This is a genomic window from Tatumella sp. UBA2305 (genome assembly GCF_002345795.1).
In the GTDB taxonomy this organism is placed as follows: domain Bacteria; phylum Pseudomonadota; class Gammaproteobacteria; order Enterobacterales; family Enterobacteriaceae; genus Tatumella; species Tatumella morbirosei.
In genome coordinates this window covers 1-57,671 of record NZ_DDVT01000021.1, presented here as the reverse complement: position 1 = coordinate 57,671, position 57,671 = coordinate 1, and the positions used below count along the sequence as shown (strand labels likewise).

At 52.5% G+C, this 57,671-nt stretch carries 43 protein-coding genes and 1 pseudogene (1 of these 44 running past the window's edge); 20 read left to right on the top strand and 24 right to left on the bottom strand.

All coding sequences use genetic code 11. From position 1 onward, the window contains the following. A protein-coding gene (locus B3Z23_RS14160; RefSeq protein ID WP_294911263.1) for a pyridoxal phosphate-dependent aminotransferase crosses the window boundary here: on the top strand, positions 1 to 63 show its 3' portion. The gene continues 1,146 nt to the left of window position 1, outside the view; 63 of the gene's 1,209 nt are visible here — the last part of the coding sequence; its start codon lies beyond the left edge, outside the window; it ends in the stop codon at positions 61 to 63. 69 nt (positions 64 to 132) lie between these two features. Here B3Z23_RS14160 and B3Z23_RS14155 read toward each other — a convergent pair whose 3' ends face one another. Next, positions 133 to 990, bottom strand: coding sequence for a PhzF family phenazine biosynthesis protein (locus B3Z23_RS14155; RefSeq protein ID WP_294911260.1), 858 nt, complete (start codon positions 988 to 990; stop codon positions 133 to 135). 701 nt (positions 991 to 1,691) lie between these two features. Continuing rightward, positions 1,692 to 2,855 carry an alpha-hydroxy acid oxidase gene (locus B3Z23_RS14150; protein ID WP_294911257.1) on the bottom strand — a complete coding sequence of 388 codons (1,164 nt, stop codon included), beginning with the start codon at positions 2,853 to 2,855 and terminating at the stop codon, positions 1,692 to 1,694. 1,031 nt (positions 2,856 to 3,886) lie between these two features. Here B3Z23_RS14150 and B3Z23_RS14145 point away from each other — a divergent pair. The 3 genes from B3Z23_RS14145 (at position 3,887) to btsR (ending at position 7,402) form a co-directional block, all read left to right on the top strand. After that, positions 3,887 to 4,180 carry an MFS transporter gene (locus tag B3Z23_RS14145; protein ID WP_294911255.1) on the top strand — a complete coding sequence of 98 codons (294 nt, stop codon included), beginning with the start codon at positions 3,887 to 3,889 and terminating at the stop codon, positions 4,178 to 4,180. An 817-nt stretch (positions 4,181 to 4,997) separates the two neighbouring features. Beyond that, entirely contained in the window at positions 4,998 to 6,686 is a 1,689-nt protein-coding gene (locus B3Z23_RS14140; protein WP_294911252.1) for a sensor histidine kinase, read from the top strand. Further along, positions 6,683 to 7,402: a two-component system response regulator BtsR gene (gene btsR / locus B3Z23_RS14135; RefSeq protein ID WP_294911907.1), complete on the top strand. Its 720-nt coding sequence runs from the start codon at positions 6,683 to 6,685 to the stop codon at positions 7,400 to 7,402. Before B3Z23_RS14140 ends, btsR begins: the two co-directional genes overlap by 4 nt. Here btsR and yjiA read toward each other — a convergent pair. The 3 genes from yjiA to B3Z23_RS14120 are packed head-to-tail and all read right to left on the bottom strand — an operon-like array spanning position 7,397 to position 10,779. Next, entirely contained in the window at positions 7,397 to 8,362 is a 966-nt protein-coding gene (gene yjiA, locus B3Z23_RS14130) for a GTPase (protein WP_294911249.1), read from the bottom strand. The genes btsR and yjiA overlap by 6 nt on opposite strands. A gap of 13 nt (positions 8,363 to 8,375) precedes the next feature. Continuing rightward, complete coding sequence (locus B3Z23_RS14125) at positions 8,376 to 8,579, bottom strand: YbdD/YjiX family protein (RefSeq protein ID WP_294911246.1); 204 nt, start codon at positions 8,577 to 8,579, stop codon at positions 8,376 to 8,378. Between the two features lie 49 nt (positions 8,580 to 8,628). After that, positions 8,629 to 10,779, bottom strand: coding sequence for a carbon starvation CstA family protein (locus tag B3Z23_RS14120; protein ID WP_294911245.1), 2,151 nt, complete (start codon positions 10,777 to 10,779; stop codon positions 8,629 to 8,631). A 769-nt stretch (positions 10,780 to 11,548) separates the two neighbouring features. On the opposite strand from B3Z23_RS14120, the gene B3Z23_RS14115 reads away from it, so the two are divergent. The 3 genes from B3Z23_RS14115 to mtlR all read left to right on the top strand — a co-directional run bounded on the left by B3Z23_RS14115 (position 11,549) and on the right by mtlR (position 15,337). Beyond that, entirely contained in the window at positions 11,549 to 13,474 is a 1,926-nt protein-coding gene (locus B3Z23_RS14115; RefSeq protein WP_294911242.1) for a PTS mannitol transporter subunit IICBA, read from the top strand. 95 nt (positions 13,475 to 13,569) lie between these two features. After that, positions 13,570 to 14,718, top strand: coding sequence for a mannitol-1-phosphate 5-dehydrogenase (locus tag B3Z23_RS14110; protein WP_294911239.1), 1,149 nt, complete (start codon positions 13,570 to 13,572; stop codon positions 14,716 to 14,718). An 82-nt stretch (positions 14,719 to 14,800) separates the two neighbouring features. After that, a complete protein-coding gene (gene mtlR, locus B3Z23_RS14105; RefSeq protein WP_294911237.1) occupies positions 14,801 to 15,337 on the top strand; it encodes a mannitol operon repressor MtlR in 537 nt (178 codons plus the stop codon). 190 nt (positions 15,338 to 15,527) lie between these two features. On the opposite strand, the pseudogene B3Z23_RS14100 reads toward mtlR, so the two are convergent. After that, positions 15,528 to 15,746, bottom strand: a pseudogene (locus B3Z23_RS14100) (transposase); the annotation flags it as partial. 307 nt (positions 15,747 to 16,053) lie between these two features. Between B3Z23_RS14100 and B3Z23_RS14095 the strand changes: the two are divergent. The 3 genes from B3Z23_RS14095 (at position 16,054) to B3Z23_RS14085 (ending at position 19,883) form a co-directional block, all read left to right on the top strand. Beyond that, complete coding sequence (locus B3Z23_RS14095; RefSeq protein ID WP_294911234.1) at positions 16,054 to 16,419, top strand: nucleotidyltransferase domain-containing protein; 366 nt, start codon at positions 16,054 to 16,056, stop codon at positions 16,417 to 16,419. Positions 16,420 to 17,274: 855 nt separating this feature from the next. Next, positions 17,275 to 18,747 carry an MFS transporter gene (locus B3Z23_RS14090; protein ID WP_294911232.1) on the top strand — a complete coding sequence of 491 codons (1,473 nt, stop codon included), beginning with the start codon at positions 17,275 to 17,277 and terminating at the stop codon, positions 18,745 to 18,747. A 32-nt stretch (positions 18,748 to 18,779) separates the two neighbouring features. Next, positions 18,780 to 19,883, top strand: a complete 1,104-nt coding sequence (locus B3Z23_RS14085) for an oxidoreductase (RefSeq protein ID WP_294911229.1) — start codon at positions 18,780 to 18,782, stop codon at positions 19,881 to 19,883. A 50-nt stretch (positions 19,884 to 19,933) separates the two neighbouring features. On the opposite strand, the gene ahr is transcribed toward B3Z23_RS14085, so the two are convergent. The 3 genes from ahr to B3Z23_RS14070 form a co-directional block, all read right to left on the bottom strand. Continuing rightward, on the bottom strand, positions 19,934 to 20,953 hold the full coding sequence (gene ahr, locus B3Z23_RS14080; protein WP_038017254.1) for an NADPH-dependent aldehyde reductase Ahr: 1,020 nt from the start codon (positions 20,951 to 20,953) through the stop codon (positions 19,934 to 19,936). Between the two features lie 154 nt (positions 20,954 to 21,107). Beyond that, positions 21,108 to 22,754, bottom strand: a complete 1,647-nt coding sequence (fumA, locus tag B3Z23_RS14075) for a class I fumarate hydratase FumA (RefSeq protein ID WP_038017257.1) — start codon at positions 22,752 to 22,754, stop codon at positions 21,108 to 21,110. A 150-nt stretch (positions 22,755 to 22,904) separates the two neighbouring features. Continuing rightward, complete coding sequence (locus tag B3Z23_RS14070; protein WP_294911224.1) at positions 22,905 to 24,419, bottom strand: anion permease; 1,515 nt, start codon at positions 24,417 to 24,419, stop codon at positions 22,905 to 22,907. A gap of 616 nt (positions 24,420 to 25,035) precedes the next feature. Between B3Z23_RS14070 and B3Z23_RS14065 the strand changes: the two genes are divergently transcribed. Continuing rightward, positions 25,036 to 27,831, top strand: a complete 2,796-nt coding sequence (locus B3Z23_RS14065) for a flavocytochrome c (protein ID WP_294911221.1) — start codon at positions 25,036 to 25,038, stop codon at positions 27,829 to 27,831. After that, positions 27,828 to 28,769, top strand: coding sequence for an FAD:protein FMN transferase (locus B3Z23_RS14060; protein WP_294911219.1), 942 nt, complete (start codon positions 27,828 to 27,830; stop codon positions 28,767 to 28,769). The genes B3Z23_RS14065 and B3Z23_RS14060 overlap by 4 nt, the downstream gene beginning before the upstream one ends. 47 nt (positions 28,770 to 28,816) lie before the next feature. On the opposite strand, the gene B3Z23_RS14055 is transcribed toward B3Z23_RS14060, so the two are convergent. From B3Z23_RS14055 to B3Z23_RS14045, 3 genes are read right to left on the bottom strand one after another with little or no spacing between them, the layout of a single operon-like run. Further along, on the bottom strand, positions 28,817 to 29,638 hold the full coding sequence (locus B3Z23_RS14055; RefSeq protein ID WP_294911217.1) for a PfkB family carbohydrate kinase: 822 nt from the start codon (positions 29,636 to 29,638) through the stop codon (positions 28,817 to 28,819). A gap of 9 nt (positions 29,639 to 29,647) precedes the next feature. Continuing rightward, positions 29,648 to 30,625 carry an SIS domain-containing protein gene (locus tag B3Z23_RS14050; protein WP_294911214.1) on the bottom strand — a complete coding sequence of 326 codons (978 nt, stop codon included), beginning with the start codon at positions 30,623 to 30,625 and terminating at the stop codon, positions 29,648 to 29,650. A gap of 3 nt (positions 30,626 to 30,628) precedes the next feature. Then, on the bottom strand, positions 30,629 to 31,405 hold the full coding sequence (locus B3Z23_RS14045; protein WP_294911211.1) for an ABC transporter substrate-binding protein: 777 nt from the start codon (positions 31,403 to 31,405) through the stop codon (positions 30,629 to 30,631). A 233-nt stretch (positions 31,406 to 31,638) separates the two neighbouring features. Here B3Z23_RS14045 and B3Z23_RS14040 point away from each other — a divergent pair, with 233 nt between their 5' ends. After that, the gene (locus B3Z23_RS14040; protein WP_038017266.1) at positions 31,639 to 32,400 is read left to right on the top strand and encodes a GntR family transcriptional regulator; all 762 of its coding nucleotides are present in this window, start codon (positions 31,639 to 31,641) and stop codon (positions 32,398 to 32,400) included. A 30-nt stretch (positions 32,401 to 32,430) separates the two neighbouring features. Here the strand turns inward: B3Z23_RS14040 and B3Z23_RS14035 are convergent, their stop codons facing one another. The 9 genes from B3Z23_RS14035 to B3Z23_RS13995 all read right to left on the bottom strand — a co-directional run bounded on the left by B3Z23_RS14035 (position 32,431) and on the right by B3Z23_RS13995 (position 41,653). Further along, positions 32,431 to 33,366, bottom strand: a complete 936-nt coding sequence (locus B3Z23_RS14035) for an oligopeptide/dipeptide ABC transporter ATP-binding protein (protein ID WP_294911207.1) — start codon at positions 33,364 to 33,366, stop codon at positions 32,431 to 32,433. Then, a complete protein-coding gene (locus B3Z23_RS14030) occupies positions 33,359 to 34,345 on the bottom strand; it encodes an ABC transporter ATP-binding protein (protein ID WP_294911204.1) in 987 nt (328 codons plus the stop codon). The genes B3Z23_RS14035 and B3Z23_RS14030 overlap by 8 nt, the downstream gene beginning before the upstream one ends. Beyond that, positions 34,345 to 35,238 carry a D,D-dipeptide ABC transporter permease gene (ddpC, locus tag B3Z23_RS14025; RefSeq protein ID WP_294911202.1) on the bottom strand — a complete coding sequence of 298 codons (894 nt, stop codon included), beginning with the start codon at positions 35,236 to 35,238 and terminating at the stop codon, positions 34,345 to 34,347. Before ddpC ends, B3Z23_RS14030 begins: the two co-directional genes overlap by 1 nt. Further along, a complete protein-coding gene (locus B3Z23_RS14020; protein ID WP_038017273.1) occupies positions 35,235 to 36,257 on the bottom strand; it encodes an ABC transporter permease in 1,023 nt (340 codons plus the stop codon). Before B3Z23_RS14020 ends, ddpC begins: the two co-directional genes overlap by 4 nt. A 64-nt stretch (positions 36,258 to 36,321) precedes the next feature. Continuing rightward, positions 36,322 to 37,884, bottom strand: a complete 1,563-nt coding sequence (locus tag B3Z23_RS14015) for an ABC transporter substrate-binding protein (RefSeq protein WP_038017275.1) — start codon at positions 37,882 to 37,884, stop codon at positions 36,322 to 36,324. Next, the gene (ddpX, locus tag B3Z23_RS14010) at positions 37,881 to 38,465 is read right to left on the bottom strand and encodes a D-alanyl-D-alanine dipeptidase (RefSeq protein WP_294911198.1); all 585 of its coding nucleotides are present in this window, start codon (positions 38,463 to 38,465) and stop codon (positions 37,881 to 37,883) included. Before ddpX ends, B3Z23_RS14015 begins: the two co-directional genes overlap by 4 nt. Positions 38,466 to 38,483: 18 nt before the next feature. Then, positions 38,484 to 39,350 (bottom strand): MurR/RpiR family transcriptional regulator, encoded by an 867-nt coding sequence (locus B3Z23_RS14005; protein ID WP_038017279.1) that lies wholly within the window; start codon positions 39,348 to 39,350, stop codon positions 38,484 to 38,486. 287 nt (positions 39,351 to 39,637) lie between these two features. Next, positions 39,638 to 40,432 carry an SDR family NAD(P)-dependent oxidoreductase gene (locus B3Z23_RS14000; protein ID WP_294911193.1) on the bottom strand — a complete coding sequence of 265 codons (795 nt, stop codon included), beginning with the start codon at positions 40,430 to 40,432 and terminating at the stop codon, positions 39,638 to 39,640. Between the two features lie 108 nt (positions 40,433 to 40,540). Further along, entirely contained in the window at positions 40,541 to 41,653 is a 1,113-nt protein-coding gene (locus B3Z23_RS13995; protein ID WP_294911191.1) for a metallophosphoesterase, read from the bottom strand. 318 nt (positions 41,654 to 41,971) lie between these two features. On the opposite strand from B3Z23_RS13995, the gene B3Z23_RS13990 reads away from it, so the two are divergent. The 4 genes from B3Z23_RS13990 (at position 41,972) to B3Z23_RS13975 (ending at position 49,250) form a co-directional block, all read left to right on the top strand. After that, positions 41,972 to 42,685, top strand: coding sequence for a DsbA family protein (locus tag B3Z23_RS13990; protein ID WP_294911188.1), 714 nt, complete (start codon positions 41,972 to 41,974; stop codon positions 42,683 to 42,685). An 876-nt stretch (positions 42,686 to 43,561) separates the two neighbouring features. Continuing rightward, positions 43,562 to 44,698, top strand: a complete 1,137-nt coding sequence (locus B3Z23_RS13985) for an efflux RND transporter periplasmic adaptor subunit (RefSeq protein WP_038017285.1) — start codon at positions 43,562 to 43,564, stop codon at positions 44,696 to 44,698. A gap of 9 nt (positions 44,699 to 44,707) precedes the next feature. Next, positions 44,708 to 47,845: an efflux RND transporter permease subunit gene (locus B3Z23_RS13980; protein ID WP_294911183.1), complete on the top strand. Its 3,138-nt coding sequence runs from the start codon at positions 44,708 to 44,710 to the stop codon at positions 47,843 to 47,845. Next, a complete protein-coding gene (locus B3Z23_RS13975; protein WP_294911180.1) occupies positions 47,835 to 49,250 on the top strand; it encodes an efflux transporter outer membrane subunit in 1,416 nt (471 codons plus the stop codon). Before B3Z23_RS13980 ends, B3Z23_RS13975 begins: the two co-directional genes overlap by 11 nt. Before the next feature lie 143 nt (positions 49,251 to 49,393). On the opposite strand, the gene B3Z23_RS13970 is transcribed toward B3Z23_RS13975, so the two are convergent. Beyond that, on the bottom strand, positions 49,394 to 50,632 hold the full coding sequence (locus B3Z23_RS13970; RefSeq protein WP_294911177.1) for a chloride channel protein: 1,239 nt from the start codon (positions 50,630 to 50,632) through the stop codon (positions 49,394 to 49,396). Between the two features lie 534 nt (positions 50,633 to 51,166). Here B3Z23_RS13970 and lpxP point away from each other — a divergent pair. Next, complete coding sequence (lpxP, locus tag B3Z23_RS13965; RefSeq protein ID WP_038017291.1) at positions 51,167 to 52,087, top strand: kdo(2)-lipid IV(A) palmitoleoyltransferase; 921 nt, start codon at positions 51,167 to 51,169, stop codon at positions 52,085 to 52,087. A 37-nt stretch (positions 52,088 to 52,124) separates the two neighbouring features. On the opposite strand, the gene B3Z23_RS13960 is transcribed toward lpxP, so the two are convergent. Further along, the gene (locus B3Z23_RS13960; protein ID WP_294911171.1) at positions 52,125 to 52,907 is read right to left on the bottom strand and encodes a helix-turn-helix domain-containing protein; all 783 of its coding nucleotides are present in this window, start codon (positions 52,905 to 52,907) and stop codon (positions 52,125 to 52,127) included. A gap of 106 nt (positions 52,908 to 53,013) precedes the next feature. On the opposite strand from B3Z23_RS13960, the gene B3Z23_RS13955 reads away from it, so the two are divergent. Then, positions 53,014 to 53,580, top strand: coding sequence for an NADPH-dependent FMN reductase (locus B3Z23_RS13955; RefSeq protein ID WP_294911168.1), 567 nt, complete (start codon positions 53,014 to 53,016; stop codon positions 53,578 to 53,580). Further along, positions 53,577 to 53,744 carry a XapX domain-containing protein gene (locus B3Z23_RS13950; protein WP_294911166.1) on the top strand — a complete coding sequence of 56 codons (168 nt, stop codon included), beginning with the start codon at positions 53,577 to 53,579 and terminating at the stop codon, positions 53,742 to 53,744. The genes B3Z23_RS13955 and B3Z23_RS13950 overlap by 4 nt, the downstream gene beginning before the upstream one ends. Before the next feature lie 502 nt (positions 53,745 to 54,246). Here B3Z23_RS13950 and B3Z23_RS13945 read toward each other — a convergent pair. Next, on the bottom strand, positions 54,247 to 57,671 hold a 3,425-nt coding region (locus tag B3Z23_RS13945), incomplete at its 5' end, for an autotransporter outer membrane beta-barrel domain-containing protein (RefSeq protein ID WP_294911163.1).

The following is a 57,671-nucleotide window of genomic DNA, read 5'->3' as shown; positions in this document are numbered from 1 at the left end:
GACAGCGCGGTGCTGGAAACGGCCTGCCAGCGTCTGGCTGAGGCGATTTCGCGCCTGAATTGATCAGGCACCGGCCGGGGCAGCCGCGCGACAGAATAGTGTGGCGCTGCGACTCCGGCCGGACTAATGTTGTTACTCCATCAGCCGTGCCTGGCCGGATACGGCAATCGGGCTGCCTGGCTGTTCGGTGATCTTCGCAATAATCCGTGAGCGTATTCCCATATCCTCGCCCTGGATAATCTCAATTTCCCCGTGGTGCGGCCAGCCGATATCCCGCAGATAACCGGCAAAGGCGGCTGAGGCCGCCCCGGTGGCCGGATCTTCATAAACCCCGCCGTAAGCAAACGGATTACGGGTATGAAAGTGTTGCTCGTCCTCTGCCACCACCAGCAGGATAGTGACCCAGCCGTTATCCCTCATCAATACTCCGCCTTCTGCCTGCGAATAATGCATCGCGGCTAACTGACTGCGGTGTTTTAGTGTCAGTATCAGGTGGTCGGCACCGCCGTGAATGCGGGCAGGGGGGATACGCTGATCTAAATCTTCACGGCTATAGCCAAACAGTTGCAGTGCCTGATCCACCAGAGACGGGTCAACCGGCTGACTGTGGGTCGGCGGGGAAAGCAACGTGGCCTGCCAGTTACCGGATTCATCGGGCTGTGCCGAGACCGGAATACTGGTCAGGTTGAGCTGAAACTGATAATCCCCGCCACCATAACGCCTGGCGATGGCGGTAGTGGTCGCAATAGTGGCGTGACCGCAAAACGGCACTTCAGCCTCCGGGGAAAAATAGCGTACCCGCCACAGTTTATGGGTGTCATCGAGCGGTACGGCAAAGGCGGTTTCTGAAAACCCCACACCTGCGGCAATTTTCTGCATCTCTTTATCGGCAGGGAACTGACTTCCCATCCAGACTCCCGCCGGGTTACCGCCTTGTCCGGCATCTGAAAACGCCGCAATATGAACCAGTTCTGACGCAGGGTATTGCATAAGTGCTCCGTAGTTTAAGCAACAGGTGGGGTAAGCTTTACCATAACTGATGTTTGCGGAGATAGCATCAAACGGTCTGGCTGTTAGGGAAAATATCCTGATATGGGTGGCGGCATTATTACAGAGCATGCCAGCGAGGGCAGGAATATCCCGGGCATCTGTGGATACTTTTCTGTAAACCCCGCTCATACAGTTGCCAGCAATAATCTTGCCGCAGGGTGGGGGACGTTCAGTTGCAGCATTCCGGTCGGCGCTGTCTGCAATGAAGTTATGTCGATCAGAGTATCTGTGATATCACTTATGTTCACTATGTTTTTTTTGCTCTTTCCTGCGTTAACTTACCTCATATATTTTCATATAATGCTGACACCAGTCGAGGCGCGATATGATAATATATCATCCAAAGAACGAAAAAAATCTAAGTATCAGACCTGATGTGTTCATAACAAGGTAACTCGCTTGTTGGTTAGGTGAAGATTAAGCGGACAAACGATCAGCAGAACGGGTTAATATGGAGTAAATAGTAAAATAGGTAAATTTCAGAAATGTTATGGTTAATGAATATGAATATTTTTAATGATGGTATATTCTATTAATAATTTAGAACTGGCTGGAGATAACCAGTTCCATACCCGGTGGCGTATAAAATAATTAAACATAAAAAACGTCGGTTTTTATATGAAGAACCTGACAGCTAAATTTCACATTTGATTATCACGTCTGTAAATATTATTCATGCTCACACTTTCAGTTGAAGTCAGCCCCAGCATTCCTAAGTCACGATTGACTTCACTGGCAATAAGCTTTATAGCATGTTCTACCGCATTCTTTCCACCAACGGTGCAAGCGTAATTAAATGGTCTGCCAATAAAACACAACTGTGATCCCATAGCTAACGACTTTATGATGTCAGTCCCCCGCCGAATACCACTGTCAGACATGACAACCATATTATCACTACAGGATTTAATTTTCTGAAGTACGTGAACGGGAGAAACAGCTGTATCCAATTGTCTGCCACCATGATTAGAAACAATGACTCCGTCAACGCCAATTTCACGGCACCTGACAGCATCAGCCTGACTCAAAATACCCTTAATGATCAAAGGACCCTTCCATTGGTTCCTGATTAATTCGATGTGCTGCCATGTGAGATGGCTTCGACCACTAAAATCACGCACTGCAGTATGGGAAAAAAGCGGAGCGCCCCTGGTGGCATTATTGTTTTCAAAGTAAAGTGGGCCAGAGGTCAAAATAGTTTTTATCAATGTCCCCACCAGCCATGAAGGATGCGTTATTCCTTCACAGGCAAGTCTGAAGCTCGGCCTGAATGGCGTTGAGAACCCAGCGCGAATATTATTTTCCCGGTTAGCAGGAAGACATACATCTACGGTGATAACGAGATGCCTGATGTGCGCGTTGTGGACTCTTTTTATAAGGAGCTCAATTTGTTCATTTGTCTTTGGCAAATATGCCTGAAACCAGGTATTTTCATTTGCTTCAGCAATTTCTTCCATGCGGGTAAGCGAAGACCCACTGAGAATAAAAGGAACGTTCTGCGACTTTGCAGCCTCGGCCATTGCCAAATCTCCCTGGTAACCGGAAAGTGCAACGATTCCCATTGGTGCGATACCTACCGGAGATGCATATGTGTGCCCAAATATTTTTGTTTCGGTACTTCTTTTCGAGACATCATTCATAAATTCAGGAATCAATGAAATTTCGCTGAAACTTTTTAGGTTATTTTTAAGTGATATATTATCCTCTACGCCACCCGATACATATGCATATAATGGTTTTGGAAGCTTGCGTTTTGCATAGTTCTCAAAGTCCCTGAGGGAAAGGAATCTCTTTTCTAAATTCATAAGTTTTGCTCAGTATCAACCTAAAGATTAAGATGTCATATTATATGACCTATAGATTAGCGACAAGTGCTCATGTAAGAATGATGGAATAATCTAAAAAAACAAATAATTAATCGTAACAATCTATAGTGTCTGGTAAGTGCATCGTTGGTTAACATTTTATTAACCGTGAATTTTCTGGCACAGGTACTGCTTGTTAATATAGTAGTAACCTCCTTTTAAACCGGATTGTTAACTATTAAGACATATGCACAGTTCTGAGTTTTATAATTACCAGTGAAAAATATCAAAGTCAGCATGGGTAAGTTATACTACCGTTTGTTTTTATTAAGAATAGCCGTTCCTCTTGCGCTTGTCATAGTCTGGTTATAACGTTTTACGCCTTGAACTATAATATTAAATCATGCTCTGATATTATTTTTATTTGAGAGATATATGAGCGATTGATGAAAATATATATTCATCAGGTGGTGAGGGAGTTATCTGTAAATCTGAATTGAAAGTACCAGAGAAAAAATTAATCAATCCAGATTAAAAATGAAGGTTAAGGATCATCAGGCCAAAAAAATTTTGGATGAACCTGAATAACTAAGAAAAATTAGACATTGTGGATGAAGTAAATTCACCGGTGTCGGGCAGGATGATGCAGCACAATTTTTAAAGATCACTAATTTTATTTGATGTTGTCTGTATCGCATAATAAAAGTTGTGATAAATTACCCGTTAGGGTTAATGTGTTTATCTTGTTATTTAAATAATACACGAGGATTGTGAAGCTTTAACTCATGCCAATCATTAATTTATTTCTTCTGTAATGCTAATCTATTCAGATAAATATCAATATTTTCAATTAACTTCTTTAGCGTTCTGTTTATTTTGAATGGATACTATACACCATGAAAAATAATATAAGGATTAATATCAAGAAAAACTAATCAGATTAATAAGACTGTTCTTCCCCTCATTAATCTACGATTATTCCAGCTCCGGTAGATCCATCCGCTATAAAAACTGGCCGGTGAATTATAGACATGACGGTAACTTTAACTATTCTGGCAGTGCTGTTTTCAATACCAGCTTTTGAGGGTAGCGGATGGCTTGCACCTGGATCGCTGGTTTTCTATATCGTTATTTATGCCATTAGTCCGGGTATGCCAGGATTCTTGATTATTTCGGAAATATCACCTCTCCGGGCCAGAGCTAAAGTAACGAGTCTCTCAATTTTTATTATTTTTGCGACAAACCTGGTTATTGCTCTTGTATCGTTGCCAATGTTGAATGAGCCTGGAGTTTCAGCTACATTTTGGCTGTTCTCTGCAATTTGAGTTGTATTTTCAATTTTCAGCTTTTACGTTCCTGAAACAAAAGGAATGAGTCTTGAGGATGTGGAAATGCATTTCAAAGAAAAGCATAGAAAGTAACAGTACTTAATACGTAGATTTGATATCCAAAAAACTCAGAATAATCGCTGAGTTTTTTATTCGATATTCGGTAGATGTTTACCGTGCTATAATAATGTTTCTGCCAGGGCTATAAAGTTATATAAAGTAGTTAATCAATCTTTGTTAATAGAAGGTTGATGGACACTTGTTAAAATGAGTTTCGCGATTGGCGCTTAGTCCTGTCTCCGTTGATCAACATATGCTATTGCCAGCAACTTCCGCTCCAGGCACTGGGCTGCCGGTCAAATCAGCCAGCGGCTGGCCGCCATTTTCAGTTGGAGATGCCCGCGAGAAATACCAACAGGCAGTCAGGTAAAATACCGCCGGGTAGCCAGATTAATTCCCATACTCATGTTTCTCAGGGTAGAAGAAGGTTCCTGAGATTACGCCAAAAATTAACCCGGTCGGTCGCTGCCCGTGACTGCCCTTAGTATATCGTGATTTTAAAATGTAACTCACTGAACTGCTAAGTGTTACTGACCCTGTGTAAATCCCTCCAGAATCTGAAAAAAGTCGGGAAACGGAACAGTTTTCGCACTGTAGTGGCGGATATACCGGAAATATCAGGCAATCTTGCTACCGACGTCCCGGGCGTCTGACAGTTATCCTTCGCCGGACAACGGTTTTCGGGGTTGTTTCAAAGAAATTCCGGCCGGAACCGGCTATGCTGCGGGTTTTAAGATGGCCCGGGGCACCCGCAATGTATGATTTTCGCTTAGTGTTGCAGTTGCTGCAGCAGATGTGTGTGTTTCTGGTGATTGCCTGGCTGATGAGCAAGACGCGATTGTTTATTCCGTTGATGCAGGTGACGGTCAGGCTCCCCCATAAGCTGCTGTGTTACATCACTTTTTCGGTGTTCTGTATTCTTGGCAGCTATTTCGGGCTGCATATTGACGATTCGATTGCCAATACCCGCGCGATTGGGGCGGTGATGGGCGGTTTGCTGGGCGGGCCGGCGGTGGGCGGTCTGGTCGGGCTTACCGGCGGATTGCACCGCTACTCGCTGGGCGGTATCACCGCCTTCAGTTGTATGCTCTCGACCATTGCCGAGGGGCTGTTGGGAGGTATCGTCCACAGCCTGCTGTTGCGGCGGGGCCGTGCCGATAAAATCTTTAGTCCACTGACGGCCGGAGCTGTCACTTTACTGGCCGAAGCACTGCAGATGGTGATTATTCTGTTGATTGCGAGGCCCTATCCCGAAGCCAGCCGTCTGGTCAGCCATATTGCGGCCCCGATGATTATTACCAATACCCTGGGCGCTGCGCTGTTTATGCGGATATTGCTGGATAAACGGGAAATGTTCGCCCGCTATACCTCGACGTTTTCGGCTACTGCATTGCGGGTGGCGGCCGCCACCGAGGGCATATTGCGCCAGGGTTTTAATCAGGAAAACAGCCTGAAGGTCGCTCAGGTGCTGCACCGGGAACTGGATATCGGCGCGGTGGCGATTACTGACTGTCATAAGCTGCTGGCGTTTACCGGTATTGGTGATGATCACCATATTGCCGGCAAACCGGTCTCTTCTCACTACACCCAACGGGCGATTAACAGCGGTGAAGTGGTCTATGCGGACGGGAATGAAGTGCCCTACTGCTGTTCGGTTAATCCGGCCTGTAAGCTGGGATCCACGCTGGTGATCCCGCTGCATGGTGAAAATCAGCGGGTGATAGGCACCATTAAACTGTATGAGGCGAAGAACCGGTTGTTCAGTTCGATTAACCGGACCCTGGGTGAGGGGATTGCCCGTCTGCTGTCTGCACAAATTCTGGCAGGGCAGTATGAACGGCAAAAAGCCCTGCTGGCACAGTCTGAAATAAAACTGCTACATGCTCAGGTGAACCCCCATTTTCTGTTTAATGCACTGAATACACTGCAGGCCGTGATCCGTAATGACAGCCAGCGTGCCGGGCAGTTGGTGCAGTATCTCTCCACTTTTTTCCGCAAAAATCTTAAGCGTTCTTCTGAGATGGCTACGCTGGAAGATGAACTGGAACATGTGAATGCCTATCTGCAAATAGAACAGGCACGATTTCAGTCCCGGCTGAAAGTGGACTTACAGATCCCTGAGGCTCTGCGGCATTACCGGCTACCGGCATTCACTCTGCAACCGCTGGTGGAAAATGCGATTAAGCACGGGACTTCGCAGTTACTCGGCACAGGTGAAATCACGATATCTGCCTGTCAGCACCAGCAATATCTGGAGGTTTCGGTGCAGGATAATGCAGGACTGTTTGTGCCACTGGCCGGTAAAGGACAAGGAATGGGAATGAGTCTGGTGGACCGACGGTTACGGGCGCGCTTTGGAGATGATTGTGGGCTGAGTGTTGATTATCAAACCGACCACTATACCCGGGTGGTTATCCGGCTACCCACGGAGGAGCAAAGATAATGGAGGTACTGATTGTTGATGATGAGCCACTGGCGCGGGAAAATCTCCGGCTGTTATTACAGCAGTACGACGATATTGTGATTACCGGCGAAGCTGCCAATGCCATTGAGGGGATGGCGGCGATTAACCGGCTGCGGCCGCAGGTGGTGTTTCTGGATATTCAGATGCCGCGCATCAGCGGGCTGGAGATGGTCGGAATGCTGGACCCACAGCAGAGGCCACATATTGTCTTCCTGACGGCCTTTGATGAGTATGCCCTGCAGGCTTTCGATGAAGACGCCTTTGATTATCTGCTGAAACCTACCGATCCGGCCCGGCTGGAAAAATGCCTGAAACGGCTGCGCCAGGTCAGTGATCCCCAGGATCTGACCTGTCTGCCGGTGTTGCAGACACCACTGAAATATATTCCGTGCAACGGACAGAATCGCATCTGGCTGTTGCCGATGGAGGAGGTAGCCTGTGTCAGCAGCCGTATCGGCGGGGTATTTGTCACCAGCAGTGCAGGGCAGGAGGGTGCGACTGAGCTGACCCTGCGGACGCTGGAACAGCGGACTCCTCTGTTACGTTGCCACCGTCAGCATATGATCAATATGGATCAGCTGCGCGAGATCCGCATGGAGGAAAATGGTCAGGGGGAACTGCGGATGAAAAGCGGCCAGACCGTGCCGGTCAGCCGCCGTTATCTGAAACGCATTAAAGAGACGCTGGGGCTATAAATTATCCGGCCGCAACGCTTCGAAGGCCTGGCGGATTTCCTGTTCCGGCAGATCAACACCGATAAAAATCAGGGTACTGGCAGGAATTTCATCATGCTGCCAGGCACGGTCCCAGCCGGAACTGTACAGCCGTTGCACGCCCTGAAACAGCAGGCGGTGAGTTTCACCGCCTACCCACAGCATGCCTTTATAGCGCAACAGGTTGTCTGCAAAGCGTAGCAGCAGGGATTCCATCACCGCAGAAAGTGCATCAAGCTCCAGCGGGTAATTGAGAGTGAGTGTCAGTGATCTGACCCTGTCATGGGTATCCGGCACAAAACGGTACTGCACCGCCGGCGCAGTGGCGGGTTCCAGCATAAATCCCCGTAAATCAAACAACGAACGGATATCGGTATCCCCATTCACCACCCGGACAATCGGGGCACGGGCATTAATCCGTTGCAGACGTTCGGTCAGGGCAGACGTATCCGGGGCGATATCGGTTTTACTGAGCAACAGCTGGTCAGCGTAACCTATCTGTGACTGAGCCACGCTGTAGTTATCCAGTTGCTGCTTGGCATGAACTGCATCCACCAGGGTTATCACACCATCCAGCTGATATTCTTCCGCCAGCCGGGGATGACTGAAGAAAGTGCGGATCACCGGGCCGGGGTCGGCCATGCCGGTGGACTCGATGATTAGCCGGTCGAAATTCAGCGCCCCCGACTGGCGGGAATCCAGCAGCTCCAGCAGTGTACTTTCCAGCTCACTGGCGCGGCTGCAACAGATACAGCCATTGGCCAGTGTCGTGATTTGGCTGGCGCGATCACCAATGATTTGCCGGTCGATGTCGGCTTCGGCAAACTCATTCTCGATAACGGCAATCCGCATTCCGTGTTCGGTCTGCAGAATGCTGTTCAGCAGGGTGGTTTTCCCGGCCCCGAGGAAACCACTCAACAATGTGACTGTGACCGGTGTCATCCGTTATTCTCCTTCAACAGCAACGCATACCTCCTTTACCATCGCCAACGTAGCGGGCCTGTTGGCGTTCACGAAAGAACTCCTCATAGCTCATCACCGGTTGGTCCGGATGGTTAATCCGCATATGCTCTGCGTAGTTGTCATAATCCGGCAGGCCAACCAGCATACGTGCGGCCTGACCCAGATATTTTGATGCCGAACCGGCCTTTCCAAACATAATGGCTCCTGTCGGGGCAGGGCTGCCTTGTCTGACAGCCCTGGCGTTTTTAGTGACCGGAGGAGGTTTTTACCCCACCTTCCGGCACCGGCACATAAGGGGTCTCTTTGTCTGTGCGCTGCGGATTTTTTCCCGCTTCGCGCCAGATTTTTATTCCGTATATCAGGATACTGTAGACCACCACCAGGAACAGGATGCTCAGCACAGCATTGGTGTAATTATTGACCACGATATGCTGCATATTAGTGATCTGGTCCGGGGTCAGACTGGTACCGGCATCAATCCGCGCCTGATAAGTTTTCGCCATATAGAAAAAACCTTCCATTTGCGGATTGTTACTGAACAGTTTCAATCCTAATGCCCAGGTGGTGCAGATAATCAGCCAGACAGCCGGAATCATCGGTACCCAGAGGTAACGGCTGCGTTTCATCTTAACCAGTACCACCGCACCCAGCGTCAGCGCCACCGCGGCCAGCATCTGGTTTGAGATACCGAACAACGGCCACAAGCTTTTGACGCCACCCAACGGATCGACCACTCCCTGGTACAGCAGATAGCCCCATAACCCGACACAACCGGCCGTACCCACAACTGAGGCCGGCAAGGAGTTGGTCTTTTTCAGGAACGGCACAAAATTACCCAGCAGATCCTGCAACATAAAGCGTCCTGACCGGGTACCGGCATCCAGCGCCGTCAGGATAAACAACGCTTCGAACAGGATACCGAAGTGATACCAGAATCCCATATCTGCCAGCGGCATAATTTTGTGGAATACATCGGCAATCCCCACCGCCAGGGTCGGTGCCCCACCGGCACGGTTAAGCAACGAAGGCTCGCCGATATTACTGGCGGTCTGCATCACCTGTTCCGGCGAAATCACAAAACCCCAGCTACTGACGGTGGCTGCCGCCTGGGCGGTCACGTCTTTGAGTTGCGCCATAATCATTGGGGCATTCGTTCCACCCAGCTCAGACAGATTGGGCATTGTGATCCCAAGCGTCGCTGGCGGGGTATTCATGGCGAAATAGAGGCCGGGTTCAATAATCGAGGCGGCGACCAGTGCCATCACGGCGACAAATGATTCCATCAGCATCGCACCATAGCCGATAAAGCGTGCATCCTTCTCGTTTGCCAGTAATTTTGGGGTGGTCCCGGAAGCAATCAGTGCATGGAAACCTGATACCGCACCACAGGCAATGGTAATAAACAGGAACGGGAACAGTGCGCCTTTCCATAACGGGCCGGTCCCATCAATAAACGGGGTAAGGGCCGGCATTTTCAGATCCGGATTGAGGATTACAATGCCGATAGCCAGCCCGACGATGACGCCGATTTTCAGGAAGGTAGCCAGATAATCGCGGGGAGCGAGGATTAACCATACCGGAAGCAGTGCCGAGATAAACGCATAGCCAATCAGCGCAAAAGTAATGGTGGTGTCTTTAAAGGTCAGGGCCGGTCCCCAGTAGGGATCACCGGCAATTACTCCGCCAAACCAGATGGAAAGCAGCAGCAACACCAGGCCAATTAGCGAAACTTCCAATACCCGACCTGGCCGCAGATAACGCATATATATCCCCATCAGCAGCGCGATAGGAATGGTCGAACAGACCGTGAACACGCCCCACGGGCTTTCTGCCAGGGCTTTCACCACAATCAGCGCCAGTACCGCGAGGATAATAATCATGATCAGGAAGCAGCCGAACAGGGCGATAGTCCCCGGCACCCGTCCCATCTCCTGCTTAATCATCTCACCGAGTGACTCACCGTTACGTCGTGACGAGAGAAACAGCACCATAAAGTCCTGCACTGCCCCGGCCAGTACCACCCCGGCCAGCAACCACAAAGTGCCTGGCAGGTAACCCATCTGGGCGGCCAGAACCGGGCCGACTAACGGGCCCGCTCCGGCAATGGCGGCAAAATGGTGGCCAAACAGCACATAGCGGTTGGTCGGAACATAGTTCAGCCCGTCGTTATTCAGTACTGCCGGGGTGGCCCGGCCAGGGTCGAGCTGCATCACTTTCTGCGCGATATACAGACTGTAGTAGCGATAGGCCACCAGATAGACCGACACCGAGGCAACGACCAGCCACATGGCACTGATATGCTCACCCCGCCGTAATGCCAGCACGCCAAGGCAAAAAGCACCAACAATCCCTAAGAGAACCCAGGGAACGTGCCTGAGTATTTTGTGTTTATCCATATTTAACCTGCTGTTTTATATTGAATTATAGGGTGACAGGGGTCACGTATTGAAGACGCCAGATAGCTGGCACCGGAACCTCCTTTCCCGGTGACTCTATCCTGACGATTTTTCGTGAGAGGCGGGAAGAAAAATGACTAAGTGGTGATATGACGCAGAGAGCGGTTGCCGGAGGCATTGAACGGTTTCTGAAGGCGACCGGCGCAGCGGTTTCTGTGATTCAGATCGCAGCCAGCAGCAGGTGGCTGGCACGACTGAGGCGAATGAAAATGGATAGCGTAAAGCGACCCTCAGGTCATTATCCGCTAACGCTAATCTGTTAACCGACAGTCAGTCATCAGCGGAAGCTGGTCCGAAAGCGACAGAATGACAGAGGCGGGTACAGATTTACGGCTGAGCGACCGGCTATCAAACTGTGATCCGGCGCATTATGGATAAAAATAAATTGTTAAGCTGATCACAAAAACAAAACAAACATGACATGAGAATGTGTGATCTACATCACATACAGGCTCGGTTTTGAGCCCGGGAAAAGCACATTCTGCATTTTTTCACAGAATATGTGTGATTCAGATCACCAAAAGCACCCCTCCACCCCATACCTGACAGTGATGCCGATCACAAATTTTTTGCTCAATATTCGGGCCGAAATCCGCGTGCTAGAGTCCGCCTCAGCAGAGCAATTCTGACGTCTGCAAAGCGTCAGCTCCAAAACAAAAAATCATCGCGCTCTCTTATTTGCCGGCGCGTATCAATAAGGGGTGTTTGTATGTCCTCATCAGATATCAGGATCAAAGTCCAAAGCTTTGGTCGTTTTCTGAGTAATATGGTAATGCCAAATATCGGGGCGTTTATCGCCTGGGGTATTATCACCGCGCTGTTCATTCCTACCGGCTGGTTACCTAACGAAACGCTGGCGAAACTGGTCGCGCCAATGATCACCTATTTGCTGCCATTACTTATCGGTTATACCGGCGGGCGGCTGGTGGGTGGTGACCGTGGTGGAGTGGTGGGTGCTATCACCACCATGGGCGTGATTGTCGGTGCAGATATGCCGATGTTCCTTGGCTCAATGATTGCCGGGCCGCTGGGGGGCTGGGCCATTCGCTCGTTTGACCGTCTGGTGGACGGGAAAATTAAAAGCGGCTTTGAAATGCTGGTGAATAACTTTTCTGCCGGCATCATCGGTATGTTACTGGCATTATTGTCGTTTATGGCGATTGGTCCGCTGGTCGAAGCGTTATCACACCTGTTGTCTGCCGGGGTCAATATCATGGTTCAGCATGACCTGCTGCCACTGACCTCTATCTTTGTTGAACCGGCAAAAATTCTGTTTCTGAATAATGCAATTAACCACGGTATCTTCTCGCCGCTGGGCATTCAGCAGGCCAGTCAGGCCGGCAAATCGATTTTCTTCCTGATTGAAGCCAACCCGGGTCCCGGGATGGGCGTACTGATGGCCTATATGTTCTTTGGCCGGGGTAATGCCAAACAGTCTGCGGGCGGTGCGGCCATCATCCATTTCTTTGGGGGTATCCACGAAATTTACTTCCCGTATGTACTGATGAACCCGCGTCTGTTGCTGGCGGTGATCCTCGGTGGAATGACCGGGGTGTTTACCCTGAGTGTACTGAATGGCGGGCTGATTTCTCCGGCGTCTCCCGGATCTATACTGGCGGTACTGGCGATGACGCCGAAAGGGGCCTACTTTGCCAATATTTCCGCGATTATCGCGGCCTTTGTAGTGTCATTCGTGGTGGCTTCTATCCTGCTGAAAACCAGCAAAGTGAAAGAAGAAGACGATATCGACGCGGCGACCCGCCGTATGCAGGAGATGAAAGCCAGCGCTAAAGGCCAGACAGTGGCTGCGGCGGCTGCGCCTGTGCAGGATGACCTGAGCCATGTGCGCAAAATCATTGTCGCCTGTGACGCCGGTATGGGTTCCAGTGCCATGGGAGCAGGCGTACTGCGGAAAAAAGTGAATGAAGCGGGTCTGCAACATATTTCGGTCACCAATACCGCCATCAACAGCCTGCCGGACGATGTGGACCTGGTGATTACTCACCGTGATCTGACCGAGCGGGCCATGCGCAAAGCACCTCAAGCCCAGCATATTTCGCTGACTAACTTCCTCGACAGCGGGTTGTACAACGACCTGACAGCACGCCTGCAACAGGCAGGCCGCAGTGCAGAGCACCGCGAAAAAGTCAGTGAAACGCTGGCGGACAGTTTTGAGCCTACACCTGAGCATTTATTCAAACTGAGTGCCGCCAATGTATTGCTGGGTAACCACGCAGATAACAAAGAACAGGCTATCCGTTTTGTCGGTGAACAACTGGTGAAAGGAGGCTATGTCGAGCCTGAATATGTGGATGCCATGCTGGAACGCGAAAAACTGACCCCGACTTACCTGGGTGAATCCATCGCGGTACCGCACGGCACTGTGGAAGCGAAAGACCGTGTACTGAAGACCGGCATCGTGTTCTGCCAGTACCCTGCGGGTGTGCTGTTTGGTGAAGAGCCGGATGATATTGCCCGGCTGGTCATCGGGATTGCTGCACGCAATAACGAACATATTCAGGTGATCACCAGCCTGACCAATGCGCTGGATGATGACAGCGTGATTGCCCGACTGGCCACCACCACCAGTGTGCAGGAAGTGCTGGATCTGTTGTCCGGTCAGCCCGGCGAATAATCCGTTCTTCCTTAACAGGGGGATATATCGCCGGTCATTTTCGGCAGTATCGCCCTGATTTTCCTGGTGGTTATGTCAAAAATACGGGACAAATTATGAAAGCATTACATTTTGGTGCCGGCAATATCGGCCGTGGCTTTATCGGTAAACTACTGGCAGATGCAGGTATTCCGGTGACTTTTGCCGATGTTAATCAGGTGGTTGTCGATGCTCTGAATATCCGGGGAGAATATCCGGTGCATGTGGTGGGTGAGCAGTCGAAAGTTGAGATAGTCAAAGGGGTCAATGCGGTCAACAGTACCAGTGATCAGGTGATCTCGCTGGTGGCAGACGTTGATCTGGTGACGACCGCGGTCGGCCCGCAAATCCTCGAACGGATTGCCGGGACTCTCGCCAAAGGGCTGGTGCAGCGTAAAGACGACGGGAATACCCAACCGTTGAATATTATCGCCTGCGAAAATATGGTGCGTGGGACCAGCCAGCTCAAGGGCCATGTACTTAAGGCGCTGCCGGCGGAATATCATCACTGGGTGGAAGAGCATGTCGGTTTTGTCGATTCTGCTGTGGACCGGATTGTGCCGCCATCGGAAGCCGGCAGCCATGACCCGCTGGAAGTGACCGTTGAAACCTTCAGTGAGTGGATTGTCGATAAAACCCAGTTTGTCGGGCCTCTGCCGTCGATTCCGGGCATGGAACTGACCGATAACCTGATGGCGTTTGTCGAAAGAAAGCTCTTTACCCTGAACACCGGTCACGCTATTACGGCTTACCTGGGACATCTGGCAGGCCATAAAACGATTCGTGATGCGATCCTTGACGAAAAAATCCGCCATGTGGTGGAAGGGGCGATGCGGGAGAGCGGTGAAGTGTTGATCCGCCGCTATGGTTTTGACCGTGAAAAACATACTGCTTATATCCACAAAATTATCAGCCGCTTTGAAAACCCTTACCTGAAAGATGATGTCGAGAGGGTAGGGCGTCAGCCGTTACGTAAACTGAGTGCCGGGGATCGTCTGATCAAACCGACACTCGGTACTCTGGAATATGAGTTATCTCAGGATCATTTGGTGACGGGGATTGCTGCGGCGTTGCATTTTCGCAGTGAGCAGGACCCGCAATCACAGGAACTGGCAGGTTTACTCACTCAGCAGAATGTCGCCGGGGCTCTGGCTGAAATCTCCGGGCTGGATGCCGACAGCCCTGTGGTCAGGGCGGTAGTTAAGGCCTGGAACGCTATGGTATAATGGCCCCGCGCTCCCAAGGGACGAAATATCAGGGCACAGCCAGGCTGTGCCCGCGCGGGTGTTATCAGGTGATACTATTGATATGCAGGCACAAATGGAACAATCACAGGCTTTTGAAAATCGGGTGCTTGAGCGCCTGAATGCCGGACAATCGGTAAGAAGCTTTCTGATAGCGACCGTCGAAATGCTGGCAGAAGCCGTGAATTTTCTGGTGGTTAAAGTGTTCCGCAAAGATGATTACGCGGTGAAGTATGCGGTAGAACCTTTGTTACTGGGTGATGGTCCGTTAGGTGAATTATCAGTGCGCCTTAAACTGATTTATGGCCTGGGGGTGATAAACCGTAATGAATATGAAGACTGTGAATTGCTGATGGCACTTCGCGAAGAACTGAATCATGATGGCAGCGAATATCGTTTTACTGATGATGAAATTCTGGGTCCGTTTGGTGAGCTCCATTGCGTTGAAGACTTACCGCCGCCGCCGGATTTTGTCAGTGATGATACCGGACTACGAGCCATGCAGCAGCAACGCTATCAGCAGATCGTCCGTTCCACCATGGTGCTCTCTCTGACCGCATTGATCGCCCGAATCAGCCAGAAACCCGCCTTTACGAAGTAACCTCTCCTGTTTATTGCCTGCCGGTTTCCGGCGCAGTCTGACGCAGTTATCAGAGATGACTGAGGATGTCGGTTATCACGCTCAGTCACTGGTACCGCAGTCATGAGCATTGGGTCAATACAATGATATGAATTTTCTGTTGAGATTACTTTCTAATGCTTTGATTTTTACAAGGAAATTGTAATTTCCCCAAAACAGCGAACATCTGTTTAAGACGCCGGTTCTCGCCTTCCAGATCTTTGATTTTGCGGATATCAGAAGCTTCCATTCCGCCATATTTTGCTTTCCAGTTGTAATAGCTGGCTTCTGAAATTGCGGCCTCGCGGCAGACATCCTTCACCGTTCGACCTGCTTCAACGGACTTCAGAACGGCGATAATCTGGTGTTCAGTAAATCGGGCTTTACGCATAGCGATCTCCTTCAGGGAACATATTCAGTATGTCCGAAGATCTCTAAAAATGAATGGTTCTTTTTGCAGGGATACTTACATGAACACCTCCTGTATTTATTATTCGAAATTTTCGTAAGTGATGGCGTTTTATGCAACCGCATTATGGTGTGGCGTGTAGCTTAACGTTGCAGGTTGGGTCCTCTGGAAGAATAAGTGCCTGTAGCGCGGGGGAAAGTTGTACTTTCTGGCACTCTTCACCTGCAAGGGCTTAACTGATCGGGTGTACTGTCCACGCCTATCCTTCATAAGGTAAACATATTCCTTGATGAAGCTGAGAAAAATGGCTGTTGATGAAACCGGTTTTATCTCCGTCCCTGACGGAAAAAATTTGCAGCCTCAGTTCAGCAATGTGATTAGCGATGTTGCTAAAGCTTTCGTCATTTCTCAGGCAGACAACATACACAGCATCTATGTCTACGGGAGCGTGGCTCTGGGTACCGCCGTAGAGACGGTGTCTGATCTGGATATCACTGTTATTTTCAGTCATGAACGCGTCGGGGCTGAATCGCCTGAACTGACTGAGGTCATTAGTTCGATCGAAGAGGCACATCCGGTAATCAGTAAAATAGATTTGGACGCCGGTACCCTCTCCACCGTGATGGATCCTCAGCAGCTCAATCGATGGGGATAAAAGGCGATGGGGTACCTTGTAATGGAGCCTGACTGAAGTAACACTTCATTAAGTATCGCCCTAATATGCAGTCGATCACTATGAAGTCTCGGTTTTCGAAAGCTGCACCTTCCCGCTTTTATACCGGGCTCCTTTTCCCTTTATCTGCTGAAAACATAATTAGCAGCTTCTATTGACGCTTATCCGTATTCCTTCAGTCTGATCGGAGGCGAGTATGGGTAACTGCGTGCACACAGCGTGCTTTGTGCAATCGGAGAGGGTTGTAGACGAACCTGAACGATAAAATTTTGCAGCTGTACAGCGTACAGGTCATGCACGATTACATCATGCCTGTGAAATTAACCAGGATCTGCTGAGCTATATGTTAGCCCTTCCCAATGAGAACTCAGCGGGTGTTGCTCGCATGATGATGTCATCTTATTAATTTAAAATAGTCATTTCCCGAAGGTGGTGGGATCTTTCAGCTTCTGGATATTTAGAATAATGACCAGCCTGCTCAGTCAATAACTTCAGGTGCTTAAAAAATTACGGAAATAACTCCATTCTGCAGAAATCATCGAAAGGCCTGAGATTACCCGAATATCCCTGCGAGGATACCGGTACGGTGACTCATGGAGTGGTACTCCCCGGGGGTGAGGGAGGGGAACCCGGCAAATCCTCTCTCGGTTCGGACTTGTTTAAGCCGCCCAGGCAGAACTGATGCGGATAACTCTGGTGAATCAGCGTTAAATGACGTTTCCCACCGGCCAAAAAACTTGCGATTTTTTGCTAGTTATGGAAATCTGGACATTAAGACGTCCAAACGTCTTAATTTACTTTCTTCCGATAAAATATAACTGATAAAACTCGCAAACTATGACGCAACTTTCTGCCGGCTTATCGCCGGATATCACCACACCAGGCAGTAATATTATTCGCAGCGCGGCGGATGTCAGCCAGCTGGTTAACAATTCAACTCATGCCAAAACCAACGCCCGGATTATCGTGGCTATCGCCTTAGGCGGGGTATTCCTGGACGCTTATGACCTTGGGGCACTGGCGTTCGGGGTTAAAGATATCACCCGCCAGTTTGGCCTTTCTCCGGAAGGTATCGGGCTGGTGGTTTCCGCCATCACCATCGGTGCAATTGTCGGGGCGGTGATCGGGGGTTATCTGACCGATAAAATCGGCCGTTATCGTGTGTTTATGGCCGATATGTTCTTCTTCGTTTTCGCTGCTCTGCTGGGTGCGTTGGCCCCGAATGCCGAGGTGCTGGGGATCAGTCGCTTTATTATGGGGCTGGGCATTGGTATCGACTTACCGGTGGCGATGGCCTTTCTCGCTGAGTTTTCGCGTCTTAAAGGGCGGGGGAATAAAGCCGCCAGTGTGGCAATGTGGTGCCCCACCTGGTACGCCGCCATCTCGGTCTCTTATCTGCTGGTGCTCGGCTTATTCTATCTGCTGCCGGCCACCCAGAGTGAATATCTGTGGCGTTATATTGTCGGATTCGGAGCGGTGCCTGCCCTGATTATCCTGACGGTACGCAAACGCTATATGACAGAATCCCCGGTATGGGCTGCACAGCAGGGCGATTTAGCCTCAGCCGCGAAGATCTTACAGACGGCCTATAATATCCCTGCGACGGTTGCGACAGATATTCCGCAGCAGAGCAGTGCTCCGGCAACCTCCCGCAAGGCGGGCTGGAAAAGCTACGGGGTGTTATTACAGGGGCGCTATCTGAGCCGTACCATTCTGACCAGTGTGATGTCGTTTGTCTCACCCTTTGCCTACGCGGCTATCGCTTTCGGTCTGCCCATTATTATCTCGACGTTATTTAAGCAGTCGATGCTCACCACCATTCTGGTATCACTGGCACTGAATCTGTTGTTCGCCTTTACCGGTGGAATCGCCGCAGTCCGGCTGGTACCCAAACTGGGTGCCCGCAGTATGACGATTGCCGGTTACGGCTGTCAGTTGGTGGCTTTACTGGGACTGGCGCTGGCAGGGCGTCCGGAAGATACCGCTCAGGCGATGATCTGCTGTGCTTTCCTTGCGCTGTTTCTGCTGGGCCAGGGCTTTGGTCCGGGGGCTCACACCATGGTATACGCCTCTCTCAGCTATCCGGCGTCTATTCGTGGTACCGGTGTCGGTCTTAATCAGACCATTACCCGTTTCAGCTCCACGCTGGCCCTGTTCCTGTTCCCTATCCTGACCGCTAACCTGGATACCGGGTTATTCTGGGTGATTGCATTGTCCCCGGTCATCGGTCTGCTGGCGTTGTTTGTCATCCGCTGGGAACCGTCGGGTTATGATGTTGATGCCGAAGATTATCAGCAAGTGACGCAATAAAATTAAGAAAAGCACCTGTCAGGGAGTTAAAGATGTCATTTACAGAAATTCAGGTAGTCCCGGGTCCGGCAAACTATTACTGCTTTCCCGGCGCATTACGTGAGCTGGAAAACTTCTATTCAGAGTCTGATCTGCAGCAGGCTTTCTGGTTGTATGGCGAGCGTGCCATTGCAGCCACAGAATCGTTTCTGCCGTCAGTCTGGTCTGCCGCTACCGCAGAGAAACATTGTGTACGGGAGCATTGCAGTGAACCGTTAATCAGCCAGCTGATTGCACAGGCCGGTGACAGCCGTAAAGTGATTATTGGTATCGGCGGCGGAACCGTGATGGATACCGCCAAAGCACTGGCCGACAGGCTGAAACTGCCGGTGGTTCTGATACCGACCATTGCCGCGACCTGTGCCGCCTGGACGCCTTTATCTGTCTGGTACAACGCCGCGGGCAGTAATGTCGGGTACGAAATTTTCAAACAGTCTAATCATCTGGTACTGGTCGAGCCGGAAATCATATTGCAGGCGCCTGCCGAATATTTGCTGGCGGGGATTGGTGATACGCTGGCGAAATGGTACGAAGCCCGGGTGTTGCTGCCGGATGAGCAGGCAGACAGCGTGCCTTATCTGGCTAAAACCGCGTTAAAAATGGCCGAAGGATTACGGGATCTGTTGTTCAGCGACAGCGCCGGAGCACTCCGTGATCAGCAACAACAGCAGCTAACCGCCCGTTTTATTGCGATCGTGGATGCCATTATTGCCGGTGGCGGACTGATTGGTGGCCTGGGCGAACGCTTTACCCGGGTGGCGGCCGCTCATGCCGTGCATAACGGGCTGACAGTACTGCCGCAGACGCATACTATCCTGCACGGGATTAAGGTGGCTTACGGGATTCTGGTGCAGGCAGCGTTACTGAACCAGCAACAGGATATCCGCAAACTGCTGCATTTTTATCGTCAGCTAAAACTGCCGGTTACCCTGGCGGAGTTGGGGGTTGATTTGCATCAGCGTGATGAGATGGACCGGATGATTGCCCATACTTTGCGTTCGCATGAAACCATCCATTTACTGCCAGTGAAAGTGACTGCCGACAGCCTGTATCAGGCGATGGCCGCGATAGAGCAGGCGGGTAAAACCGGCGAATAACCGGCAAACCGCTGAAAAAAAGGCCCGTATCACGGGCCTTTTTCGTTGGCTCAGAAATCGGCTTTTAACACGGCACGGTAGCGGGCTTTACCGTCACGAACATGCTGAATCGCATCATTAATTTTCGACATCGGGAACAGTTCAGTCTGTGGTTTCACTCCGGCGCGGGCCGCCAGTTTCACCAGGCTGCGCAGTTCATGCGGTGAACCGGTCGATGAACCGGAAACACTGCGGTCACCGGAAATCAGGGTAAATGCCGGAACCTGGAATGGCTTCATTACTGCACCCACGGTATGGAAGCTGCCGTTATAGGCCAGCGCCTGGAAGTAGGGCATCCAGTCCAGATCGACGTTAATGGTGTTAATAATCAGATCAAACTGACCTGCCAGTGCGGTCAGCGCCTGTGGATCGCGGCTGTTAACCACTTTATCGGCACCCATCGCCAGTACTTCCTGTTCTTTCGACGGGGAAGAACTGAAGGCTGTGACTTCACAACCCATGGCGTGCAGCAGTTTGATGGCAATATGGCCCAGACCGCCAATACCAATCACTCCGACACGGCTGGTGGCTGTAATATTATGCTGCAACAGCGGTTTAAATACCGTGATACCACCGCACAGCAGCGGCCCCGCTGATTCAATATCCAGAGCTTCAGGCAGCGGGATCACCCATTGCCAGTTGGCGCGGATTTTTTCTGCAAAACCGCCACGGTTCAGAATAGTGGGTACTGTGCCCTGCTGACAGTTACTCTGGCTGCCGCTGATACAGGCATCGCAGTGACCACAGCTGTGTGCTGTCCAGCCAATACCCACCCGCTGGCCCACTTTCAGGCCTTTGCTCTGCGCGGAACTCCCCAGCGCATGGACACGGCCAACAATTTCATGACCGGCAACCAGCGGGTACTGTGAAATGCCCCACTCATTATCGATCATTGATAAGTCAGAATGGCAGATACCGCAGTATTCCACCTTCACTTCAACATCTTCGGCAGCCAGCTCGCCGGCGTCAAATTCGTACAGTTCAAGTTCTGCACCCGCTTGTGCGGCGGCATAGCTTTTAATCTTGCTCATGATGTTCTCCTGTCGGGGATGTGGCTGTCAGTGTAGGACATTGTGCAACAGCCACCAAAAAAAATCGCCGCTGAGATTATGACATTCGTTGACTGAAGGGTTATCCGTTATTGCGGAAATGGCCTGCGCAGGTCGCAGGCCGGGGTGTTTGCGGTTATTTTGTGCAGGCGGCACACTGATTCTGCAGAATCTGGCTGAAGAAATCATTGCCTTTGTCATCCACCAGGATAAACGCCGGGAAATTTTCCACTTCGATTTTCCAGATAGCTTCCATCCCCAGTTCCGGATACTCGACACATTCCAGGCTTTTTATACTCTGTTGTGCCAGTACCGCGGCCGGGCCACCGATGCTGCCCAGATAAAAACCGCCATGTTTACGGCAGGCATCGGTCACTTGCTGGCTACGGTTACCTTTCGCCAGCATAATCATGCTGCCGCCGTGAGACTGCAACAGATCCACGTAAGAATCCATCCGCCCTGCCGTGGTCGGGCCGAGAGAGCCGGAGGCATAGCCTTCGGGGGTTTTGGCCGGGCCGGCGTAGTAAACCGGATGATCTTTAATATACTGTGGCAGACCTTCACCGTTTTCCAGTCGCTCTTTCAGTTTGGCGTGGGCGATATCGCGGGCCACAATAATCGTACCGTTGAGCGACAGTCGGGTGGAGGCCGGATATTCAGACAGTTGGGCCAGAATCTGTGGCATCGGTCGGTTAAGGTCAACCTCAACAACGGTGCTTTCCCCGGCTTCACGCAAATGCTCAGGAATCAGACGTGCCGGATTATGCTCCAGCTTCTCAATCCAGATACCTTCACGGTTAATCTTAGCTTTGATATTCCGGTCAGCCGAACAGGAGACGCCCATCCCAATCGGACAGGATGCGCCGTGGCGAGGCAGACGAATAACCCGGATATCATGGGCAAAATATTTACCCCCAAACTGTGCACCCAGCCCAAGGTTCTGAGCTTCTTTCAGCAATGCCTGTTCCAGTTCGGTATCGCGGAATGCCTGACCATACTGATTACCTTCGGTCGGCAGTTCGTCGTAGTAATGGGTTGAAGCCAGTTTCACTGTTTTCAGGGTACTTTCGGCCGAGGTGCCGCCAATCACAAACGCGATGTGGTAAGGCGGGCAGGCGGCCGTACCCAGGGTACGCATTTTGTCGGTCAAATATTGTTGTAGTTTGCCCGGGCTAAGTAGCGCCTTGGTTTCCTGATACAGGTAAGTTTTGTTGGCTGAACCGCCACCCTTGGCAATACAAAGAAATTTGTACTCGTCACCATCCACACTGTAGAGATCAATCTGAGCCGGCAGGTTGGTGCCGGTGTTCACCTCTTTATACATATCCAGTGCGGCGTTTTGTGAATAACGCAGGTTGTCCTGCTGAAAGGTATTAAACACACCCTCAGTCAGATGCCGTTCGTCACCGCCGCCGGTCCAGACCTGCTGGCCTTTTTTACCCATAATAATGGCGGTGCCGGTATCCTGACAGGTCGGCAGCACACCCTTGGCCGCAATTTCTGAATTGCGCAGAAACTGCAACGCGACATAGTGATCGTTTTTGCTGGCTTCCGGGTCATCCAGAATCGCCGCGACCTGCTGTTGATGCGCGGTACGCAGCATAAAAGAGGCATCATGAAAGGCTTGTTGTGCCAGCAGGGTCAGTGCCTGTGGTTCAACTTTAACGATTTCCCGGCCGTCAAACTCAGCAACCGAGACATAGTCACTGCTCAGCAGGTAGTAGTCGGTATCGTCTTTGGCTAACGGGAAGGGGTCCTGATAATGGAACGGTGTATTCGACATGTTTTCTCACTTAACCGGCGGCAACGGAACACCGTTGCGCTTCGCAAAATACTGATGGTAATTATTATTTCCCCCCGTCTGACGGCTTCAGCCTGACACGGGGGGATAATCTCTTAACGCATGAATACCTGCAGCGATAAACCTGCTTTGTCAGCCAAACACCATGACCATCCATGGATAGCCGATAACCAGTAATGCGAGGAGGAAAATCGCACCAAAAATGGTCCCCAGGCGCCAGTAATCGGCGGTGGGCAGATAGCCGCTACCATAGTATATCGGGCTTGGTCCGGTCCCGTAAGGGGTGATAATGCCCATCACACCCAAAGAGGTGACCATCAGCAGACAAAATACCTGCATATCCATGCCCGGGATGGTAGCTGCGATAGTCAGCATGGCGGGCAGCAGGGCGGTGGTATGCGCGGTGGTGCTGGCAAACAGATAGTGCAGCAGGTAGAAAGCCACCACTAACACAATGCAGGCTACCCCGGGAGAGATCCCGCCCATCAGTGCGCCACCTTCTTTACCCAGCCAGCCGATAAATCCGGTCGATGAGAGACCGTCGGCCAGGGCCACCAGGGTGGCAAACCAGGTAAAGGTGTTCCAGGCGGCCTTGTTGCCGGTGATATCATTCCAGTTCAGCACGCCGGTCCACAGCATCAGGGTAATGACCAGCAGTGCCGCCATGGCGGGTTCAATCCAGCTGGCCGCAAAAATCCACATCGCCAGCGCACAACAGACGAACACCAACAGCAGGATTTCGTTGCGGGACAACTTACCCAGTTTTTCCAGTTCACGGGTAGCCCAACGCGGGACTTCGTCATTCAGTTTCACTTCGGGCGGATAAAACAGGTAAGCCAGCAGCGGCATCACCAGTATCAGGATCACTCCCAGCGGCAGGAAGGCAATAAACCAGTTGCCCCAACTGATGGTAATCCCGGTAATGCTTTTCACCAGCGCGAGGGCCAGCAGGTTGGGGGCCAGAGCCGATAAAAACATCGAACTGGTAATACAGGCGGCAGTAATGGCTACCCACATCAGATATGAACCGATGCGCCGTGCGCTGGGGTCATTAGGTTTGGAGCCATACAGTGGCGGCAGGTTGGCGATAATCGGATAGATGGTGCCACCGCTGCGGGCAGTATTGGACGGAGTAAACGGTGCCAGTAATAAATCGGCGAAGGTAATCGCGTAACCCAGAGTCAGGCTACGGCGACCCAGATATTTCACCAGAATCAGGGCCAGCCGGCGACCAAACCGGGTTTTGTCATAGCCGGCGGCAAACATAAACGCCCCGAAAATCAGCCAGACCGTTGAGTTGCCAAAACCACTGACCGCCCATTTAAACGACTGACTGGCCAGTTTAAAACCAGGGGTGGCCAGTTGTTGCGGACTGAACAGTAGCCACTGGCTAAACAGGGCTATCACCACCACCCCGGTCAGGCCGATCACCGCACCAGGCAGAGGTTCAAAGATTAGACCAACTATCACTCCGACAAAAATGGCGAAGAAATGCCAGGCATAAGGCGGTAATCCCTCGGGCACCGGCACACATAATATCAGCAGTGCGACAACGACCGGCAACAGCAGGAATAGCAGACGATTTTTTTTGCCTGCGGACGGGGGAGTCCCTGTCACCGGCGGCGGAGTGGTTAATTTTACGTTCATAGTCTTTTCTGTAGGTGGTTTAATTATTCAGGGAGCAGCGTACAGATTATTTTCATTTCCTGTGCCGGCCGGGTATCACTGATTATCCGGGATGCCAGAGGCAATAATTATCAAAGGCATAGTACCTCATCTGACTGACGGATAAAGTATTTCTATCATCGTTGCTCTCTGTTTTTTACGGTTGATCCGGATCAACGAAACATAATTATTTTTTTATTTTTTAAATTAAACTGAGTGTGGCCGTGAAATATCATTTTGATTATTAGTGATTGATTCTGTTGCAGAATAAAAAACTGCCAGCCGCTGAGCTTAAAGCCGGAAATAAATAATAACTTGTTTTGGTAGGTGTTTTTATCATTCCCCGCTATTGTTATTAATGTTTTTATTAATTGTTAAAAGTAATCGATTGTACGGTTTATCCCCCGGATAAAGATTAGCGCCCCTGATGTGCATGAAAGGTTTATTTTTTTAATTTTTTGCGGGTTTAATTAATTTACGTCATATGTCTGGCAGATTGTCTGTGGTTGAATTCTGATATCTGTCACAGGGGTGAATAAGCATTATGCCATCCCACGATTTTAAAATTTAAAGCATCTGACCTTTTCCGGAGTAACCCATGCCCTATCCTGATCTGCAACCTTCAGAACCGTTAATCCTGTCCTGTGGCGCCACCCTGAAAAACCGTTTTGTTATGGCCCCGATGACCACCTGTGCCGGATTTCATGATGGCAGTGTCACCTCTGAACTGGTGGAATACTATCGCCAGCGGGCCGGTGATGCCGCCGCAGTGATTGTGGAATGCTGCTATGTTGAGGATAACGGCCCTGCTTTTCCGGGGGCGCTGGGTATCGACAATGATAATAAAATTGCCGGCTTACAGAAAATTGCTACGGCGATAAAAGAACGTGGCGCTAAAGCCGTGTTGCAGATTTATCACGGCGGACGGATGAGCGAACCCTTGTTGATCGGGGGGCGCCAGCCGGTGGCCCCGTCAGCGGTGGCGATGCCGAGGGAAGGGATGGCGGTGCCGCGGGCTCTGAGCGGTGAAGAAGTCAGTGAGATGGTGGATAAATTTGGTCAGGCGGTACGCCGGGCCATTAGTGCAGGTTTTGACGGCGTAGAACTGCACGGAGCGAATACTTACCTGATTCAGCAGTTTTTCTCTCCTCATGCTAACCGCCGTGAGGATGAGTGGGGCGGCAGCCTGGAAAAACGCACCCGCTTCCCGCTGGCGGTGCTGGCGGTGGCCAGGAAAATGGTACGGCAATATGCCGCTGACGGTTTTATTATCGGCTATCGCTTTTCACCGGAAGAGACCGAACAACCGGGGATCCGTTTTGCCGATACCCTGTATCTGCTGGATAAGCTGGCCGCACAGGGGCTGGATTACCTGCATTTCTCCATGAACAACACGCTGCGCAGCTCCCTGAATGATATCGATGATCCCCGGCCGCTGATTGATAAATATATGGCAGAGGGTACAGACACCCTGAAGCGGGTCCCGGTGATGGGTGTCGGCGGGATTATCAGTGGCGAAATGGCCAGACAGGTGCTGGAACATGGTTATGCGCTGGTGGCCGTCGGCAGGGCTGCCATTGCCAGTCCGGACTGGTGCCGGAAACTGCTGGCCGGACAACGTCTGGCATTTGCCATTGACAGCCGTCAGCGCGAGGCGTTGTTTATTCCGGAGCCGCTGTGGTACTTCCCTCAGGTGGCGGCCATGGTGCGGGATATGAGTCTGGCGGGGGGGAAATTTGCCGCCGGAGAATTCAGTGAGATATTGCAGGATCAACAGGGGGATTGCCGGCTGACGGTGACCCTGTCCGATGAGAGAATCACCGATCTGTCAATGGAACTGCCTGAGACGGCGGATGTTGAATTTACCACGCATTTTATGGAGTTACGCTCACGGATCATCGATGCCAACAGCCCTTATGTCGATGCTGTCACCGGCGCGACCACCCAGAGTGAGGCAGTGAAACAAGCGGTGGCCAGAGTCATGATGGCCTCGGCGCGCCAGCGGCAGAAGCAGGAGGGAGGGGAAGACTCTTCCGGCTATGACGTGGTGGTTATCGGCAGTGGTGGTGCCGGACTGACCGCAGCGATTCAGGCCAGTGAACAGGGTGCCAGAGTCCTGATCGTCGAGAAAATGCCGGTGCCGGGCGGGAATACTTTGAAAGCTTCGGTCGGCATGAACGCGGCTGAAACCCGTTTCCAGGCCGTGAAGGGAATCCGTGACAGTAAAGAGCTGTTCTATGAAGAAACACTGAAAGGCGGGCAGGGCAAGAATAACACCGTATTGCTGCGTGCGTTTGTCGAGCAGGCCCCGCTGGCTATCGACTGGCTGGCAGACCACGGTATTGTATTAAGTGATATCACTATTACCGGCGGCATGAGCATCGACAGGACTCACCGTCCGGCAGATGCTTCGGCGGTCGGGGGCTATCTGGTCAGCGGATTATTAAAAAATGTCCAGCAGCAGCCCTCGGTTGAGATTATGACGGAGAGCAGTGTGACAGAAATCCACTGCCAGTCCGGTAAAGTCTCTGCCGTCACGGTGCAAACCGCTCAGAGTGAAACCCTGAAAATACCGGCCCGCAGTGTGATTGTGGCGACCGGTGGATTCAGTGCTAACCCGCAGATGGTGGTGCATTACCGTCCGGAACTGGCAGGATTTGTGACCACCAACCATGCCGGAGCGACCGGCAGTGGTATCGCGCTGTTGCAGGCCCTGGGTGCCGGTACGGTGGATATGGGGGAAATTCAGATTCACCCCACGGTCGAACAGACCACCTCTTACCTGATCTCAGAAGCGATTCGCGGTGGCGGGGCGATACTGGTGAGTCAGCAGGGGAAACGCTTTATTAATGAAATGGATACCCGCGATAAAGTCTCAGCAAAAATTATCGGTTTAGCAGAGCATTCGGCGTGGATTATCTTCGACCAGCAGATTCGCGAACGGAATAAAGCCACCGACACCTATATTTCGCGGGGATTTGTCATCAGCGCGGACAGCCCGGCAGCACTGGCTGACGCTCTGGCCATGGATGCCGCCGCATTGCAGGAGACACTGGCAGATTACAACCGGGTGGTACTGAAACAACAGCCGGATGTGTTTGGCCGGACCACCGCATTGCGACAACCTCTGGATCACGGACCTTATTATGCCATCCGTATTGCGCCAGGGGTTCACCATACGATGGGGGGCGTCACCATAAACACCCGGGCTGAAGTCCTTAATCAGCAGCAGCAACCGCTGGCCGGGGTGTTTGCTGCCGGTGAAGTGGTGGGGGGAATCCATGGCGGTAACCGGATTGGCGGTAATGCGGTGGCCGATATTGTAATTTTTGGTCGTGTTGCGGGTGACAGTGCGGCAGATTATGTCCGTCGCCGTGCCCGGGAGGAAAAATGACCGACGGGCAGGGCCGTTGCAGCTATCGTGCGGTGCTGATGGGCACCGATATCGAAATACAGCTTACGGAGCATAACCCGCAACTGGCACGTCAGTTATTTGCCAAAATTAAACAGCTGGAAGGTCTGCTGACGGTTAACCGGCCGGATTCACAGTTGATGGCGGTCAACCGTGCCGCGGGTAAGCATCCGGTGGTGGTGGACCCTCAGGTATTTTCGCTGACTGAAACCGCCCTGCAGGCCAGCCTGCAGGGCGGCTGCTTTAACCTGGCGATCGGTCCGCTGGTCAAACGCTGGAAAATAGGGTTTGGCGGTGATTCACTGCCTCCGGCCGCTGAGATCAAGGCGCTGCTGGCACTGACAGATCCACGGGCAGTGATTGCCGACCGGGAGAACAGCTCGCTGTTTCTCACCCTGCCGGGCATGGAGATTGATGCCGGGGCGATTGCCAAAGGTTACATTGCCGATGTGTTGTGTGGCTGTTTGGCGGCTCGCGGAGTAGAAAACGCACTGATCAACCTGGGAGGCAATATCCGGGTGATGGGATCCCCTGACGGAAGTTCGTCGGGAGGCTGGAGTGTCGGGGTACGGCAACCTTTTTCTGCCAGTAATACATTGTGTGGTGTGATTACGGTGACCAACCGTTCGGTGGTGACTTCCGGAGTAGGGGAACGCTATTTTATGTATCAGGGCCACCATTACCATCATATCCTTGACCCGCGTACCGGCTATCCTCTGGATAACGACCTGCTCAGTGTGACCGTGATCAGCGAGTGTTCGACGGAAGGTGAGATTTACAGTTCTCAACTGTATGGCCTGGGACTCCGGGCTGCCTGCGACTGGCTGACAGAGCACCCCTCAGTAGAAGCGCTGTTTATCACCCGCGACGGGCAGGTAGTTTGCCCGTCGCAGCGACAGTTTAGTTTCCGGCCAATATAGGGGAGCAGGTTACCCATTGCAGTATCAACCGCCATTCGTCTGGCAGATCATAGTGAATCCAGGGGCAGAGGGGCACCAAAAGAGCCGTTCAGTGCACAGATTTTTCCGGCAAAATCGCTGGCGGACTTCAGGCTTTCGGTTAGTCCAGCCCCGGACAACTGTTGTAGCAGGAAAGCGGTGATAAATGCATCTCCTGCCCCGAGGGTGTCCACCGGAATCAGTGGCTGAGGTGGCTGCTGCAGCCAGTGCTCACCATCAAACAGCAGCGCGCCCTTAGCACCACGAGTGGCGACCACTACCGGGCATCCCTGACGATGGACTTCGGTCAGCAATTTTGCGATGGCTTCATCATCATGCTCCGCGCATGAGAAAAAGGCGAAATCCAGCCAGCGACACAACGGCAGTACCTGATGCAGGTCGAAATCATCTGAAAAATCGTAAGATAATTTTCCGGGGAGTGCAGCCAACTGAGGCAGCAGATGATCCATATAGCTGTAGGCACTGGTGTGCATCAGGTCAAACTGTTCCAGCCAGTCGGCAGACTGCAGGATAAAATCCATAGCAATATAACGACGCAATCCGCCCTGATTTGAATCAAGAAAGATACGTTCACCGTCGACCGATGTCAGGTTGGCATGGCCCGTTTCACCTTCTGCCTGTAAACAATGGCTGATATCCACCTGTCGACGAGTCAGCACCTGTTGCAGATGTTGGGCCTGCAAATCATTGCCAAAAATCCCCAGGTAGGCAGAGTCTGCTGCCAGCATGGCCGCATACACACTGAAATTCAGCGCATTGCCGCCGGGGTAGCCCATTCCGGTATGACAATAGCGATCGATAACATTGTCGCCGACACCCAATACTTTCATTGACACTCCTCAATAATGGGTTTTACCCATATACCGCCGGGTTTCCAACGGATGCTGGCGGATGTCGGCCAGTGCTGCCCGATAGCCACACATGACGCTGTAAAATAACACCGGGTTGAAATAATCAACCACTGCGGGATCAATCGCCGACAGCCCCAGGGCCCGTGCATCAACCACTTCAATTTTTTCGGCGTAACGCGGTAAAAATTCGGTGACCCGTAAATCAAGTGCCCGGGTCTGTCCTTCGTTCACCATGACAATCCAGGGCGTCTGCGCATCGGTGACTTCAAACGGACCATGAAAGTATTCGCCGCTGTGTATACTGGCAGCATTCAGCCATTGCATTTCCATTAAAGAACAGATGGCAAAACCATAAGCATGGCCATAAGAGGCACCGCTGGACAGGATATAAAACAGCTTCTCGTGCTGATAACGCCGGGCAAAGCTCAGGCAGGCCGTCTGATTTTTCTCACAGGCGGCAGCAATGATGGCATCTATCTGTTCCAGTCCCTGCATAAAGGCATCATAACCTTTATAACCTTCCGTTTGTTGCAGGGCTTCCACACAGTAGCAGAGGATCTGAGCCATAGGATTATTGATGACCTGGCTGTCGTCACCCCATTCGTAGAGCACATTACTGTCTGACCATTTGAGTAATTCTGCCTCAGGGTTGTGCGTTAGCGTAATGGTAATACTTCCGTTCTGTTTCGCCAGCCGGGCGGCCGCCACCGATTCCGGGGTATTACCGCCATGTGAGCAGATGATAGTTAACGTCTGAGAACCCAGCGTTTTGGGCGGCGCATGAACAAATTCATTGGCTGTCATCATGTAACTGCGGAGGTGAATGGATTCACGATTTAAAAAATAGTGAGCCGGATACATATCGACCAGCGAGCCGCCGCAGGCCACTAAAGCTATCTGCTTCAGAGGGCGGTCGTCAGGAAAATGTTGCCCGAGTAGGGCGTTAATCACAGTGGCTGGTTTCATAGGTTAATCACCATAAATATTGAAATTGAAGTATTTTTTCGCGATACGCTCATAGGTTCCATCTGCACGGATTGCACGGATGGCATTATTCAGTTGCGTCTGCAGTGCGGTGTCATTTTTGCGAATACCGATGCCGGTTCCGGGGCCAAAGATGGCGTCATCCCTGATTTGACGAATACGGGTAAATGCTTTGCCCTGTGGCTGATTTAGCAGGGTCTGGCTGATCACACTGGAGTCATCCAGCGTGGCATCTAATCGTCCAGCCACCAGATCGGCATAAACCGAGTTAGCATCCGGGTAAGCAATGACATCCACCCCGGCCGGGCGCCAGTAGGTATTGGCATAGGTTTCGAATACCGAACCCTGCTGCACACCAACACGTTTTCCTTTCAGTGTGGCGGGATTATCGGTAATGCTTCCCCCTTTTGCGGCGACCAGCCAGGCGGGGGTATTAAAAAGTTTGTCACTGAAATTAATCGATTTCTCTCTTTCCGGAGTGATGGAGAGTGAAGAAATAATGGCATCGAATTTCCGGGCCTGAAGTGCCGGGATCAGGCCGTCAAAACTATTTTCTACCCAGACACATTTCCTCTGGAGCTGCTGGCAAATGGCATTGCCCAGATCAATATCAAACCCTTGCAGATGACCACTGGCATCTTTGCTTTCAAAGGGAGGGAAGGTCGCGTCGACGCCCAACCTCAGTTCAGATGCTGTACTGAAGGCAGAGGTGGATGTCAGGCAGGCAATACTCAGAGCAATAACGGAAAATAATCTTTTCATTTTTAGCTCCATAAAGTGAACCATAAAAAGTACCATGTGGTTATATTATTTCACCGGATAAGATGCAATTAAATTTTATAAAATATTAAAATATAAGGAATTAATATGAATCGTGGTCTGGATTGGGTGAGCGCAGAGGGTGCCGGGATGGCCAAAAAAAGGGTTGCAACAGAGGGAATTAAATCAGACCATGGGGGGCCGTTTAACCTTCAGACAGATACTGAAAACAGACCATGATGACCCCACAGAATTCCCCGCGTCGGCTCAGAAAAAGTTATCTCGATGCCAGAGAAAAAATTCATGCCTTGCTATCCGGGACCGAATTTAACCCGGGAGACCAGATCCCCGCCGAACGCGAACTGGCGGAACTCATCGGTGTCAGTCGCGCAACGCTGCGTAAGCTGATAACAGAGTTAGTTGACCAGGGGGTGCTCGAACGACGAGGCAATCAGGGAACATGGCTGAAGAATATTATGTTTGAGCGGCCACTCATTCAGCCGGTAATCCAGGGGATAAGTCAGATAGCCACCGTTAATGGCGCCTCCGCAGGCAGCCGGTTACTTTACTTCCAACAGATTCCCGCCAGTCAGGGCATGGCCAGAATCCTGCATATTCCGCTGACTGCACCGGTCATTATGCTGAAACGACTGAGAATGGCGGATGGGGTGCCCTTTTGTATCGAAACCAGTTATCTGCCTGCAGAGCGGGTGCCTGGTCTGACGGCAGAGATACTGGAACAACATGGGTCACTGTATCGCTTGCTGACCGGGCACTACGGCGTCACTATTGCGGCGGATGAAGGTACGATTCGGGCCGGCAAGATGAACGAGGAAGAGTTGTCATTATTACAGGCTCCGCCCGATTCGCCTGCGCTGATTTATAAAGGCGTAATCAGCGATTCTGCAGGGGTTCCGCTGGAGTATCTGGTATCCGTCAATCATCCTGATAAGGTCGCTTTCCGGATTCACCAGCCGCTGACTGATATCAACGCTTAGCCAGTCGCGGGCTGGTGATGCTCAGGCCGTTTACTCCGGTAAATGGCAACGAACCGCATGCCCGTCAGACAGGTTACGCAACGGCTGCGGTTGCCTGCACTGAGCGCTGGCATACGGGCAGCGTTCCCTGAAATAGCATCCTTCCGGCAGGTGACGGTTACCCGGGAGTTCGCTGTTATCCGGTACGCCTTCCAGACTTGCGCCAATGCGTGGCACAGAATCCATCAGCAGCCGGGTGTAGGGGTGTTGCGGGGAATCCAGCACCTGAGCCGCCTCGCCAATTTCGACGATCTGTCCCAGGTACATCACCGCGACCCGGTCACTCATATGGCGAACCACCGACACATTGTGGGAAATCAGGACGTAGGTGAGATTCCGTTGTTGTTGCAGTTCAACCAGCAAATTCAGAATCTGTGCCTGTACCGAAATATCCAGCGCGGAAGTGGGTTCATCCAGCACCATAATGTCAGGCTGGCCTGAAAGGGCGCGTGCGATGGCAATGCGTTGCCGTTGACCGCCGGAGAAAGCGTGCGGCGGCCGGTCCAGATACTCGGGACGTATTCCCACTTTTTCCGCCAGTTCGCTGGCCAGGGCCCGGCGCTGTTTTTCAGAACTGTGAGACTGTATCCACACCGGTTCGGTTATGGTTCGCCAGACCGGCAGCCTTGGATCTAACGAGGACAGTGGATCCTGAAATACCATCTGCATTCCCCGCCCCAGCCAGGAGTTTGGGGTTCGGGTGAGTTCTACCGTGCCGGAGCTTGGCTTTAGCATGCCCATCAGCAATTTTGCCAGGGTACTTTTCCCACATCCTGACTCACCGACAATCCCTAAGGTTTCGCCACGCCGGATCTGCATATCCAGTCCGTTAAGGGCGTGCACAAATTCTGTCGCTTTTCCCCGCCAGTTGGTTTTGGCCGGAAAATTAACCTGTACGTTACTGAGTGCTAATAAGGTATCAGACATGAGGGTTCTCCGGTTGAGGATACCAGCAGGCAACCTGTCTGGCAGGTGATGTCTGAGGCTGTAATGCCGGAATCGAACCGCAGGCGGTACCGGCGGCAAAACAGCGCTCGCGGAAAGCACAGCCAGACGGTAGTTTAGCCAGGTTGGGGACCGTCCCGGGAATAGAGGTCAGTTCCGCCCGGGGAGTGCTGCCTTCCGGTGAACAACTCAGTAACCCGGCAGAATAGGGGTGAGCAGGGGTACTGAGCAGGGGAGCGGTCGGGCCGCTTTCTATCACTGAACCGGCATACATCACATACAGCCGGTCACAGACCTGAGAGACCACCGCCATATCATGGCTGATAAACAGCACGGCGGTTCCGGTGGCTGTAGCTTTTTGTTTGAGTAAACGCAGTACCTGGCGCTGAACTGTGACGTCCAGTGCCGTGGTGGGTTCATCGGCAATCAGCAGTTCAGGATCGCAGGAGAAGGCCAGAGCTATCATCACCCGCTGACGCATCCCGCCGGATAATTCAAACGGGTAACGTTGCATAACGGTTGTCGGGTCTGCAATCTGCATATCACTTAACAATTCTATCGCCCGTTCCCGCGCCTGTTTCCGGTTCAGGGGGCGGTGCTGGCGGATAACGTCTTCCATCTGCCGACCGATACGTCGTGTCGGATTGAGGGCGGTCATCGGTTCCTGAAATATCATGGCGACTTTATTGCCACGCAGTTTACGCATTCCTGTTTCACTGGCGCGCAGCACATCAGTCCCCAGCAGTTCTATACTGCCACTGTGAACCCGGTAGCTGTTTTGTGGGATCAGCCGCATAGACAGCATGGCTGTCACTGATTTTCCTGAACCGGACTCACCGACCACACCGACAATTTCTCCGGCATTAATATGCAATGACACATTATTGAGTACACTGACTTCGCCCTGATAAACGGGAAAACTCAGCCGCAGATTTTCGATGGTTAACACTCTGTGATTCATTAATTCCGTCCTCCGGATTTAGGATCAAGCAGATCCTGAATTCCGTCGCCAAACAGATTGAAGCCGATGGCGGTAATCAGAATCGCGGCGCCCGGGAAGGTACAATACCACCACTGGTCAAGCACATAATTACGGCCTACGGCCACCATCGCCCCCCATTCCGCCGTGGGTTGCTGGGCTCCCAGACCAATAAATCCTAATGTTGCGGCCATCAGAATGGCGCTGCCAATATCCAGCGAGGCCTGAACTACCAACGGGGGCAAAGCATTGCGCAGAATATGCCAGCTGATCAGATGCCAGCGGGAAGCGCCAAAGGTTTTCGATGCTTCGACGAAGGTATGCTGCCTGACAATCAGTGTCTGACCCCGCGCCAGCCGGACATAAAATGGAATTCGGACAATTGCGATTGCCAGCATGGCATTGAACAGGCTTGGACCCAGGGCTGCCGCCAGCGCCATCGTCAGTACCAGCGACGGAATGGATAACATAATATCCATCAGCCGCATAATCAGCGCATCGCCGCGTCCTCCCAGTACGCCGGACAAACAGCCAAGCAGTGACCCGCTTATCCCGGCAATCAATACCACGGCCAGCCCGGCGGCCACGGACTGCTGGGCGCCGGCAATCACCCGGCTAAACAGATCACGTCCTACTTCATCGGTGCCGAACCAGTGTGCACTGCCGGGTGGCTGCAACCTGGCCGCCAGGTTAATGGCATCGGGATCCTGAGGAACGATCCACGGCCCAAAAATCATCAGTAACAACATGATGGCAATAATCGCGCCGCCGACCAGGGTCAGCGGACTTCTGCTGATAAGCCAGAATCGTCGTCTCCAGACGCCATTACGCCGGCACGGGCTTTTGATGGCGACTGACGGGCCGGATACGGTCATTTCTCTGCTCCCCGACCCATACGCGGGTCAATCCATAGATACAACAGGTCGACCAGCAGGTTGACCAGCACATAAGCAAACGAGACGACAATCGCAAAGCCCATTACCGCCGGAAAATCCAGCGCCTGAATAGAACTGACGACATAAGCCCCCATCCCGGGCCAGGCGAACACGGTTTCGGTCAGCACCGCACCGTACAACAAATCCCCCAGCGCCAGTCCCAGTACGGTCACCGAAGGGATCAACGCATTAGGTAAGGCATAACGCACCACCACGCTAAACTGGCTCAGGCCACTGGCCCGTGCGGTACGGATATAATCTTCACTCAGTTGTTCGAGCATGGCGGAACGGATCTGCCGCGCGACGATACCGAGATGCACAAAAGCCAGAGTCGTGGCCGGTAAAATCAAATGTTGCAGCGCATTGACGAACACGTCCATATCGCCGCTAATCAGTGAGTCAATCAGGTAAAAACCGGTGACCCTGTGCGGTGGATCTAACCAGTCATCCAGCCGGCCCCCTCCGGGCAGCAGATTCAGTTTGCCGTAGAACAACACAATCACTCCTAGTCCCAGCCAGAAGGCGGGGGTGGAAATGCCGGTCAGGGCAAGCAACCGCACCAGATGGTCCAGCCAGCGATTTTTATACACGGCAGACAGCACTCCTAACGGAATACCCACCAGCAGGGCGATGAACAACGCACAACAGGCCAGTTCCAGCGTGGCCGGAAAATAGGTTTTTAGATCTTCCAGCACCGGTCGTCCGGTACGGATTGAGGTCCCGAGATCACCGTGCAGCAGTTGCTCCACGTATCTGAGAAACTGTTGCCAGAGCGGCAGGTTCAGCCCCAGCTGTTCACGGATATGCTGAACGATTTCGTCACTGGCGCGATCCCCTGCCAGCAGACGGGCTGGGTCGCCCGGAATAAGATGCGAGATAATAAAGGTAATCACGCACACCCCGGCGACAACCAGCAGTAACCCCCAGCTCCGTTGTCTGATTAAACTCCAGAAATTCATCATTGCTTCCTTAGCGGGGCCGAAGCCGGCCCCGAACCATCAGGACGAATTGCTTAAGATTTTTTTATTTACTCATCTCTGCAATATTAAAAATTTGTTCCAGCATCGGGTTGAATACGTAGCCTTTTACCGATTTGTTCATACCAACCTGATAGTTTTTCTGGAACAGGTAAACGTAGGCCGCATCAGCAATCACCGTTTTTTCCGCCTGCTGGTAGAGCGCGGTACGTTTTGCCTGGTCAGAGGTTGCCACTGCCTGTTTTAGCAGCGCATCCACCTGTGGATTGGAATAAAACGAACGGTTGCCAGGCAGGCCCTTTTTATCGGATTCGAACCAGTAGTTCATAAACATATAGGGGTCAGCAAAGTCCGGGCTCCAGTTACCAATGGCGATATCGTAGTCACCTTTACCAATACGATCGCGCATGGTGGCATTGGCCAGTTTTTCCAGCTTCACGTCGATACCCAGTTTTTTCAGGTTTGCCTGCATGGATAAAGCGATAGGCTCCCAGTTCGGATCATTGTCGGAATAAAGGAATGACAGGCTGGCCGGTTTATCGGAGACTTTGGCCATCTCTGCTTTGGCCTTAGTCAGATCCAGAGAGTACTGCATCGCACTGGCATCATAACCCCACATCCCTTCCGGGATAGGGCCCCGCATCTGTTTGCCATTGCCACCGAGAATACCGGAAACCATGCCCTGATAGTCGGTAGCCCAGGAGATGGCGCGGCGTAAATCCGGCTGATTTAACGGGGCTTTGCTGTTATTGAGATAGAGATAGGTCACCCGCAAGGCAGGGTAGTCATACACCGCCACCTCATTTTGCTTCTTCAGTGCGGCAAACTGATCCACCGGCAATGAGTCGGCAACATCAATATCGCCTTTCTCCAGTTGCAGACGACGGGCGGCGCTTTCACTGATGATTTTCACTGCAACCCGTTTAAAGGCAGGTTTCGGTCCGGCAAAATGTGGGTTAGGGACTAATACCAACTGCTGACCTTTCTGCCAGCGTTGCAGCATATAGGCTCCGGAACCGGCGGTATGTTCTGCCAGGTAGCCACGGGCATCATCGGCGGCATTAGCTTTCAGGACCGCCGGGTTAATGACTGAAGCACCGTCGTTGGCCAGGGTGAACAGGAAGGGGGCAAATGGGGCAGGCAGAGTAAACTGCACCGTCTGCGGATCCAGGGCTTCCACTTTCAGCCCGTCAGGGAAGGCTTCCGAAGGACCTTGTTTTAGTCGCATCAGGCGATCAAAGGACAGTTTAACGGCTTCGGCGGTCACCGGGGTCCCGTCATCAAACTCCTCCCCTTTACGTAAAGTAAAGGTCCAGACCTTACCATCTGCTGAACTCTTCCAGCTTTGTGCCAGGTCACCTTCGACATCGGTCGCTCCTTTGCCATTTTCGGTTTTATATTTTACCAGCCGCTGATAGGCCGGGTAGGTGACGGTCCAGTCGTTGTTATCAATAGTGACTGCCGGGTCGAGCGTCTGAGGATCGGCGGCTTTACCGATCACCAACATATTTTTTGGCACTGCGGCCAGAACCGGCGCAGTCGCTGAGGTGATGATAGCGGCGATAAGCAGAGGCAATACGCCCCCGGTAGCGGTGAACTTAATTTTCATGGAAATACTCCGTCAGTCTGTGCCGGGCTAATACAAGGGAAAACATCATCGATAAGCGGATAGGCCGCCGCTCCCGGTAATTCGAAATGCCACCATTCAGTGGCTATTCCGGTAAATCCCCCGCCGAACATGATGGCGTTGAGCAGCAGGCGATTACGCTGGAATCTCTGGCTAAGTGCCGGATGGTAAGGGTGAGACAGTTCATTCATTTCGTCGAAGCCGGTTCCCATATCGAGAATCTGCCCGCTGTCATCCACCAGGGTGACATCGATGGCCGTGCCACGGCTGTGATTTGAACCCTGTGACAGGGGTACCACATAGTCCTGATTCGGGCAGGCATTCCACAGCAGTTGCTGGGCCTGTTGTGGCCGATAGGCATCCAGTACCAGAATTCTGAAGCCTGACAGCTCAGCGATATTGATGCTGCGGGACAGCGCTGCGGCAGCTTCCGGATGCAGCAGACACTGCGAACTACTGTAAATCGGCTGATGGGTAATATTATCGGCGGTGGCATATTTCATATCGATCAGCAGTTGCGGAAATTGCTCTGCAATATCGACAAGTTGTGTTTCCTGAGTCATCTAAAAGTCCCTGAGAGGTTAGCGTTCGAACTGACCAAATTCCTGCTGCAAACGGCGGTTGCGGGCAAGCCGGTCTGAAATACCCGGCCCGATTTGTCCGACCACTGCCGACAGCAGAAGATTAAACAGGCAGCTTATGGGGGCCAGAGAGTCCCAGAAGTTGCCGGTATCGGTTTTTACCTGCAGAAGATCGACGCTGTAATCCCGCGCCCACGGGCACCAGATATCGGTAACCAGCGCGGTCGGAACACCAGACCTTGAAGCGACCTCACAAAACTGGCGGGCGGCCGCAGAATAAGCGCGGGTGTCGGTCAGAATCACATACGGATTTTTATATTCAGAATTCAGCGATTCCAGCCAGCTACCGGAACTGCCATCGGCATAACTGACGCGGGGTCGCAGGTATTCCAGGTGGCTGAAGAAGGTATGGGCAAGACCCCGGGTGGACTGCACCCCTAACACGATGACTGCATCGGCAGTGGCGATCTGCTGGCTGACGCGGCTAAAGATTTCAGACTGCGCCAGCTGATAAACATATTTAATCGCATCCAGCTCCATTTGTAATGACTGGCTGGCGCGGTCCGGCAATGACTTCTGTTGTTCCCAGGAGTCCAGCCTGTCGATCACTCCCCAGGGTTTGTAGGAGGTTTGCGGAACTTCACGCAGAATGTTTTTTACATCCTCCAGGTTTCTGAATCCCAGTTTTCTCAGATACCGCCCAACGGTGATGCCACTGGTGCCGGTGGCACGGGCGATACTATCGGCCGTTTCATACGGGATCTGTTCGCGATTGCTGAGCAGCCAGGCACTGATCCGCTTATCGCTCGGCGTCTGATGGCTGAAAGCCTCTTCGATCGTTTTGAAAAATCCGGAGCTGGTATTCATTACAGGCCCAATGTTAGTTAGCTGTCATTTGGTGACGCTCTGTCACTCCGCTAACAAAGCAGGATATATGCCAGTTTTAATAAAATAATTAAAATTATTTAAAATCATAAGGATAGGTTTTTTCTGTCGGGTGGGAACAGAGGGCAGGTCAGGAGAAAAGGCATGCTTCGGTGCAACTGAATCAAGGTAGTGCAGTGGGAATGTATAAAAACGGACAGCAAGGAGGGGAAAATGCACAGGATAACCCGCCCTGTTACCAGGACAGGGCAGGCAGGTATCAGACGATGTCAGAGAATATCATCCACCACACCACCATCCACCCGTAATGCGGCACCGGAGGTGGCCGATGCCTGCTTAGAACAGATATAGACCACCATGCTGGCGACTTCATCGACGCTTGCCGGCCGTTGGATCACCGACGAAGGGCGGTTAGCCATGACAAATTCTTTGCCAAACTCTTCAATAGTTTTACCGGTACGCTGTGCCTCTTCCGCCAGCATATCGTGAAAACCTTCAGACAATGTCGGTCCGGGCAGGACGCTGTTCACCGTGACACCGCTGCCGGCCACCCGTTTCGCCAGACCCCGGGACAGTGCCAGTTGCGCCGTTTTACTGACCCCATAATGGATCATGTCAGCAGGGATGTTGCGTGCGGATTCAGATGATATAAATACCACCCGGCCCCACTGATTCGCGGTCATTGCCGGCAGATAATGGCGGGACAGACGCACCCCGGACATCACGTTGGTCTGCCAGTAACTTTCCCACAGTGCATCATCGGTCTTAAAAAAATCCTGAGGGCCGTAGATCCCGGCATTATTCACCAGAATATCGGTGTGTGGCAGTGCTGCAGTCAGTTGTTCCACACCTTCGGGCTGGCTTAAGTCTGCAGCAATACCCCGCAGTTTTGCTGACGGCAGCCGGGACTGAATGTCGGCAATGGCCTGTTGCACCCGCTGTTCGCTGCGGCCATTAATCACCACTTCGGCGCCACTTTCGGCCAGCCCCCGGGCGATGGCGAAACCAATACCGCCGGTAGAGGCGGTGACCAGAGCAGTTTTTCCTGAAAGATCAATGTTCATTGGCTGTTCCTCTGAGTATTGATGGCATCGGGAACCTTCATCCTGGCAGGATGCAGTAAAATGACTTAACAAAAAGCAGCACTGACCGGTAAAAATTGCGGCAGTGCGTTAGCCTTTTTGCAGAGTAAATAGCGTGATTTCTGAGGGATGTCCGAGCCGCAAGGCAAAGCCATTCCACAGTCCGGAGCCGTTACTGACATACAGCAGCATTCGGCCCAACCGGTATTCGCCGGAATAAAATCCATGATTGGCTCGCTTCACCAGTAAATCCAGCCCTGGCACCATTCCGCCATGGGTATGCCCGGACAGTTGCAGATCTACCCCGGCCTCCGCATTCTGTCTGGCATTGACCGGCCGGTGATCCATCAGAATCACTGTATCCTCTGCCGTGACTCCCTGCAGTGCTTCATCTAATGAGGGGCCAGGTTTTGAAAAACGCAGGGCCGCTTCATCGGTGACACCTGCCACCACAATACTGTCACTGCCGCGGAAGATTCGTACCGACTGGTTCTGCAGTTCCTGCATTCCCAGCGATGCGACCTCTTTCATCCATCCATCGAAGTCGACGTAATATTCGTGATTGCCGGGAATAGCGAGAACGCCATCTTTAGCCCTTAACGCTTTCAACGGGGCGACGTCCTGACGTCGGTTCTCGACGGTACCATCGGCAATGTCTCCTGTCATGGTAATTAAATCGGCGTTCAGGGCATTAGTCCGCTGTACCACCTGTGTCATCCACCGGCTGCGCAGCAGGGAACTGGCGTGCAGGTCTGTCAGTTGTACCAGACGATAGCCTTCAAAGGCTGCCGGCAGGTGGGCGATTTTCACGGTCACCTTTTTTACTGCCGGCACCTTCACCGCCTGCCAGGCGGCATAACCGGCCACCACCAGCGAAATCAGCAATAACACTCCGTTGATTTGTTGGGTGCGTAACAGCGGGTGTCCCGCCAGCCAGGCAACCAGACTGCACAATGCCTGAATCGCCAACAGCAGAGTAAACAGAATTTCTGCGCCAAATAGTGCATTGATGGCCACCATCACCGGTTGTGGAAATTCCGGCGAAAACATATTGCCAAACAGCCGGCGGTAGATCAGATGGCATTCCGCAATCAGTAGGACAAAGACAAAAATTAAAACTCTGAGGGTGGCAGGAAGTGGCAGATGTAAGATAAAACGCCAGCCAATCACCAGCGCCATTATCGGGGTAATGAAAGAAAGCACGGCTGCTCCTGTAAAAATGCCTGACATCTGTTCATAGTAGCATGCCCTTCCATAACAGGGACAAAACCGCAGACTGAGATCCCCCAATCGGTTAACTCATGTTCCTGATTCCGTGATGGCGTTTCCGCGAATCCCCTGTTTGTTTTCAGGGACCTGTTGGGTAATTTTTAAACATAACTTTGATCCCGGCAGGGATTGGCGATCGGCCGGTAAGTTACAATCCTGTGAAATTCCTGCGTAATCGCAGCAGTTTATACCTATTTGTCTTCACAGTGGCCTGCCGGCAGGCAGAGTCCGGCAACAGCGAGAATATTAGTAATGAATAAAGTGACAGGAATACAGCGATTGTGTATTGCCCTGATGGCGGGGTTAGGGTGTCTGACCCTGATGCCACTTGCCTATGGCGCGTCTGAGGACGCTGCCGCACAGTTATGGGAATACCGGGACAACAACCCCGGGCAGCTAAAAGTTGCAGTGGAACAACAACAATTATTAACCGGAGAAACGGTGTCGCCGGTGGTGGGGCCGGCAGATGCCCCTGTGACTTTGGTAGTGTTTTTTGACTATCAGTGTATGTATTGTGGCCGGTTGCAAAATGAAATCAGCGAAGTGACCCGTAATAATCCTCAACTTCGGGTGGTATTTAAGGACTGGCCAATTTTTGCCAGCCGCTGGCCTGCCTCGTTGGCTGCCGCCAAAACCGGGTTGCAAATCTGGCGTCAGAAAGGGAACGATGCCTATATGCAATATCACCAGGCGGTGTTTTCTTCCGGGAAAACCGAGGGCACTCTGACAGACAATGATATCCGGGTGGCCGCACAAGCCACAGGATTTGCCGGGCAAATAGCACCGGTTGTGGATAAGGAACTGGAGTCAGTGAACAGCCTGGCATTGAAGCTGGGATTTGGCGGGACCCCGGCGATGGTCGTGATGCCTTCCGGCGGTAATGCGCAAGCAGACCAGGTCACAGTTATTCCCGGATATGTCTCCGCAGATATTATTCGGGCAGCGATTAATAAAGCGCAGGAATAAAGCGGGACAGGATAATAATCTGCTGGCTGCCGGGTAAATATGAGTTTACCCGGCGGAGATATTATTTTCTTATTTCATTTTACTGATTATTGTTTCTGAAATTCTGAATGAACCGGTATAGACTGATTATCAGAATTTATTTTTTCATTTAATGCGCTATTCATCTTTACGTTTGATTTTTACTTTGCTGCTACATCTTTGTCGATTTTGTTTTACTTAATGACGGCTTGCTGATTATTTTTTCAGGTTTTGGGAGTCCGCCGGTAATAAGTGGTGCGGGCAACCGGGGCGATAACTATCACCGGTAAAATCATAAGAGTAAATGTAGCGAAAAGTGAATGTGGTTACAAATCCACTCCGCAGAATTCATCAGGGTACGCTATTATCCGTTATTTTTAGGTGAATCCTGTTCAAGGGAGTCTCCGGCCATCCGGGTTTTTTCTTTCGGTAAATCCCCTGAATATCCCCACGTCAGACACTTGCTGTATTATACACCCGTAATATCTGGCTATTAACATAATTCTTAGTTGTTCATATTTATTATCAAAAGCTTGATGTTTTATGTGAGACATCGGCCAGCCAATTCATGTAGGTTATTTTATTTCTGCTATCAGGTAAGCGGTAAATTCAGCTTTCCCGTAAATAATAACACCTGATTATTATCATGCCTGAATGCAGGATTATCACGAAAAAGCTTATTCCTGGCGGTATTTTCGGACATATCCGGCCGTTTCAGAGACCGCCTGTGACTGGTTTCTTTTTGCAATGATGCTTCACGAAATCTTTACAACAGACGTCAAATTTACTTTTTTCTGATGGCATATCATGAAAAAAATCAGGTCATTTTCTTTTTCCCTGTCCATGTTGAGATAAATTATGAGATTGAAATTTCTTTCTGTCAGTGCGGTATTTTTACTGACAGCCTGTGACCAGGGGGCTTCACAGCCAGCTTCATCGGCACCACCCGAGGTTGGTACGATCACCCTGAAAAGTGAGCCAGTGACTTTATTTACCCGGTTACCGGGCCGGACAGATGCCGTGAAAACCGCGGAAGTCAGACCCCAGGTCAGTGGTGTCATTCAAAAAATCCTGTTTACCGAAGGGGGCGAAGTTAAGCAGGGCCAGCCTTTGTATCAGATTGACCCGGCGACTTACCAGGCGGCTTATGATAAAGCCCTGGCTACCTGGCAAAATGATGAGATGCTCAGCAAACGTTATCAGCCGCTGGCCGCCGCCCATGCAGTCAGCCAGCAAACATATCAGGATGCTGTAGCCGCCGAACGTGAGGCGAAGGCTGATCTGGAAACGGCCCGTGTTAACCTGAATTACACTCAGGTCAGAGCACCGTTCTCCGGCCATATCAGTCGTTCGTTGTATACCGAAGGTGCCCTGGTCACAAACGGCCAGACCGATTATCTGGCCACTATCCAACAACTCAATCCGATTTACGTGGATGTGAGTGAATCCTCTGCCGATCTGCTGCGTCTGCGCCGTGCTCAGGCGGAAGGCAAACTGGAGAAAGTGGGAGATAACGAAGCGGCAGTTCGTCTGCAACTGGAAGATGGCAGCGAATATCCTCTGGAAGGCAAGCTGGCCTTCTCTGAAGTTAACGTCAATGAGGCCACCGGCACCGTCGTGCTGAGGGCTGTCTTCCCGAACCCACATGATGAGTTATTACCCGGTATGTTTGTGCATGCCAGCCTGCCACAGGCCATCCAGCAACAGGGGATTTTGGTGCCTCAGGAATCCATCATGCATGATGACAAAGGGCTGCCTTATGTTTATCTGGTGCAGAAGGATGGCACCGTGGCTCAGCAGAGTGTGACTACCGGCGAGATGATTGGTGAGAAATGGCTGATCACTCAGGGGTTATCTGCCGGGCAGCAGGTGATTGTCAACGGGTTGCAGAGTGTACACGTCGGCGGCAAAGTCAAAACGGTGGCAGCGGATACCAATGACACTCCGGTGGCGGGCAAAGTCAATCTGTCGATGACTGATGCTGCGGCACAATAAGGAGGCCTGATGTCTAAGTTCTTTATTGAACGGCCTGTCTTCGCCTGGGTCATTGCGATTATCGTCATGCTGGTGGGGGCGATTTCTACGCTCAATCTGCCGGTTAACCAGTATCCGAATATTGCTGCTCCGGCGATATCAGTATCGGTGACTTACCCGGGTGCCAGCGCCGAAACCACCCAGAACACTGTCGTTCAGGTTATTGAGCAGCAGCTAAACGGTCTGGATGGTTTACGTTATCTGGAATCGACGACCAGCAGTGATGGTAGCGCCCAGATTATCGCCACCTTTAATCAGGGAACCAATCCCGATATCGCTCAGGTGCAGGTACAGGACCGTGTGTCGCTGGCCGAATCGCAGTTACCGAGCAGCGTAACGGATCAGGGTATCCGTATCCGTAAGTATCAGAAAAACTACATGATGGTGGTTGGTCTGATTTCCAAAGACGGCAAGCTGAGTAATGGTGACCTGGCGGACCTGCTGGTGTCTAAACTGGAAGACCCGATTTCCCGGACCCCCGGGGTGGGTGACTTTATGGTGATGGGGGCCGAATATGCGATGCGTATCTGGCTGGACCCGGCCAAACTGTATAAATACAACCTGATTCCCAGCGATGTCAGCACCGCGATAGACAACCAGAACGTGCAGGTCTCGGCGGGACAGTTAGGAGGTTTACCGACCATTCCCGGCGCTAAAACTCAGGCCACTATTCTTGGTAAGTCCCGTTTTACCACGGTGGACCAGTTCCGGAATGTGCTGCTGAAAGTCAATTCTGACGGTTCGCAAATCCGCCTGAAAGACGTGGCTAATGTGTCGTTAGGTCCGCAGGCCTATACCATTAACGCCACACTGAATGGTATGCCTTCCGCCGGTATTGCGATTGAACTGGCGACCGGAGCCAATGAGCTGGATACCTCGAAAGCGGTACAACAAACGGTCGAGGGTCTGAAAAGTTCTCTGCCGGCGGGTGTCCAGGTGGTTTACCCATACACCACCGCTCCAGTAGTGAGTGCCTCGATCAACGATGTGGTACACACGCTGATTGAAGCGATTGTGCTGGTCTTCTTCGTGATGCTGATCTTCCTGCAGAACCTGCGCGCTACCATGATTACTACACTGGTGGTTCCGGTCGTACTGTTGGGGACTTTCGGTATCCTGGAAATCTTCGGCTACAGCATCAACACCCTGACGATGTTCGGTATGGTGCTGGCGATAGGCTTGCTGGTGGATGATGCCATCGTGGTGGTGGAAAACGTCGAGAGGGTCATGCATGAAGAGCACCTGGATCCGAAGGCCGCGACCATAAAATCGATGCAACAGATCCAGGGGGCACTGTTCGGGATTGCGCTGGTCCTGTCGGCGGTATTATTACCGATGGCCTTCTTCTCCGGATCGACCGGGGTCATTTACCGCCAGTTCTCCGTGACTATCGTTTCGGCGATGGGGCTGTCGGTGCTGATGGCGCTGATTTTTACCCCGGCGCTGTGTGCAACTATCCTGAAACCCACCGCGGCAGAAACCAAAACCCGTGGGCTGGCCGGCTGGTTCAACCGTAACTTTGAACGCGGGACTCTGCAGTACCGGCGTGGGGTGAACGGTATTTTGTCTCGCCGTGGTCTGTTTATGCTGGTCTACCTGATCATTGTCGGAGTGACTGGCTTCCTGTTTACCCGGGTGCCGACGACCTTCCTGCCTAACGAGGATCAGGGGCTGATGATGGTGCAGATGACGTTACCCGTCAACGCATCCGCGCAACGGACTCAGCAGGTGATTAACGATCTGAACGCTTATTTGCTTAAGGATGAAGGGGGTCTGGTCGGCAGTGTATTTGGGGTTAATGGCTTTAACTTTGCCGGTCGTGGTCAGAACAGTGGTATGGCCTTCGTATTGTTGAAAGACTGGAGCAAGCGCACCAAAGCCGGAGACAGTGTGTTCAATGTGGCCGCCAGGACGACCGCGCATTTCGCCAATTATAAAAATGCGAAGATTATCGCGATGGTTCCGCCTGCGGTACTGGAACTGGGTAATGCTACCGGGTTCGATATGTACCTGCAGGATACCGGCGCGCATAGTCACCTGCAGATGATGGCTGCGGCGAATAAGCTGATTGAACTGGCGAACAAAGATCCACGCCTTGCCGGTGTGCGCCTTAACGGTATGGAAGATGAGCCACAGTACCAGTTAATCATCGATGATGAACGTGCCAGCGCACTGGGGCTGAGTCTGACGGATATTAACAACACCATTTCCGTCGCCTGGGGCTCCAGCTATGTAGACCAGTTTATGTATCACGGACGGGTGAAAAAAGTCTATCTGATGGGGAAAGCGAGTTCCCGTGTCACGCCTGAAGACCTGAATAAGTGGTACTTCCGTAACAGTGCCGGCGATATGGTTCCGTGGTCTGCCTTCGGCAGTGGTAAATGGGTCAGTGGTTCTCCGCACTATGAACGGTTTAACGGTCTGCAGTCTGAAGAGATTCAGGGCTCTCCGGCACCCGGCTACAGTACGGGTGAGGCCATGAAAGCGATGGAGCAGATAGCGAAACAACTGCCGTCTGGTTTCCGTGTTCAGTGGTACGGCATCTCTTACGAGGAACAGGCTTCCGGTAACCAGACCTATGCGCTGTACGGGCTGTCTATCCTGGTGGTGTTCCTGTGCCTGGCGGCACTGTATGAGAGCTGGTCAATTCCGTTCTCAGTGATCCTGGTGGTCCCGTTAGGGGTACTGGGAACCATTGCCGCGGTGTTAATTCGCGGGCTGAGTAATGACGTATTCTTCCAGGTCGGTTTGCTGACGACCATCGGGCTGGCGGCGAAAAACGCCATCCTGATTGTGGAATTTGCGAAAGAAGCTCACGAACGGGAAGGTAAATCGTATATTGAGGCCGCAAAAGACGCTGCTCAGATGCGTATCCGGCCAATCATTATGACCTCAATGGCCTTTATTCTCGGGGTATTCCCACTCACTATTTCCGATGGTGCCGGTGCCGGTAGCCAGCATTCGATCGGTACAGCCGTTGTCGGGGGAATGCTGACCGCGACTTTCCTGGCAATCTTCTTTGTCCCTATGTTCTATGTTGTGGTGTCTCAATTTTTCTCTGGCAGGAAGAATAAACACCCTGTTGAGGTGAGTAAACATGATGATTAAACCCCTCTCATGGAAGCTGCTGCCGATGGTAGCCGCCCTGGGGCTGGCGGGCTGCTCTTTGCAGCCCAATTATCAACGCCCGGCCATGCCGGTAGATGCCAGTTACAACATGGCAACACCGGTAGGTAATGTGGCCGATTTGTCCTGGCAGCAATTCTTTACTGATCCGAAGTTGCAGAACCTGATCCAGCTGGCGCTGGATAACAACCGGGATCTGCGGGTAGCGGCGCTGAATGTGGAGGAGGCTCGTAATGAGGTCACCATCAACCGCGCCGCGTTAATGCCAACCATTACTGCCAGCGCTTCCTCTACCACCGAACATCTGCCGGCCGGGCTCTACAGCACTAAGAGTACCGGAGCGGTCACAGACCATGAACTGAATGCGGGACTGGGGGTATCTTCCTGGGAGCTGGACTTCTTCGGCCGTTTACGCAGCCTGAAAGATGAAGCTCAGGAAACTTATCTTTCGACAGCCGCCACTGAGCAGGCCACCCGTATTTCGTTGATTGCGGAAGTCGCGACCTCATGGTTGACGCTCTGTTCAGATAACGATTTATTGCATCTGGCACAGGAAACCGTGCAGAGCCAGCAGGATTCGTACCGTCTGACCAAAATGAGTTATGACGGCGGGGTCAGCAGTGATCAGGATCTGGCCGAAGCCGAAATGACACTGCGAAGTGCTCAGGCAGATGTGGCGAATTATACCCGCCAGGTACGTCAGGATGTGGATGCCCTGCGGTTGTTAGTGGGTACTGACCTGCCTCCAACCCTGTTGGCGGGGGCGACACTGAACAGTCACTGGAACTTCCCGCCGACCCCAGCCGGATTGCCTTCTGATTTGCTGACCCGTCGCCCGGATATTATTGCGGCAGAACATACCCTGAAAGCGGCCAATGCCAATATTGGTGCGGCCAGGGCTGCGTTCTTCCCAAGTATCAGCCTGACCGCCAGCGGCGGATCGACCAGTGGTTCATTAAGTCATCTTCTGGGGGGAGGTACCGGTGCCTGGGAATTCCTGCCAACTATCAGCCTGCCAATCTTTGACGGTGGTGTGAACCAGGCAAACCTGAATATCGCTAAACTGGAAAAACGGGTGGATATCGCCAACTACGAGAAAACCATCCAGACCGCATTCCAGGAAGTTAACGACCAACTGGCAGGCCAGGATACCTGGGCTAACCAGTTGCAGGCCGTCACTCAGGAAGCGGATGCCGGAGAGCGGGATTACCGTTATTCACAGCTGCGCTACCGGGAAGGAATTGATGACTATCTGGCCGTGCTGGTGGCCCAGCGTTCCTGGTATACCGCTCAGCAGTCACAGATTGCGGCACACCTGGGCATGCTGACGCAGAAAATCACCCTGTATAAAGTACTGGGTGGTGGCTGGACCCAAACCCGCCAGTAAGCGGAGTGCGGAGCTCAACGCCCCTTACTGCACTCTTAAGGCCTGACCTAAAGGACTGTTCCTTGCCGTCAGGCCTTACGTGCCCTGAGGTTAATTTTGGTCACCCCGGGCAACAGGGGATTATGCGGGTCAGGGGGCCCGGGTTATTTGGCCCGTTTTTCTATCGCACAGCAGACGGCAAAGGAACCTCCCACGGCCAGTACGACCGGGATCACCAGTGAGCTGTCCATGCGGGTAAATTCTGCGGCCAGTAACACCGTAGTCAGTGGCATCTGCATCGACGACGCCAGAAACGCGGCAGCACCGATCAGCGCTATCGACCCTTGATCAGCCGCTGGCAGAAATCCGGAGCACAGACTAAACAGAATACTGGCCAGCAAGGCACCCACCGTAAACCCCGGGGTCAGTACCCCACCTTCGGCACCGGCACGTAATACTCCCCAGACCAGCACCAGCTTAAACAGCAGCAGTAATACGGGCAGCATCCCCTGTAAATCACCGTGCAGGGCCAGCTGAGTCGGACCTTTACCGTTGCCCGGTAATTGTGGAAACCATACGGACAGCAGGCCGGTCAGGCCGAAGCTGACCAGACACAGCACCGGCATCTGCCAGTTGGTTTTAATACCTTTGCGGGCATGAGCGGTATAGCGACGAAACAGATGTGCGGCATAACCAAAAATCGGCGAAGTCACGATGGCCCAGACAATCAGCGTAGTACCGGCAGTGGGCGCAGAAAAATGATATTGCGAGCCAGTTCCCAGACCAAAGCTGGCGACCAGTGCCGCAACCGATGAAGTCACCATCGCAGGCAGCACGCAGTTCCAGCGAAAAGAGATCAGCAGGACTTCCAGGGTGAAAATCGCCCCGGCCAGTGGCACGTTATACACGGCGGCCAGACCAGCCCCGGCTCCGCAGGCGATAAGCACTTTGCTCTGTCCGGCATCCAGCTTCAGTCCCCGGGTGAGCGAAGTCGCCCCCAGAGCGCCAATTTCGCGCGGGGCGACTTCACGGCCCAACGGAGATCCCAGCGCGACAGTGATGATCTGCAACAGAGCATGGATAAAGGTGGTTATCCATGGCATTGGCCGACTGACATCTTTTACTGCCGCGTCCACTGATACCCGGGGTTTACCATAACGGGCCAGTAACCACCAGCCAATCCCCGCGATCAGCCCGCCGCAAAGAAGCGCAATGACCCGGCGTTCAGGGCTGGCGTCGCTGACACCCTGTAAAAAACTTTCGGCGCTGATAATAGCGTCCGGACTGTAACCAAAGGCCAGATGCTGAATGGCATGCAGTAACATCGCCAGCAGCATTCCCCCCACACCGGAAATGATCCCTGTCAGTACGACAGCTCCGGCGAATTTAACAGACTGTGTCATCCAGCTACCTTTTACCCGGGAAAATCATTGAGTGGTTGGGAGTATCGCAGCTTTAGCTTCAACCCGGAAACAACGACGGGGGTGAGTCCCGGCAAAATCTGAAAAAACAGTTGTTGTTCTAATGTATTTTGGCTTCGGACTGATAAATATCTCCCCGGGGTAAATTGTCTGAAATCACAGCTCACTGAGTGAGCCGGTCATACAGATAAATCTGCTTTTAGGGCGGTTGTCGGCAAAAATTTTGAACTACAGGAGGGAGGTGGCAGCAGAATTGACAAGGGAGCCACCCTGTTTCGGCGTGGTATTTTTACAAATATCAGCACAAATGTTATGGATAAGGTAAAAAAACAGTAATTCTGCGTAAGCACTCACTTTTCCAGTTCCCTCTGTTAGCTAAAAAACCTACCATGGAGTGCTGGCCATTATAGTTGCTGACCTAAATTGTTACATTATGGTACCTGAATTATTTATCCGCCAGTTTGTCTGAGTTACCGGACATAGCTCGATGTCTGCTTATGAATTGGTGGTAGTGGTATGAAAAAGAGTAAAGGGTTCCGGTTCAGCTTTTTGAATCCAAAGTATTTAATGTTGTGGCTGGGCATTGGCTTTCTGTGGTGTCTGGTGAAGCTCCCTTATCCGTTGTTGCTGGCACTCGGCAAACGGCTGGGTTCCTGGTCGCAGCCTTTTCTTAAACGGCGAAAATCTATCGCCAGCCAGAATATCCGGTTGTGCTTTCCCGGCATGAGTCAGCAGGATCAGGATATTTTTCTGCAACGAAATTTTGAGTCTCTGGGTCTCGGACTGATCGAAACCGGCATGGCGTGGTTTTGGTCCGACAAACGGATCCGCAAATGGTTTGATGTCGAAGGCCTGCAAAATCTGCGTGATGCCCAGTCCGGGCGCCGGGGGGTGATGTGTGTGGGTGTTCACTTTATGTCGCTGGAACTGGGCGGCAGGGTGATGGGAATTTGTCAGCCAATGATGGCCACCTACCGTCCACACAATAATCCGCTGATGGAGTGGGTACAGACCCGTGGCCGGTTACGTTCCAATAAAGAGATGATTGACCGCCGTGATTTGCGTGGCATGGTCGGAAAGTTAAAACAGGGCGAAGCCGTCTGGTTTGCCCCTGACCAGGACTATGGCAGTAAAGGCAGTTCATTCGTCCCGTTCTTCGGGGTGAATAATGTGGCGACCACCAACGGGACTTATGTGCTGTCACGACTGTCACATGCCGCGCTGCTGACCATTACCCTGGTGCGTAAACCTGACGGTAAAGGCTATAAGCTGCACATCGAAGCACCATTGCAGGATTTTCCCTCCAGCGAAATGATGGCTGCGGCTTATATGAACCGGGTGATCGAGAAAGAGATCATGCGTGCCCCTGAGCAGTACATGTGGGTCCATCGGCGATTTAAAACCCGACCGCTGGGTGAAGCCTCTCTGTATGTCTAATCTTCTTCCGGCAGAGCCATTTCTGCCGGAAACTGTTTTATCGCTCTGACCGGCGGCCGGAGATCGTTTCTGTGACCGCCAGTTGTCTCATATAGCGCCCCGGTGGTGCCCCCAGCAAGCGGCTAAACATGGTTGAAAAGCTGTTGGCTGACTGATATCCCAGCTCTGTCGCTACCCTGTGCAGAGGCTGTCCCTGGCTCAGCCTGTCTACCGCCGTAATGACCCGCAGGTGATCGCGCCAGCGGGTGAATGTCATGCCGGTTTCAGAACGGAATAATCGTGCCAGTGTCCGGCTACTGCAACCATGCTGCTCCGCCAGTTCAGGCAGGGTTTGCTCATTCCCCGGGTTCTGCTTCAGATACCAGGTGACTTGTTGTAATCGCCGGTCCTGCCCCTGGGGAATAAACAGGGTCAGGGTCTCCGGAGCATGGGTGACCTGATGCAGTATCAGCTGCCAGATCAGGCTGGTATCACTACTATCGCGTCCCGGGCGACGGAACATCAGGGCTTCCAGTAACAGTTCCCGCAGCAGGCTGGAAACATTCAGTGTCTTACAGCCTGCGGGCAGGCCGCCTGCCAGCGACTCTGGCAACATCAACTGAATCACCTGTGAAGATTCGCTGTACGAGGCACTGTGAGGACATTGCGGAATGATCCAGATAGCCTGGCCCGGAGAGGCCAGCCACCAGCCTTCACGGGTCATAATGGTTGAAGTTCCCTGTATGACGAAGGTTAACTGTCCTTCAGGATGCTGATGAAGTCTGAGAGAGGTGCCTGCAGGGTGAAACACTTCCCTGATTTCCGGCAAAGCTGGCAACATGGCTGTATCCCGGCGAAAGTTGTCCGATTCACGAATGTTTTTATCACTTATTTCGTCATAATGCCAATCACAGTGAATGGTGAAAAAGCAACCGGGAGATTAAGCGATGACAACCCCCCCTTTACGAATTGCCGGATATGCCGGCAGCCTGCGCCAGGACTCTTTGAGTAAGATAGTGCTGAACGCTCTGATGAGCATGCTACCGGCAGGCACCCAGACAGAAACCCTCAGCATTGGTGAGTTCCCTTTTTATAATCAGGATTTGGAAACAACTGATGGCCCGGCACAGGTCATCCGGGCACGCCGTCAGGTGGCTGAAGCGGATGCATTGCTGATGGTCGTGCCAGAGTTCAATCATGGTATCCCGGGGGGATTAAAGAATGCCCTCGACTGGTTATCCCGACCGGCTTTTCATAGCGTGATGGCCGGAAAACCGGTGTTCTTTGTCACTCTGTCGCAGGGGATGCTGGGCGGAGTGCGGGCACAGTATCAGATGCGTGAAACTCTGGCGTCGATGCTGTGCCAGCTCTATCCATTACCGGAAGTCGTGATTACCTATGCCGGTCAAAAGGTGACGGAAGGGCGACTGACAGATGAGGCCACTTGTCTGCATCTGAATAAAATCCTGCAGCAGTTTCTGCAGCAGGTGAATACCGCCCGGGGATCGCAATGATGCAGCTATTTTATGCACTGATGGCGGGCTTGTCCGTCGGGGTATTTTTCACCTGGCTGAAACTGCCCTTACCGGCTCCCCCAACGATGACCGGGATTGTCGGGGCTTTTGGCGTATTTGCCGGCAGCGTTATTTTCCGCACGTTGAGCAGCTACTTCCATTGATCTGTCTGCCGCCGGTGTGACAGCACATATCGCGGGCCTGTCGTGGGGCGTGCTCTGCGTCAGGCCTGTTGATGTGAGGGCTGGCATCGACACTGGCTGACGCTCTACCAGGTGAGAGCTTACTCCTTATGATTCTCCCTGTAATTGCTGGTCTCCCTCAGGGTTGTCTGGCGGGATAATGCCGCCAGAGCCCGGAATGTCCCCCCTCTGCAACCTGTAGCACATCTCTTCAACGACCACACTATTCCCCAGGCAAATATGGCTTAAGGCGCGGATTACTGATTGTGGGGGCTATCCGCTATGGCCTGTTTGTCCGTCGGCCATTGAACGAAGAATGATCCCTCAGGCCACTGCCTGTGCGGTGGCCTGAGGACGGAGATAAGATCGGACGGTGTAGCACTCACAGCCAGTTGCCCGTAAAATAATTCGCGTCAGTTCGGTTAGGGGCAAAAAAAATGGGCTGATTCAGCCCATTTTTGTGTTTTCAGCAGTATTGCCGGAATCAGAACATATATTTCAGGCCAACGGCTCCCTGGGTATTGCTGTATCCGTGGCCACCCACCTGCTGGGAGACGGTAGTCCACAGATTCAGCCGGTTACTGATTTTCGCCTCTACCCCGGCTTTCACTTCGCCGATATTGCGGCTGCCCTGTGAGTAGTCGGAAACTCCGTTCATCCGTGTACCGTACTGTTTGGTGTTGTAAATCCAGTTGGTTTCGATAAACGGCTCGAACTCACGCTGGGTGTTCTTATCCAGCGCACTTTTCCCTTTCAGGTAGAAGCGGGTACCGACGCGGGCCTGCAGATTATCGTTACCCGCGCCCTGCACCAGCGTGCCGTTACTTTCGGTGTGGTCGTTGGCTTTCACACCCAGCCAGGTCAGCTGCACCTGCGGCTGGATGTAGAAGTCATTGGTCATGCCATACGCGGTTTCGTACGAGCCGGCGTGGAAGGTATAACCCGATTCCACCGAAGCGGTGAAGCCCTTGCTCTTATAGCTTTCACTGGCAAGTCCATGGCCCTGAACATCGTTATCAAACCAGTTGTACAGTGCCCAGCTGTCAACATACAGGCCGGTTTTATCGGCGTCATTCTGGTACCAGGTGCCGTACAGACCGGCACTGTAACCGTGAATATCACCTTTGGAATCATATCCGGTCAGGCTGTTATGGCTGTTACTGTGCTGGTTGCCGTAGCCGCCCATCACACCGACATGGAAGCGATCCAGACCGCTGGCAGACCACTGCGCAATATCGCCGCCAATCTGCAGCACATAGCGGTTAGCCGAGGTTTTGTTCTGGCCGTCTGACATGGAGAATTTGTTATGTGACCCGAGGTTACGCATCCACATACTGGTCACTTTCTTCTCGCCGGTCAGGGCATCGGTATACTGGGTTTCGCCTAAACGATCATGCAGGGTAGTGGAGAACATAGTGTTCGCCGCCGCCAGGTTGGCCGTGTAGCTGGCGGCCTCTGGACGGTAAGTGTGAACTTCGTTGCCGGTATCTGTACCGGTGTTACCACTGGGGGTACTGGTCAGATACCAGTCACTGGTGTTGGCCCCGGAAGCATTACCCTGCTGCAGGTGATAGTCGTAGGCACCCGCCACAATACGGCCGCTCTGCACAAAGGCATCCGCAGTGGAGCTGCCGGTTTCGATAACCTCGATCCCTTCCAGCGTCTGCGCTCCTGAACCGTTACTGTTATTTACCACCACATTAGTGGTGCCGGAAGCTGCCCCGCTAATAATCAGTTTATCGGTCAGGCTGTCATCGCCGCCCAGCACAGTGTTCAGTGACAGGGTACCGTTATCGCCGGTGTAATCACCGTTCACCGTCAGTGTGGTGCCGGCTGAACCGCTGTTACTCAGGGAAACCAGTCCGTTGTTATTCAGCGCGGAAACGGTCTGTGAGAAGCTGTTCAGATCCAGCATGGCTCCGGAGTCCACCGTGTAGGCAGACGCACTGCTGAAGGTGCCGGTGCTGCCAGCCTGCAGGGTGCCTTCAGCAACCGTGGTGGCACCGCTGTAGGTATTGTTGTCGCCGGTGGTGATCAGGGTCCCGGACCCGGTTTTGGTCAGGTCTGCCGCACCGCTGATGTCACCGGCCAGGGTGGAGGTGTAAGCCCCGGTGTCGATGGTCGGATCCTGGTCACCGGTAAAGGCGATATTGTTTGTCAGTGTCAGGTCATCGGCTGCAAAGCCCAGGGTGGTGCCGTCAGCCAGAGAGAGGGTGCCGGTACCCAGTGCATCACCGGTCGCCACGTTCACCCGGCCTGCAGAGACCAGGGTACCGCCGCTGTAGGTGCTGTCAGCACTCAGGGTCAGAGTACCGCTGCCGGTTTTATGCAGCTCACCGTCGCCGGAAATCACACCGCTTAAGGTTTCACTGTTGCTGCCGGTGTTAACCACCGCGGAGTCGCCGGTCAGGGCCACGTTATTTGCCAGCTGCAGACCGTCAGCCGCAAAGCCGAGGGTGGTGTTATCCGCCATGGACAGCTGACCGCTACCGAGTGCACTGTTGCTGCCGACATCAATTTCACCTTCGCTCAGTGAGGTACCGCCGCTGTAAGTGTTGTCACCGGTCAGGACCAGCGTGCCGCTGCCATTCTTGGTGAGTTCACCTTCGCCGGACACGGTGCCTGATAGTGTTCCGGTATTGCTGCCTGTTTTGAACAGAGTGTTGACGCCATTCAGCAGAATATTATTCGCCAGTTGAAGTTTATCGGTGACAAAACCAAGCACGGTATTTTTCAGCATGGTCAGTTTACCGCTGCCCAGAGCACTGCTGTTGGCGACGTCAATTTCCCCGGCGGACAGTTCAGTACCGCCGTGGTAGGTATTATTGCCACTGAGGATCAGTGTACCGCTGCCGGTTTTCGCAAGCCCGCCGTCACCGGAAACTACACCGCTCAGCGTTTCGCTGTTGCTGCCGGTGGCGACAATACCTGTACCGGTCAGGCTGACCGCATTTGCCAGGTTAAGATCTGAAGCACTGAAGCCCAGAATCGTACCATCGGTCATGGCAAGTGAACCGCTGCCCAGAGCATTGTTGTTACCGGCATCGATTTCACCGGCTGACAGAGTTGTGCCGCCACTATAGGTATTATCACCGTTCAGAGTCAGAGTACCGCTGCCAGTTTTAACAATCTGCCCTGCGCCGGTAATATCGCCGGACAGGGTTTCACTGTAATCACCGGTGGCGATTGACGCATTCAGGCCACCCAGCGAGATGTTATTCGCCAGTGTCAGATCCCCTGTAGTAAAGCCAAGGGTGGTACCGTCAGCCATTGCCAGGCTGCCGGTTCCCAGTGCACTTTTATTGCTGACATCAATTTCACCTGCGTTAAGGTCTGTACCGCCGGTATAACTGTTGTCACCGCTCAGAGTCAGAGTACCACTGCCAGTTTTAGCCAGCGTTCCGTCACCTGAAATCACACCGCTTAGTGTTTCACTGTTGTTTCCGGTGGCGATGGTGCCGGTGCCGCTCAGAGCTACGGCGTTCGCCAGATTCAGGTCACCGGTGGTAAAGCCGAGAGTGGTGCCGTCAGTCATGGCCAGACTGCCGGTTCCCAGCGCGCTGTTGTTGCTGACATCAATTTCACCGGCCGACAGTGAAGTACCACCGCTGTAGGTGTTATCACCACTCAGAGTCAGAGTACCGCTGCCGGTTTTCGCCAGCCCGCCGTCACCTGAAATCACACCGCTCAGTGTTTCGCTGTTGTTGCCGGTGGCGAAGGTGCCTGTGCCGCTCAAAGCCACGGCGTTAGCCAGATTCAGATCACCGGTGGTAAAGCCGAGAGTGGTGCCGTCAGCCATGGCCAGGCTACCGGTTCCCAATGCGCTGTTATTGCTGACATCAATTTCACCGGCTGACAGGCTGGTGCCGCCAGTGTAGGTATTGTCACCGCTCAGGGTCAGAGTACCGC

Coding starts and splice junctions, on each gene's coding strand:
- B3Z23_RS14155 (WP_294911260.1), bottom strand. CDS start 990: ATGCAATACCCTGCGTCAGAACTGGTTCATATTGCGGCGTTTTCAGAT.
- B3Z23_RS14150 (WP_294911257.1), bottom strand. CDS start 2,855: ATGAATTTAGAAAAGAGATTCCTTTCCCTCAGGGACTTTGAGAACTAT.
- B3Z23_RS14145 (WP_294911255.1), top strand. CDS start 3,887: ATGACGGTAACTTTAACTATTCTGGCAGTGCTGTTTTCAATACCAGCT.
- B3Z23_RS14140 (WP_294911252.1), top strand. CDS start 4,998: ATGTATGATTTTCGCTTAGTGTTGCAGTTGCTGCAGCAGATGTGTGTG.
- yjiA (WP_294911249.1), bottom strand. CDS start 8,362: ATGACACCGGTCACAGTCACATTGTTGAGTGGTTTCCTCGGGGCCGGG.
- B3Z23_RS14125 (WP_294911246.1), bottom strand. CDS start 8,579: ATGTTTGGAAAGGCCGGTTCGGCATCAAAATATCTGGGTCAGGCCGCA.
- B3Z23_RS14120 (WP_294911245.1), bottom strand. CDS start 10,779: ATGGATAAACACAAAATACTCAGGCACGTTCCCTGGGTTCTCTTAGGG.
- B3Z23_RS14115 (WP_294911242.1), top strand. CDS start 11,549: ATGTCCTCATCAGATATCAGGATCAAAGTCCAAAGCTTTGGTCGTTTT.
- B3Z23_RS14110 (WP_294911239.1), top strand. CDS start 13,570: ATGAAAGCATTACATTTTGGTGCCGGCAATATCGGCCGTGGCTTTATC.
- mtlR (WP_294911237.1), top strand. CDS start 14,801: ATGCAGGCACAAATGGAACAATCACAGGCTTTTGAAAATCGGGTGCTT.
- B3Z23_RS14095 (WP_294911234.1), top strand. CDS start 16,054: ATGAAGCTGAGAAAAATGGCTGTTGATGAAACCGGTTTTATCTCCGTC.
- B3Z23_RS14090 (WP_294911232.1), top strand. CDS start 17,275: ATGACGCAACTTTCTGCCGGCTTATCGCCGGATATCACCACACCAGGC.
- B3Z23_RS14085 (WP_294911229.1), top strand. CDS start 18,780: ATGTCATTTACAGAAATTCAGGTAGTCCCGGGTCCGGCAAACTATTAC.
- ahr (WP_038017254.1), bottom strand. CDS start 20,953: ATGAGCAAGATTAAAAGCTATGCCGCCGCACAAGCGGGTGCAGAACTT.
- fumA (WP_038017257.1), bottom strand. CDS start 22,754: ATGTCGAATACACCGTTCCATTATCAGGACCCCTTCCCGTTAGCCAAA.
- B3Z23_RS14070 (WP_294911224.1), bottom strand. CDS start 24,419: ATGAACGTAAAATTAACCACTCCGCCGCCGGTGACAGGGACTCCCCCG.
- B3Z23_RS14065 (WP_294911221.1), top strand. CDS start 25,036: ATGCCCTATCCTGATCTGCAACCTTCAGAACCGTTAATCCTGTCCTGT.
- B3Z23_RS14060 (WP_294911219.1), top strand. CDS start 27,828: ATGACCGACGGGCAGGGCCGTTGCAGCTATCGTGCGGTGCTGATGGGC.
- B3Z23_RS14055 (WP_294911217.1), bottom strand. CDS start 29,638: ATGAAAGTATTGGGTGTCGGCGACAATGTTATCGATCGCTATTGTCAT.
- B3Z23_RS14050 (WP_294911214.1), bottom strand. CDS start 30,625: ATGAAACCAGCCACTGTGATTAACGCCCTACTCGGGCAACATTTTCCT.
- B3Z23_RS14045 (WP_294911211.1), bottom strand. CDS start 31,405: ATGAAAAGATTATTTTCCGTTATTGCTCTGAGTATTGCCTGCCTGACA.
- B3Z23_RS14040 (WP_038017266.1), top strand. CDS start 31,639: ATGATGACCCCACAGAATTCCCCGCGTCGGCTCAGAAAAAGTTATCTC.
- B3Z23_RS14035 (WP_294911207.1), bottom strand. CDS start 33,366: ATGTCTGATACCTTATTAGCACTCAGTAACGTACAGGTTAATTTTCCG.
- B3Z23_RS14030 (WP_294911204.1), bottom strand. CDS start 34,345: ATGAATCACAGAGTGTTAACCATCGAAAATCTGCGGCTGAGTTTTCCC.
- ddpC (WP_294911202.1), bottom strand. CDS start 35,238: ATGACCGTATCCGGCCCGTCAGTCGCCATCAAAAGCCCGTGCCGGCGT.
- B3Z23_RS14020 (WP_038017273.1), bottom strand. CDS start 36,257: ATGAATTTCTGGAGTTTAATCAGACAACGGAGCTGGGGGTTACTGCTG.
- B3Z23_RS14015 (WP_038017275.1), bottom strand. CDS start 37,884: ATGAAAATTAAGTTCACCGCTACCGGGGGCGTATTGCCTCTGCTTATC.
- ddpX (WP_294911198.1), bottom strand. CDS start 38,465: ATGACTCAGGAAACACAACTTGTCGATATTGCAGAGCAATTTCCGCAA.
- B3Z23_RS14005 (WP_038017279.1), bottom strand. CDS start 39,350: ATGAATACCAGCTCCGGATTTTTCAAAACGATCGAAGAGGCTTTCAGC.
- B3Z23_RS14000 (WP_294911193.1), bottom strand. CDS start 40,432: ATGAACATTGATCTTTCAGGAAAAACTGCTCTGGTCACCGCCTCTACC.
- B3Z23_RS13990 (WP_294911188.1), top strand. CDS start 41,972: ATGAATAAAGTGACAGGAATACAGCGATTGTGTATTGCCCTGATGGCG.
- B3Z23_RS13985 (WP_038017285.1), top strand. CDS start 43,562: ATGAGATTGAAATTTCTTTCTGTCAGTGCGGTATTTTTACTGACAGCC.
- B3Z23_RS13980 (WP_294911183.1), top strand. CDS start 44,708: ATGTCTAAGTTCTTTATTGAACGGCCTGTCTTCGCCTGGGTCATTGCG.
- B3Z23_RS13975 (WP_294911180.1), top strand. CDS start 47,835: ATGATGATTAAACCCCTCTCATGGAAGCTGCTGCCGATGGTAGCCGCC.
- B3Z23_RS13970 (WP_294911177.1), bottom strand. CDS start 50,632: ATGACACAGTCTGTTAAATTCGCCGGAGCTGTCGTACTGACAGGGATC.
- lpxP (WP_038017291.1), top strand. CDS start 51,167: ATGAAAAAGAGTAAAGGGTTCCGGTTCAGCTTTTTGAATCCAAAGTAT.
- B3Z23_RS13960 (WP_294911171.1), bottom strand. CDS start 52,907: ATGTTGCCAGCTTTGCCGGAAATCAGGGAAGTGTTTCACCCTGCAGGC.
- B3Z23_RS13955 (WP_294911168.1), top strand. CDS start 53,014: ATGACAACCCCCCCTTTACGAATTGCCGGATATGCCGGCAGCCTGCGC.
- B3Z23_RS13950 (WP_294911166.1), top strand. CDS start 53,577: ATGATGCAGCTATTTTATGCACTGATGGCGGGCTTGTCCGTCGGGGTA.